At 72.6% G+C, this 55,232-nt stretch carries 56 protein-coding genes, 2 tRNA genes and 1 pseudogene (1 of these 59 cut by a window edge); 32 read left to right on the top strand and 27 right to left on the bottom strand.

Annotated elements, in window-relative coordinates; all coding sequences use genetic code 11:
- The 3 genes from GA0070560_RS05010 to GA0070560_RS05000 all read left to right on the top strand — a co-directional run.
- Nucleotides 1–441 carry the 3' portion of an ABC transporter permease gene (locus GA0070560_RS05010; RefSeq protein WP_091291853.1) on the top strand. The gene continues 369 nt to the left of window position 1, outside the view, so 441 of the gene's 810 nt are visible here — the last part of the coding sequence; its start codon lies beyond the left edge, outside the window; it ends in the stop codon at nt 439–441.
- Between the two features lie 64 nt (nt 442–505).
- The gene (locus tag GA0070560_RS05005; protein WP_091291851.1) at nt 506–1,600 is read left to right on the top strand and encodes a YihY/virulence factor BrkB family protein; all 1,095 of its coding nucleotides are present in this window, start codon (nt 506–508) and stop codon (nt 1,598–1,600) included.
- Nucleotides 1,601–1,788: 188 nt separating this feature from the next.
- Nucleotides 1,789–2,637, top strand: coding sequence for a sensor histidine kinase (locus GA0070560_RS05000; protein ID WP_170839279.1), 849 nt, complete (start codon nt 1,789–1,791; stop codon nt 2,635–2,637).
- Nucleotides 2,638–2,692: 55 nt separating this feature from the next.
- On the opposite strand, the gene GA0070560_RS04995 is transcribed toward GA0070560_RS05000, so the two are convergent.
- A complete protein-coding gene (locus GA0070560_RS04995; RefSeq protein ID WP_091291845.1) occupies nt 2,693–3,085 on the bottom strand; it encodes a hypothetical protein in 393 nt (130 codons plus the stop codon).
- A 307-nt stretch (nt 3,086–3,392) separates the two neighbouring features.
- Here GA0070560_RS04995 and GA0070560_RS04990 point away from each other — a divergent pair.
- From GA0070560_RS04990 to GA0070560_RS04975, 4 genes are all read left to right on the top strand, one after another.
- Nucleotides 3,393–3,465, top strand: a tRNA-Asn gene (locus tag GA0070560_RS04990).
- 274 nt (nt 3,466–3,739) lie between these two features.
- A complete protein-coding gene (locus GA0070560_RS04985) occupies nt 3,740–5,866 on the top strand; it encodes an MMPL family transporter (RefSeq protein ID WP_091291991.1) in 2,127 nt (708 codons plus the stop codon).
- Complete coding sequence (locus tag GA0070560_RS04980) at nt 5,856–7,097, top strand: FAD-dependent oxidoreductase (RefSeq protein WP_091291843.1); 1,242 nt, start codon at nt 5,856–5,858, stop codon at nt 7,095–7,097. The genes GA0070560_RS04985 and GA0070560_RS04980 overlap by 11 nt, the downstream gene beginning before the upstream one ends.
- 132 nt (nt 7,098–7,229) lie before the next feature.
- Nucleotides 7,230–7,303: transfer RNA gene (locus GA0070560_RS04975), tRNA-Ile, on the top strand.
- A 172-nt stretch (nt 7,304–7,475) separates the two neighbouring features.
- Here the strand turns inward: GA0070560_RS04975 and GA0070560_RS04970 are convergent.
- Entirely contained in the window at nt 7,476–7,850 is a 375-nt protein-coding gene (locus tag GA0070560_RS04970; RefSeq protein WP_091291840.1) for a type II toxin-antitoxin system VapC family toxin, read from the bottom strand.
- Nucleotides 7,847–8,101, bottom strand: a complete 255-nt coding sequence (locus GA0070560_RS04965; RefSeq protein WP_091291989.1) for a type II toxin-antitoxin system Phd/YefM family antitoxin — start codon at nt 8,099–8,101, stop codon at nt 7,847–7,849. Before GA0070560_RS04965 ends, GA0070560_RS04970 begins: the two co-directional genes overlap by 4 nt.
- A gap of 382 nt (nt 8,102–8,483) precedes the next feature.
- Between GA0070560_RS04965 and GA0070560_RS04960 the strand changes: the two genes are divergently transcribed.
- From GA0070560_RS04960 to GA0070560_RS04945, 4 genes are read left to right on the top strand one after another with little or no spacing between them, the layout of a single operon-like run.
- Complete coding sequence (locus tag GA0070560_RS04960) at nt 8,484–8,831, top strand: PadR family transcriptional regulator (RefSeq protein ID WP_091291838.1); 348 nt, start codon at nt 8,484–8,486, stop codon at nt 8,829–8,831.
- A 2-nt stretch (nt 8,832–8,833) separates the two neighbouring features.
- Complete coding sequence (locus GA0070560_RS04955) at nt 8,834–9,214, top strand: DUF1048 domain-containing protein (RefSeq protein WP_091291835.1); 381 nt, start codon at nt 8,834–8,836, stop codon at nt 9,212–9,214.
- Nucleotides 9,211–10,023 (top strand): ABC transporter ATP-binding protein, encoded by an 813-nt coding sequence (locus tag GA0070560_RS04950; protein WP_170839278.1) that lies wholly within the window; start codon nt 9,211–9,213, stop codon nt 10,021–10,023. Before GA0070560_RS04955 ends, GA0070560_RS04950 begins: the two co-directional genes overlap by 4 nt.
- On the top strand, nt 10,020–10,784 hold the full coding sequence (locus GA0070560_RS04945; RefSeq protein WP_091291833.1) for an ABC transporter permease: 765 nt from the start codon (nt 10,020–10,022) through the stop codon (nt 10,782–10,784). The genes GA0070560_RS04950 and GA0070560_RS04945 overlap by 4 nt, the downstream gene beginning before the upstream one ends.
- Nucleotides 10,785–10,923: 139 nt before the next feature.
- On the opposite strand, the gene GA0070560_RS04940 is transcribed toward GA0070560_RS04945, so the two are convergent.
- Together GA0070560_RS04940 and GA0070560_RS04935 are read right to left on the bottom strand one after the other, a co-directional pair.
- Complete coding sequence (locus GA0070560_RS04940; protein WP_091291830.1) at nt 10,924–11,466, bottom strand: alpha/beta fold hydrolase; 543 nt, start codon at nt 11,464–11,466, stop codon at nt 10,924–10,926.
- A 75-nt stretch (nt 11,467–11,541) separates the two neighbouring features.
- Nucleotides 11,542–12,462, bottom strand: a complete 921-nt coding sequence (locus tag GA0070560_RS04935; protein ID WP_091291827.1) for an acetyltransferase — start codon at nt 12,460–12,462, stop codon at nt 11,542–11,544.
- 561 nt (nt 12,463–13,023) lie between these two features.
- Here GA0070560_RS04935 and GA0070560_RS04930 point away from each other — a divergent pair.
- The 7 genes from GA0070560_RS04930 (at nt 13,024) to GA0070560_RS04900 (ending at nt 20,449) form a co-directional block, all read left to right on the top strand.
- Entirely contained in the window at nt 13,024–15,348 is a 2,325-nt protein-coding gene (locus GA0070560_RS04930; RefSeq protein ID WP_091291825.1) for an isoamylase, read from the top strand.
- A 472-nt stretch (nt 15,349–15,820) separates the two neighbouring features.
- Nucleotides 15,821–16,672, top strand: a complete 852-nt coding sequence (locus tag GA0070560_RS04925; protein WP_170839277.1) for an esterase/lipase family protein — start codon at nt 15,821–15,823, stop codon at nt 16,670–16,672.
- 170 nt (nt 16,673–16,842) lie between these two features.
- Complete coding sequence (locus GA0070560_RS04920; protein WP_091291821.1) at nt 16,843–17,580, top strand: lytic polysaccharide monooxygenase; 738 nt, start codon at nt 16,843–16,845, stop codon at nt 17,578–17,580.
- Nucleotides 17,581–17,654: 74 nt separating this feature from the next.
- Entirely contained in the window at nt 17,655–18,236 is a 582-nt protein-coding gene (locus GA0070560_RS04915; protein WP_091291985.1) for a DUF305 domain-containing protein, read from the top strand.
- 88 nt (nt 18,237–18,324) lie between these two features.
- Nucleotides 18,325–18,720 carry a hypothetical protein gene (locus GA0070560_RS04910; RefSeq protein ID WP_245675357.1) on the top strand — a complete coding sequence of 132 codons (396 nt, stop codon included), beginning with the start codon at nt 18,325–18,327 and terminating at the stop codon, nt 18,718–18,720.
- A gap of 422 nt (nt 18,721–19,142) precedes the next feature.
- Nucleotides 19,143–19,412 (top strand): hypothetical protein, encoded by a 270-nt coding sequence (locus GA0070560_RS04905; protein WP_091291819.1) that lies wholly within the window; start codon nt 19,143–19,145, stop codon nt 19,410–19,412.
- The gene (locus GA0070560_RS04900; RefSeq protein ID WP_091291817.1) at nt 19,412–20,449 is read left to right on the top strand and encodes a hypothetical protein; all 1,038 of its coding nucleotides are present in this window, start codon (nt 19,412–19,414) and stop codon (nt 20,447–20,449) included. Before GA0070560_RS04905 ends, GA0070560_RS04900 begins: the two co-directional genes overlap by 1 nt.
- A gap of 73 nt (nt 20,450–20,522) precedes the next feature.
- Here GA0070560_RS04900 and GA0070560_RS04895 read toward each other — a convergent pair whose 3' ends face one another.
- Both GA0070560_RS04895 and GA0070560_RS04890 read right to left on the bottom strand, forming a co-directional pair.
- Nucleotides 20,523–20,804 (bottom strand): ArsR/SmtB family transcription factor, encoded by a 282-nt coding sequence (locus GA0070560_RS04895; protein WP_091291815.1) that lies wholly within the window; start codon nt 20,802–20,804, stop codon nt 20,523–20,525.
- A 72-nt stretch (nt 20,805–20,876) separates the two neighbouring features.
- Nucleotides 20,877–23,084: a carbohydrate-binding module family 20 domain-containing protein gene (locus GA0070560_RS04890; RefSeq protein WP_091291811.1), complete on the bottom strand. Its 2,208-nt coding sequence runs from the start codon at nt 23,082–23,084 to the stop codon at nt 20,877–20,879.
- A gap of 246 nt (nt 23,085–23,330) precedes the next feature.
- Between GA0070560_RS04890 and GA0070560_RS04885 the strand changes: the two genes are divergently transcribed.
- Entirely contained in the window at nt 23,331–24,260 is a 930-nt protein-coding gene (locus GA0070560_RS04885) for an LLM class F420-dependent oxidoreductase (protein ID WP_091291808.1), read from the top strand.
- 60 nt (nt 24,261–24,320) lie between these two features.
- On the opposite strand, the gene GA0070560_RS04880 is transcribed toward GA0070560_RS04885, so the two are convergent.
- Nucleotides 24,321–24,626, bottom strand: coding sequence for a hypothetical protein (locus tag GA0070560_RS04880; RefSeq protein ID WP_091291805.1), 306 nt, complete (start codon nt 24,624–24,626; stop codon nt 24,321–24,323).
- Between the two features lie 73 nt (nt 24,627–24,699).
- On the opposite strand from GA0070560_RS04880, the gene GA0070560_RS04875 reads away from it, so the two are divergent.
- The 3 genes from GA0070560_RS04875 (at nt 24,700) to GA0070560_RS04865 (ending at nt 27,627) form a co-directional block, all read left to right on the top strand.
- On the top strand, nt 24,700–25,425 hold the full coding sequence (locus tag GA0070560_RS04875; RefSeq protein ID WP_091291803.1) for a hypothetical protein: 726 nt from the start codon (nt 24,700–24,702) through the stop codon (nt 25,423–25,425).
- Nucleotide 25,426: 1 nt separating this feature from the next.
- Nucleotides 25,427–26,677: an FAD-binding protein gene (locus tag GA0070560_RS04870; RefSeq protein WP_091291800.1), complete on the top strand. Its 1,251-nt coding sequence runs from the start codon at nt 25,427–25,429 to the stop codon at nt 26,675–26,677.
- 83 nt (nt 26,678–26,760) lie between these two features.
- The gene (locus GA0070560_RS04865; protein ID WP_091291798.1) at nt 26,761–27,627 is read left to right on the top strand and encodes an AraC family transcriptional regulator; all 867 of its coding nucleotides are present in this window, start codon (nt 26,761–26,763) and stop codon (nt 27,625–27,627) included.
- Nucleotides 27,628–27,676: 49 nt separating this feature from the next.
- On the opposite strand, the gene GA0070560_RS04860 is transcribed toward GA0070560_RS04865, so the two are convergent.
- Nucleotides 27,677–28,159, bottom strand: coding sequence for an anthrone oxygenase family protein (locus GA0070560_RS04860; RefSeq protein WP_245675356.1), 483 nt, complete (start codon nt 28,157–28,159; stop codon nt 27,677–27,679).
- Nucleotides 28,156–28,542: a nuclear transport factor 2 family protein gene (locus GA0070560_RS04855; protein ID WP_091291795.1), complete on the bottom strand. Its 387-nt coding sequence runs from the start codon at nt 28,540–28,542 to the stop codon at nt 28,156–28,158. Before GA0070560_RS04855 ends, GA0070560_RS04860 begins: the two co-directional genes overlap by 4 nt.
- Nucleotides 28,543–28,612: 70 nt before the next feature.
- On the opposite strand from GA0070560_RS04855, the gene GA0070560_RS04850 reads away from it, so the two are divergent.
- Complete coding sequence (locus GA0070560_RS04850) at nt 28,613–29,191, top strand: TetR/AcrR family transcriptional regulator (RefSeq protein ID WP_170839288.1); 579 nt, start codon at nt 28,613–28,615, stop codon at nt 29,189–29,191.
- 24 nt (nt 29,192–29,215) lie between these two features.
- Here GA0070560_RS04850 and GA0070560_RS04845 read toward each other — a convergent pair whose 3' ends face one another.
- Nucleotides 29,216–30,358 carry a site-2 protease family protein gene (locus tag GA0070560_RS04845; RefSeq protein ID WP_091291791.1) on the bottom strand — a complete coding sequence of 381 codons (1,143 nt, stop codon included), beginning with the start codon at nt 30,356–30,358 and terminating at the stop codon, nt 29,216–29,218.
- 62 nt (nt 30,359–30,420) lie between these two features.
- Between GA0070560_RS04845 and GA0070560_RS29740 the strand changes: the two genes are divergently transcribed.
- The 3 genes from GA0070560_RS29740 (at nt 30,421) to GA0070560_RS04835 (ending at nt 34,101) form a co-directional block, all read left to right on the top strand.
- Nucleotides 30,421–30,552, top strand: coding sequence for a hypothetical protein (locus GA0070560_RS29740; protein WP_281183657.1), 132 nt, complete (start codon nt 30,421–30,423; stop codon nt 30,550–30,552).
- A gap of 123 nt (nt 30,553–30,675) precedes the next feature.
- Nucleotides 30,676–32,769 (top strand): prolyl oligopeptidase family serine peptidase, encoded by a 2,094-nt coding sequence (locus GA0070560_RS04840; protein ID WP_245675355.1) that lies wholly within the window; start codon nt 30,676–30,678, stop codon nt 32,767–32,769.
- A 192-nt stretch (nt 32,770–32,961) separates the two neighbouring features.
- Nucleotides 32,962–34,101: a DUF3103 family protein gene (locus GA0070560_RS04835; protein WP_091291787.1), complete on the top strand. Its 1,140-nt coding sequence runs from the start codon at nt 32,962–32,964 to the stop codon at nt 34,099–34,101.
- Between the two features lie 89 nt (nt 34,102–34,190).
- Here the strand turns inward: GA0070560_RS04835 and GA0070560_RS04830 are convergent, their stop codons facing one another.
- From GA0070560_RS04830 to GA0070560_RS04820, 3 genes are all read right to left on the bottom strand, one after another.
- Nucleotides 34,191–34,409: a DUF397 domain-containing protein gene (locus tag GA0070560_RS04830; protein WP_425412599.1), complete on the bottom strand. Its 219-nt coding sequence runs from the start codon at nt 34,407–34,409 to the stop codon at nt 34,191–34,193.
- Nucleotides 34,410–34,519: 110 nt separating this feature from the next.
- The gene (locus GA0070560_RS04825; RefSeq protein ID WP_091291785.1) at nt 34,520–34,720 is read right to left on the bottom strand and encodes a DUF397 domain-containing protein; all 201 of its coding nucleotides are present in this window, start codon (nt 34,718–34,720) and stop codon (nt 34,520–34,522) included.
- Entirely contained in the window at nt 34,713–35,591 is an 879-nt protein-coding gene (locus GA0070560_RS04820; protein WP_170839275.1) for a helix-turn-helix domain-containing protein, read from the bottom strand. The genes GA0070560_RS04825 and GA0070560_RS04820 overlap by 8 nt, the downstream gene beginning before the upstream one ends.
- A 368-nt stretch (nt 35,592–35,959) precedes the next feature.
- Between GA0070560_RS04820 and GA0070560_RS04815 the strand changes: the two genes are divergently transcribed.
- Both GA0070560_RS04815 and GA0070560_RS04810 read left to right on the top strand, forming a co-directional pair.
- Nucleotides 35,960–36,274: a DivIVA domain-containing protein gene (locus GA0070560_RS04815; RefSeq protein ID WP_091291781.1), complete on the top strand. Its 315-nt coding sequence runs from the start codon at nt 35,960–35,962 to the stop codon at nt 36,272–36,274.
- Nucleotides 36,271–36,525 carry a hypothetical protein gene (locus GA0070560_RS04810; RefSeq protein ID WP_091291975.1) on the top strand — a complete coding sequence of 85 codons (255 nt, stop codon included), beginning with the start codon at nt 36,271–36,273 and terminating at the stop codon, nt 36,523–36,525. Before GA0070560_RS04815 ends, GA0070560_RS04810 begins: the two co-directional genes overlap by 4 nt.
- Before the next feature lie 10 nt (nt 36,526–36,535).
- Here GA0070560_RS04810 and GA0070560_RS04805 read toward each other — a convergent pair whose 3' ends face one another.
- Together GA0070560_RS04805 and GA0070560_RS04800 are read right to left on the bottom strand one after the other, a co-directional pair.
- Entirely contained in the window at nt 36,536–37,459 is a 924-nt protein-coding gene (locus GA0070560_RS04805; RefSeq protein ID WP_091291780.1) for a L,D-transpeptidase, read from the bottom strand.
- A gap of 87 nt (nt 37,460–37,546) precedes the next feature.
- Complete coding sequence (locus GA0070560_RS04800) at nt 37,547–38,992, bottom strand: alpha-amylase (RefSeq protein WP_091291778.1); 1,446 nt, start codon at nt 38,990–38,992, stop codon at nt 37,547–37,549.
- 277 nt (nt 38,993–39,269) lie between these two features.
- Here GA0070560_RS04800 and GA0070560_RS04795 point away from each other — a divergent pair, with 277 nt between their 5' ends.
- Nucleotides 39,270–40,937 (top strand): hypothetical protein, encoded by a 1,668-nt coding sequence (locus GA0070560_RS04795; protein ID WP_245675354.1) that lies wholly within the window; start codon nt 39,270–39,272, stop codon nt 40,935–40,937.
- The gene (locus tag GA0070560_RS04790; protein WP_091291776.1) at nt 40,934–42,400 is read left to right on the top strand and encodes an NADH-quinone oxidoreductase subunit NuoF family protein; all 1,467 of its coding nucleotides are present in this window, start codon (nt 40,934–40,936) and stop codon (nt 42,398–42,400) included. The genes GA0070560_RS04795 and GA0070560_RS04790 overlap by 4 nt, the downstream gene beginning before the upstream one ends.
- Here the strand turns inward: GA0070560_RS04790 and GA0070560_RS28025 are convergent, their stop codons facing one another.
- The 6 genes from GA0070560_RS28025 to GA0070560_RS04760 form a co-directional block, all read right to left on the bottom strand.
- Nucleotides 42,401–42,739 (bottom strand): hypothetical protein, encoded by a 339-nt coding sequence (locus tag GA0070560_RS28025; protein WP_139131437.1) that lies wholly within the window; start codon nt 42,737–42,739, stop codon nt 42,401–42,403.
- A gap of 144 nt (nt 42,740–42,883) precedes the next feature.
- Nucleotides 42,884–44,170 carry a serine--tRNA ligase gene (gene serS / locus GA0070560_RS04780; RefSeq protein ID WP_091291774.1) on the bottom strand — a complete coding sequence of 429 codons (1,287 nt, stop codon included), beginning with the start codon at nt 44,168–44,170 and terminating at the stop codon, nt 42,884–42,886.
- Nucleotides 44,171–44,733: 563 nt separating this feature from the next.
- A complete protein-coding gene (locus GA0070560_RS04775; protein WP_091291970.1) occupies nt 44,734–45,807 on the bottom strand; it encodes a DNA polymerase III subunit beta family protein in 1,074 nt (357 codons plus the stop codon).
- A gap of 60 nt (nt 45,808–45,867) precedes the next feature.
- Nucleotides 45,868–47,049: a saccharopine dehydrogenase family protein gene (locus tag GA0070560_RS04770; RefSeq protein WP_091291772.1), complete on the bottom strand. Its 1,182-nt coding sequence runs from the start codon at nt 47,047–47,049 to the stop codon at nt 45,868–45,870.
- A gap of 30 nt (nt 47,050–47,079) precedes the next feature.
- Entirely contained in the window at nt 47,080–48,255 is a 1,176-nt protein-coding gene (locus GA0070560_RS04765; RefSeq protein ID WP_091291770.1) for a zinc-dependent alcohol dehydrogenase, read from the bottom strand.
- A complete protein-coding gene (locus tag GA0070560_RS04760) occupies nt 48,252–48,650 on the bottom strand; it encodes an SRPBCC family protein (RefSeq protein ID WP_091291768.1) in 399 nt (132 codons plus the stop codon). The genes GA0070560_RS04765 and GA0070560_RS04760 overlap by 4 nt, the downstream gene beginning before the upstream one ends.
- A gap of 116 nt (nt 48,651–48,766) precedes the next feature.
- Here GA0070560_RS04760 and GA0070560_RS04755 point away from each other — a divergent pair.
- Nucleotides 48,767–51,525: pseudogene (locus GA0070560_RS04755) on the top strand (winged helix-turn-helix domain-containing protein).
- Between the two features lie 72 nt (nt 51,526–51,597).
- Here the strand turns inward: GA0070560_RS04755 and GA0070560_RS04750 are convergent.
- From GA0070560_RS04750 to GA0070560_RS28590, 5 genes are all read right to left on the bottom strand, one after another.
- Entirely contained in the window at nt 51,598–52,149 is a 552-nt protein-coding gene (locus GA0070560_RS04750) for a DsbA family protein (RefSeq protein WP_091291765.1), read from the bottom strand.
- Nucleotides 52,146–52,643, bottom strand: coding sequence for a redoxin domain-containing protein (locus GA0070560_RS04745; RefSeq protein WP_091291763.1), 498 nt, complete (start codon nt 52,641–52,643; stop codon nt 52,146–52,148). The genes GA0070560_RS04750 and GA0070560_RS04745 overlap by 4 nt, the downstream gene beginning before the upstream one ends.
- 55 nt (nt 52,644–52,698) lie before the next feature.
- Complete coding sequence (locus GA0070560_RS04740; RefSeq protein ID WP_091291762.1) at nt 52,699–53,379, bottom strand: BON domain-containing protein; 681 nt, start codon at nt 53,377–53,379, stop codon at nt 52,699–52,701.
- A gap of 141 nt (nt 53,380–53,520) precedes the next feature.
- Complete coding sequence (locus tag GA0070560_RS04735; protein WP_091291760.1) at nt 53,521–53,922, bottom strand: hypothetical protein; 402 nt, start codon at nt 53,920–53,922, stop codon at nt 53,521–53,523.
- A gap of 162 nt (nt 53,923–54,084) precedes the next feature.
- The gene (locus tag GA0070560_RS28590; protein ID WP_170839274.1) at nt 54,085–54,231 is read right to left on the bottom strand and encodes a hypothetical protein; all 147 of its coding nucleotides are present in this window, start codon (nt 54,229–54,231) and stop codon (nt 54,085–54,087) included.
- 399 nt (nt 54,232–54,630) lie between these two features.
- Between GA0070560_RS28590 and GA0070560_RS04730 the strand changes: the two genes are divergently transcribed.
- A complete protein-coding gene (locus tag GA0070560_RS04730) occupies nt 54,631–54,993 on the top strand; it encodes an STAS domain-containing protein (RefSeq protein ID WP_091291757.1) in 363 nt (120 codons plus the stop codon).
- The last annotated feature ends 239 nt before the right edge of the window (nt 54,994–55,232 follow it).

The raw sequence follows: 55,232 nt of genomic DNA, 5'->3' as shown, positions 1-55,232 counted from the left end.
GGGGAGCTGTCCTGGGCGATGGTGCGCGGCTCGGCGTACTCGGCGGCCTTCCTCGCGGTGATGGTGACGATGGGCCTGACCACCGGCGGTCGGGCGCTGCTCGCGTTCCCGGCGGCGGTGCTGACCGGGTTCGCCTTCGGCTCCGCCGGCATGGCGCTCTCCACCTTCATGCGCAGCTGGCAGGACTTCGACCTGATGGCCTCGGCGCAGTTCACCCTCTTCCTCTTCAGCGGCACCTTCATCCCCGCCGAGGTGTATCCTGCGGCGCTGCGCTGGCTGGTCGAGGTGACCCCGCTCTACCGCTCGGTGCACCTGCTGCGGGACGTCTGCGTCGGCGGGGGCGGCTGGTGGGGGCTGGCCGACGTGCTCTACCTGCTGGCGCTGACCGCACTCGGGCTGACGGTGGCTTCCCGGCGGATGGTGGGCCTGCTCTACAGGTGACGGGTTAACGTCCGGCCCGGTCGGGGCATGTCGAGGGGACACCGCCGATCACGAGGAGGGGCGCATGGCCTCCGACGAGACATCCGCCCGCAGCGGGCGCGACCGCGACAACCTGGGCACCGCGCCCGGCCGGCCCGGGCCGGACGACCGGGCCGAGGCCGTGCGGTCGGACCGGGACGTACGCCGGCGGCCGGTCGGCCCCGACGACGGCCCGGACAGCCCGACCGACCTGCCCGGATCCGGCTGGAAGGCGGCGTTGAAGCGTACGGTCAAGGAGTTCCAGGACGACAGCCTGACCGACTGGGCCGCCGCGCTGACCTACTACGGCGTGCTCTCCATCTTTCCCGGCCTGCTGGTGCTGATCTCCCTGCTCGGCCTGCTCGGTGACCGGGCCACCACCGGCGTCAAGGACACCGTCAACCAGGCGGTCCCGGAGGAGAACATCCGCAGGATCATCGAGGGGGCGATCGACCAGGCGGGCGCCTCCGGCGGGCTGGCCAGCCTCGCGGCGATCATCGGTCTGCTGGCCGCCTTCTGGTCCGCGTCCGGATACATCGCCGCCTTCATGCGCGCCTCGAACACCATCTACGACGTGCCGGAGGGCCGGCCGATCTGGAAGACCCTGCCGATCCGGCTCGGGGTGACCGCCGTGATCGGCGTGATGCTGCTGGCCTGCGCGGTGATCGTGGTCTTCACCGGCGGCTTCGCCGAGCAGGTCGGCAGCGCGATCGGGGTCGGCTCGACCGCGGTGACGGTGTGGAACATCGCCAAGTGGCCGGTGCTGCTGCTCCTGGTCAGCCTGATGTTCGCGATCCTCTACTGGGCCTCGCCGAACGCCCGCCACGGCGGCTTCCGCTGGGTGAGCCCGGGCGGCATCCTGGCCGTGGTGATCTGGCTGGTCATCTCCGGCCTCTTCGCGCTGTACGTCAGCAACTTCGGGTCGTACAACAAGACCTACGGTGCCCTGGCCGGCGTGATCATCTTCCTGATCTGGCTCTGGCTGAGCAACATCGCCATCCTGCTCGGCGCCGAGTTCGACGCGGAGCTGGAGCGCGGCCGGGCGATCTCCGCCGGCCACTCCCCGGAGGAGGAGCCGTACGTCGAGCTGCGCGACGACCGCAAGCTCAGGAAGAAGCGCAACGCCGCGGGCAGGCGCTGACCGGCCCGCTCACGCAACCGCCCCGTCGCTCACCTCGCGGCGGGGCGGACGTGTGTCCGGGCGGCCACCGCGCCGCGAAGTCCTGGCCACCTGCCGGACCGGTTCCCGGCGCCGGTGACCCGATGGGCGGGCGGCGGGCCGGCGGTGCGCCGGGCCGCTCGCCCGGTGGCTGCCGTACGTTGGGCCGCATGGGACGCCTCGCACAGTGGCGTCGGGTCGCGCGGGCGCACCCGGCAGTGGCAGACGTGCTGCTCGCCGTCGTGCTGTTCGTGGCGAGCCTGCTGCCGCTGAGCCCGCCCGGTGGGCCGCCCCGGACCTCGCTCACGGCCGGCGCGGTGCTGCTCGCCGCCCTCGGCTGCGGGGCGTTGACGCTGCGCCGGCGTCACCCGCTGCCGGTGCTCGCCGTGGCGACCGTCACCGTGGTGCTGGCGCAGTTCACCGGTCTGGCGCGTGGCCCTCTCGTGATCGCCGTGGCGGTCGCCGCGTACACCCTCGGCACCCGGAGCGCGGCGGCGGCCGAGCGGAGCGGAACCGGGAAGGCGCCACGCCGCGCGGAGGAGCCTGCCGTCCCGACCGCGCCGGTCCCCAGCCTCAACCGGCTGGACGCGCTGGTGGAGGGTTGTGGCGCCGGGCAGTCGGTGCGGTGGACCGTCTCCGGCCAGCCCCGGCCGTTGCCCACGGCGGTGGACGTCACGGCGTACCGGATCATCCAGGAGTCGCTGACCAACGCGTACCGGCACGCACCGGGCGCGGCCGTCGCGGTCCGCCTGCGCTACGACCCCGACGGCGTCACCGTCGAGGTACGCGACGACGGCGCACCCGCTGCGGCGCAGGCGGACGCCGCCGCCACGGACGGCGGGGCACGACCCGCCGCCGCCACGGCCGCCGGCATCCGGTCGGGCGCCGGGCTCGGCGTCGTCGGGATGCGGGAGCGTGTCGAGGCGGTCGGCGGCACCTTCGCCGCCGGTCCGCGCCCCGACGGAGGCTGGCTGGTCCGCGCGCAACTGCCCGCACCCGAGGAGCTGCCCGACGCCTGAGAAACGCGTCGGGCCGGTCGCCAGACGGCGACCGGCCCGAGCGGTGTACGGACGATCAGATGGTGCTGCCGTTGGTGCCCGTTCCGGGCGCCTTGGGCTTCGGGGTGCTGGCCGACGAGCTGCTGGAGCTGGTCGAACCGGTGCTGCTGGTCTTGGCGCCGACGGTGGCCGGGGTGCCCGCGAAGGCGTCGTCCGCCGCGGTCAGACCCGGCTTGCTGCCGTTGCCACCCAGCTTCTCGCCCAGCTTGGACTGGCCGAGCTTGTCCTTGCCCTCCGAGTAGAGCCGGGTCGCCTGGGCCTGCGCGACACCCGCCGCCTCCTGGACGGTCGGGTGGTCGAGCACCTTACGGCCCCGGACGACCAGCTCCTCGTACTTCTCCCGGCCGGCACGGGCGCCCAGGACGAAGCCCGCAGCCAGCCCGCCAAGAAACATGATCTTTCCGCGCATGGCGGCTCCTTCCGTACCTGACGCTCCGCCGTTCCCGTCCGGAGGTCCCGGACCGGTCCGACCTGTTCGCGCCTGCGTCCTCTGTCGGCAGCTAACTACCCATCCTGCTCCGCGCTCATACCTGGTTGTGCCGGGATGGCGAATTGTCCGTATTATTCCGTGTGGCGGCGATGCGGCGGCGACGTTTCGCCGATCGTGGCGACGGCGGAATGTCGTGGGGAACCCCCTGGACCGAACCCCCGGGGAGTCCTGTACTCTTATGCCGTCGCCGAGCGCCGGAGAGATCCGCCAGCGAGGTGGCAAGCGGTCCCCCGTAGCTCAATTGGCAGAGCAGCCGGCTGTTAACCGGCAGGTTTTTGGTTCGAGTCCAAACGGGGGAGCTCAGCTCCACAGCGCGCCCGCCGGCCCACGCCGGCGGGCGTTTCTCGTGTCCGGCCTTCCACCGCCGATCCGCTCCGCCGCGCCGGCAGGTTCACCCGGAGGTGTCGGCCCGCAGCGGTCGGCGGCCACCCGCGGGTTCCGTCCACCCGTCTCCGGCCAGGGGTCGGCTGGGTGGTTTCCGCCCCGCCGGGCGTCCTCGGCCGGCAGGATGGTCGATGTCGACTTGGACTCCCGCTGCGTCGATTGATGCGTCGATTCAAGGGACGGGTGGAGATGGCCGGAGGACGGAGCCGTTGGACGGCCACGCTGGTCGCGGTGGCGGTCGTGCTGGGCTGGCTGGTCGTCGGCGGGATCGCGGGGCCGTACTCCGGCAGGCTGGGCGAGGTCGCGACCAACGACAACGCCTCGTTCCTGCCCACCGACGCCGGGGCGACCCGGGCCCAGGACCTCGCCGCCGGCTTCGTCGAGAAGCCGACCACACCCGCCCTGGTGGTCTACGAGCGCCCCACCGGCATCACCGAGGCCGACCGGCAGCGGGTCGCCGCCGACGCTGCCCGGTTCGCCCAGGTGCGGGGGGTGGTCGGCCCGCTGCCACCGCCGATCCCCAGCCAGGACGGCCAGGCACTCCAGGTGGTCGTCCCGATCGACGACTCCGAGGGCGAACAGATCAGCCGGGTGGTCGAGGAACTGCGCGGCGTCGCCGGCGACGACCGGGACGGGCTCACCGTCGACGTCACCGGCCCGGCCGGGCTGCTCGCCGACCTGATCGAGGTGTTCACCGCGATCGACGGGCCGCTGCTGCTGGTCACCCTCGTCGTGGTGCTGGTCATCCTGCTCGTCGTCTACCGCAGCCCGGTGCTCTGGATCTTCCCGCTGCTCGCCGCGGGAACGTCGTACGCGTTGGCGTCGGTCTTCGTGCACCACCTCGCGCGCAACGACGTGATCAAGCTGAACGGGCAGGCGCAGGGCATCCTCACCGTGCTGGTCTTCGGCGCGGGCACCGACTACGCGCTGCTGCTGATCGCCCGGTACCGGGAGGAGCTGCACCGGCACGAGCGCCCCTGGGACGCGATGAGGACCGCCTGGAAGGGCGCCGCCCCGGCGATCGTCGCCTCCGGGGCCACCGTCATCGTCAGCCTGCTCTGCCTGCTGCTGTCCAGCCTGAACTCCAACCGGGCGCTCGGCCCGGTCGCCGCCATCGGCATCGCCGCCACCCTGCTGGTCATGCTCACCTTCCTGCCGGCGCTGCTGGTGCTCGGCGGTCGGTGGGCGTTCTGGCCGCGCCGGCCCGAGGCCGACCGGGCCGACCCGCGGACCGAACACGGCATCTGGAGCCGGATCGCCCGCTTCGTCGCCCACCGCGCCCGCCCGGTCTGGATCGTGACCACGGTGGCGCTGGCCCTGCTCACCCTCGGCGTCACCCAGCTCGGCGCCACCACCCTCGGCCAGTCCGACCTGTTCACCACCCGCACCGACTCCGTCGCCGGGCAGGAGGTGATCGCCCGGCACTATCCGGCCGGCACCGGCAGCCCGGCCACCATCTTCACCCGGCAGGAGACCGCGCAGGAGGTGGCCCGGGCAGCGCAGGGCGTCCCCGGGGTCGCCGCCGTCCGCCCGGTCAGCCAGGGCGACCGGACCGGGCCGCCGGACCCGGACGCGCCACCGAAGGTCGTCGACGGCCTGGTGCAGCTGGAGGCGACCCTGGCCGACCCGCCGGACAGCGACGGCGCGGAGCGCACCATCCGGGAGCTGCGCGAGGCGGTGCACCGGGTGCCCGGCGCAGACCCGGTCGTCGGCGGGTTCACCGCGATCAACGTGGACACCTCCGACGCGTCCACCCGGGACCGCAACGTGATCATCCCGGTGGTGCTGGTGGTGATCGCCGTCATCCTGGCCCTGCTGCTACGCGCCGTGGTCGCCCCGGTGCTGCTCATCGCGACCGTGGTGCTGTCCTTCCTGGCCACGCTCGGGCTCTGCGCGCTGATCTTCCGGTACGTCTTCGACTTCCCCGGGGTCGACGCGTCCTTCCCGCTCTTCGCGTTCGTCTTCCTGGTCGCCCTCGGCATCGACTACAACATCTTCCTGATGAGCCGGGTCCGCGAGGAGACGGTCAAGCGGGGCACCCGGGCCGGGGTGCTGGCCGGCCTCGCCGTCACCGGCGGCGTGATCACCTCCGCCGGCATCGTGCTCGCCGCGACCTTCTCCGCGCTCGCCGTACTGCCGCTGGTGGTGCTGGTGGAGCTCGGGGTGGCGGTGGCGGTCGGCGTACTGCTGGACACCATCGTGGTCCGCTCGCTGCTGGTGCCCGCGCTGTCGTACGACATCGGGCCGAAGGTCTGGTGGCCCAGTCGGCTGTCCCGCGCGGCCCGGACCCCGACGGAGGCCGGCGATGCTCGCTGAGACGGACGTCGTCATCGTCGGCGGCGGCCTCGCCGGGCTCGCCGCCGCCCGCCGACTGCACCGCGCCGGCGTGCCCTGGCGGCTGCTGGAGGCCGGCGACCGGCTCGGTGGCCGGGTCGCCACCGACGCCGTCGACGGCTACCTGCTCGACCGCGGCTTCCAGGTGCTCAACACCGCCTACCCTCGGCTGGGCACCCTGCTCGACCTGGACACCCTCGACCTGGGCTGGTTCACCTCCGGGGTGCTGCTGCGGCGCGGCGACCGGCTCGACCGGCTGGTCAACCCGCTGCGCGAACCCGGCGGCGCACCCGGCACCGCGCTGGCCGGCGTCGGCTCGCTGCTCGACCGGCTGCGCTTCGCCACCCTCGCCGCCGGCTGCGCCACCCTGCCGAAGAGCCGGCTGCTCACCGCCCCGGAGACCACCAGCGAAGCCGCGCTGCGCCGGGCCGGACTCTCCGACACCATCGTCGAGGAACTGCTGCGGCCGTTCCTCTCCGGCGTCCTCATCGACCGGGAGCTGGAAACCTCCAGCCGTGTGCTGGCGATGATCCTGCGCTCCTTCGCGCGCGGCCGGATCGGTCTGCCGGCGCGGGGCATGGGTGCGCTGCCCGCCGCCGTCGCCGCCCCGCTGCCGGCCGAACTGATCACCCTGAACACCCCGGTCGCCGAGGTCGCGCCCCGTCGGGTCCGCACCCGGGCCGGTGACATCGCCTGCCGCGCCGTCGTGGTCGCCGTCGACCCGCCGGCGGCGGGCACCCTGCTGCCGACCCTGGCCGGGGTACGCATGCACAGCTACACCACCTACTACCACTCGGCGCCGCAGGCGCCGCTGGACGAGTCGATCCTGCTGCTCGACGGGGACCGCCGGGAACTCGTCGCCAACACCGTGGTCGTCAGCAACGCCGCGCCCGGCTACGCGCCCGCCGGGCGGCACCTGATCGCCACCTCGGTGGTCGGCCCGTCCGCCCCGCCCGAGCCGGTGATCCGGCGTGAGCTGGAACGGCTCTACGCACGCTCCACCGCGGACTGGGAACACCTCACCACCGTCGCAGTCCCCGACGCGCTGCCCGCCGCGCCGCCCCCGCAGGGGCGGCTGCGCAAGCCGGTGGCCCTCGGCGACGGCCTCTTCGTGGCCGGCGACCACCGGGACAGCCCGTCGATCCAGGGCGCGCTGGCCAGCGGCTGGCGTACGGCCGCAGCGGTGATCGCGCAGCTACGCGCGCCGGGGTGATCGCGAGGCGCCCCCGGCGGCTGCTGACTGTTATCCTCGCGTAGCCCATCGTGCTGGCACACGGGTGATCGTTCGTGCCGGTTCGGTGGTGGCCGGTGATCCGTCGCGCGGGTTACGATCCGGCGCGGCATCGGGGCGGTAGCTCAGCCGGTTAGAGCAGGGGACTCATAATCCCTCGGTCGCGGGTTCGAGTCCCGCCCGCCCCACTCGAAACGGATACCCAGACGGAGGAGTTCGAGGTCCGGGTAGTCGCAGGCGGTGGCCGGTACTCCGGCAGCACCGCACGGCCCGAGCCTGACCCCCACTGCATGCAGTTCGGCGACGGGCGACGCAGGTCTCCGGACGGATTCCGGGCGCGTGCCGGGACGAGCCGTCCGATCACACCTTGAGGACGTCCACGTCGTACAGCGCTATCGACGCGTCGCGAGTGGCCAGGGTCAGACTCTCGGTGATCGCCTGTGCCACGAGGATGCGGTCGAAGGGATCGCGGTGGTGGGGTGGCAGGCGGCCGGCGGCGATGGCGTGGGCATGGGTCACCGGGAGCTCACGGAAGCCCATGTCCCTTACCCGCTCGGCGAGGTCAGGGGGTCCCGCAAGCTTCCCCACGCTCTGTTTGATGGTGATCTCCCACAGACTGACCGGGGAGAGAAAGATGTCTGGCTCGTGGCGTAGCTGGTCGAGAAACTCGGTGTCGAGGGTCGCATCGCCGGTGATGGCCCAGAGCGCGACGTGGGTGTCCAGTAGCAGGGTCATGCGCCGATGCCGAAGTCGGCGGCGATCTCGGCGTTGGTCTGGGGGGAGTCCCAGTCGCCTGAGAGGTCCAGTTGCCCGGCGAGGGAGCCGACTGCGGTGCGGTTGGCCCGTCGCACAAGCGGCACCACCTTCGCCACCGGGGTGCCCGCCCGGTCGATGATGATCTCTTCGCCGCGTTCCACCCGTTCGATGATGCGCGACAGGTGGGTCTTGGCCTCATGCATGTTGTAGTGCGCGGCTTCAGCCGACATCATTCGACCTCCTCGTTAGCTAGTAGCTTAGCCAACTGGACCCGATGTCGTCACCGGTGTACCGAGTGAGCTGGGCAAACTCATCGGTAACGGATTTGCCGGGGATCGTGGCGGTGTGGTTCGCATGGTGGCACCTCCGGCCCACCGGCCTTTCCCTGGTTGACCTCGGTCCCGAGCGCGGCCATCCGTACCGTCAGGCGGTCGGTTGATGCCTGCGGCCACCGCACGTCTGCGTCTCCGAACTACGGGCGGAATCTCGGCAGCCCTCCAAGCCGGCTCCCACTGACTGGCCGGGCGGACGGTATTCAGCGTTGCTGTCTACCGGTACCTAGTGTTACTGTCTACCAGTAGTCAGCGTCGCTTGGTACTGAGGGGTGATGGCATGGGCAACCAGATGACAGAGATGCTGAAGGGCACTCTCGAAGGCATCGTCCTGGCGATCCTGGCCCGCAGATCCGCATACGGCTACGAGATCACCGCGTGGCTGCGCGACCGTGGGTTCTCGGACATCGCGGAAGGCACCATCTACGCCCTGCTCGTCCGCGTCGAGCAGCGCGGGTTCGTGGACGTGGAGAAGGTTCCCTCCGAAAAGGGGCCCCCGCGGAAGGTGTATTCGCTCAACGCGAAGGGGCGGGACCAACTCGCCGAGTTCTGGAGGACGTGGAGCGTCCTCGCGGAACGCATCGAGCAACTTCACCGCAACGACGACCACCACGACGAAGGAGCATGAGCATGGCCGCGAAGTGGATCGAGACGATCGTCGGGTCGCTCGAGCAGAAGAAGCAGTACAAGCACCACATGGCCCGGATCGAGGCCCTGCCGGAGCCCTGTCGCAGCGCGGCCAAGGCTCTTCAGCGGTACTTCATGTACCGCGGAGGGCTCCTCGACGGCGACACGCTCATCACGATGCTCGGTGACTTCGTCGACCTCTGGGAGCGTGCGGTCGCCGACGGAACGCCGGTCCGCGCAATCGTCGGCGACGACCCGGTCGAGTTCGCCGAGACGTTCCTGCAGGCGTACTCCGGCAGGCAGTGGATAGACAAGGAACGCGAGCGCCTCCGAAAGGCGATCGACATCGCCGCCGGCGCCAACGGCGAGGAATCGGGCGCATGACCACCATGATGCGCGACCCCGCGATCAGGGTGCGGGCCATCACGAAGTCCTACAAGGACCTGCATGTGCTGCGGGGCGTCGACTTCGACGTGGCAGCCGGGAGCATCTTCGCTCTGCTCGGCTCGAACGGCGCCGGAAAGACCACGCTGGTGCGGATCCTGTCGACGTTGCTGAAGGCGAACACCGGCACCGCGACCGTCCACGGCTTCGACGTCTCCTCGGCCCCGGGCGACGTGCGCAGGTCGATCAGCCTGACCGGCCAGTTCGCCGCAGTCGACGAAGTGCTCACCGGCCGGGAGAATCTGGTCCTGGTCGCGAAGCTCCGCCACCTGAAGAACCCGGGTGCGATCGCCGACGACATGCTCGCCCGTTTCTCGCTCGCTGATGCCGGGAACCGCCGGGCGGCGACGTACTCGGGCGGCATGCGTCGGCGGCTGGACATCGCGATGAGCCTTGTCGGCAACCCGCCGGTCGTGTTCCTCGACGAGCCGACCACCGGCCTCGACCCGCAGGCCCGCATCGAGGTCTGGCAGACGGTGAAGCAGCTCGCCAAGGACGGCACGACCATCCTGCTGACCACCCAGTACCTCGACGAGGCCGAGCAACTCGCCGACCGGATCGCGATCCTGCACAAAGGCACGATCATCCAGAACGGCACCCTCGCCGAGCTGAAGCAGCTCCTCCCGTCCGCCAAGGTCGAGTACGTCGAGAAGCAGCCGACCCTTGAGGACGTCTTCCTCGCCCTCGTCGGCGACACCAGTGACACCGTCGACAAGGCCGCCATGTCCGTAGGAGGGGAATCCCGATGACCGCCCACGTCCTCAGCGACACCGGAACCCTCACCGGCCGCTCCCTGCGTCACATCCTCCGCAGCCCGGACACCATCATCACCACAGCGGTCACCCCGGTCGCGCTGATGCTGCTCTTCGTGTACGTGCTGGGCGGAGCCATCAACACCGGATCCGACGAGTCGTACATCAACTACATGCTCCCGGGCATCCTGCTCATCACGATCGCATCCGGCATCGCCTACACGGCGTACCGCCTGTTCCTCGACATGCAGGGCGGCATCTTCGAGCGCTTCCAGTCGATGCCGATCCCACGGCCCTCGGTGCTCTGGGCGCATGTCCTGACCTCACTCGTCGCCAACCTGGCCTCGATCGTGATCGTCACAGGCGTCGCGCTGATCATGGGGTTCCGCACCGGCGCATCCGTGGCCGACTGGCTCGCCGTCGCCGGCATCCTGATCCTGTTCACCCTCGCCCTCACCTGGATCGCCGTGATAGCGGGCCTGTCCGCCAGGACCGTCGACGGTGCGAGCGCCTTCAGCTACCCGCTGATCTTTCTGCCCTTCATCAGCTCGGCCTTCGTCCCCACCGACTCGATGCCTGGCCCGGTCGCGTGGTTCGCCGAGAACCAGCCGGTGACGTCCATCGTGAACACTCTCCGCGCGCTGTTCGCGCAGCAACCCGTCGGCAACGACATCTGGATCGCCCTCGCCTGGTGCGCCGGCATCCTCGTGGCCGCCTACGCCGCCGCGACAGCGATCTACCGAAGAAAGATCAGCTAGCCGATCGCAGGGGACAGCGCCGCATCCGCACGGATGCGGCGCTGTTCCCTGCGCAGTTCTGCCATCCCTTCCGGGGAGGCTGGACGGTCTACGACCGCCCGACGGGGAGATCCGCTTCCTGGTGCCGGCAACGACGCGGCTACGGCTGGCTCGGCCAGCCAATCGCGTCGAGGAACTCCTGTACGGCGACCACGACCCGACTGAGCACTGCGATCGACTCGGTGAGTGGGCCGGGTACGTACATGCCGTGATCGGCGCCTTCCACCTCCAGCACGTGGGGTGACAGCCGGCGGGCCAGGTCACCGTCCCAGAGTTTGTCGGCGGTGCCACCCACGAGCAGGAACGGCGCGGTCGCGCGGCCCAGGGCGTCCGCCACCCACGGCAGGGTGAGCAGGGGCGTGAGCCACACGGCGGGCAAGGATCGTTCGGCGGCGACCGCTGCCGCGTTCGTGCCGAGCGACTTGCCGATCAGCAATGGGCGACCGTCAGTGGTGTCGATCAACGGAGCGATCTCCCCGCCGACCCAGCCCTCGATTCCCGGCTGATCAAGCTTCGGAAACTCCCGGGACCACGAGTAGCGGTGCACTGTCGCGCCCCGCTGCGCCGCCACGTCGCCGGCATACATCAGCAGGGGAGCACCCGGTCCGAACCAGGCACCGGGAATCACGACAGCGTCAGCCATGCGGACGACCTTACCTACCGGTCAGGACCGGTCCGGCGTGCCGACCAGCGTCCACGCTGGTCGGCACGCCGATGCTCAGCCGGGCGTGACGACGGAACCGGACGGCGTACCGGCGGCGGGTTCGAAGAGGACCCGGGACCGCAACCGTCGGAACCCGGTCCGTTCCAGTTCCGCCAGCACCACCACCCGGTGGGCGTCCACGTCGGCCAGCACCTCTCGGGCGCCGCCGGTGGCCAGTACCCGCACCACCTCGGCCAGCAGCTCGCCTCGGACGGCTTCGTCGAGCAGGCCGAGGTAGGCAATGAGCGGGTAGCACGCATCCCCGGCCGTGCCGACCAGGCCGACCGGCTCCCCGGCGTCTGTCGCGATGCGCCAAGCTTCGGTCGGGCCGTTCAGCCAGGCCAGTGGGTCGGTCGCCAGGTCCACTCCGCCGACCGCCAGCGCGATCTCCTTGCCGGTGAGCACGTCCGGTTCGCTGATTCGGGCGACCATCGCGTTGATCTCCGCCGCGTCGGCGGCCGAACGGAAGGTGTAACGCCCGGAAGTCGTCGGCAGCGGTGTGCCCGTCCAGGAGAGCCTCACCCGCTCGCCGCGCTCGACCAGCCCGGCAAGGCGGGCCGCCGCCATCGGCGCCTCGACCACGGCGAGTACCTCCGGCCGGCGCCGCCAGTGTGCCGGCATGGCGGCGTAGTACCTGTGGGGACCGCCGAGTGCCTCGTGGGCGGCGCGCAGCAGCGCGGCACCCACCTCTGGCTCGGCGTCCAAGTCGAACCGTTCCAGCCAGGGGGCGCCGACCGCCCCCGGTGGGAGGAGCCAGGCCGCCCGGCCGATGACGCGACCGGCTCGCAGGGCGACCCAGGTGTTCTCGGGCCGGTAACCGCCACCGGCGATTCCGTCGGCGTAACTGACCTGCCGCAGTTGAGGCAGCGGATCGGGCATGGACTCGAAGAGATTCTCCTCGCCCGCGACGAGCGGACGGATGACCAGGTCGGTCATGGGTTGATCCTCCGGAAAGCGAACGCCCCGGCTCAGACCCGCGTGAACGCCGGGACGCGGGCGAGGCGCAGAACATCGGACATTGTTCTGACCTCCTCCCAGCTCGTCGGCGTGCCCGGAAAACTACTCGACCAGGTCGGCCTCCGCAACAAGCCCTCGGGTGCTGACGCCCGTCGTCAGCACCCACTGGCGGACGGCAGGCGTGACAGCCCTTGCCATGCCTGCAACAGGTTTCTGCTGCTTGCACCGCACGCCTCCGACCTGGACGGCTGGTCCGCCCTGATGATCGCTCACGTGGCCGTTCACTTCGATGTATTTAGATGGTAGCGTCTCGGAAACATTGCAAGTTCTTGCATTGATCAACGGTTGACGGATGGGCCCATCAGCCAACCTTCCTCGCACCACCCCCCGTCAGCGAGGAGGTCTTCCCCATGAACCCCGTCGTGTGCTCCATGCTGCCCGCTGCCGCCCTGGCTGCCGGCTTCGTGCCCGGCCGCGCCACTGTCCCGTGGGTCGCGGCGGCCGTCCCCCCACCCCACCGGCCAAGCTGAGGAACCTGCGATGACGACCCGACGCACGCCCCGACGCCTCGCCCTGGCCCTCGCCATGCTGCTCGGCCTGACCGGCATACCGTCCGCCGGCCTGGTCACCGCACCGCCGGCACGGGCCGCGATCGACGCCCAGGCCCTGGGCGCCCGCTACGACGGCACGGCCAGCACCATCACGTTCCGCGTCTACTCCGCCACGGCCACCCGGATCGCCGTCTACCTCTACAGCGCCGCCACCGGCGCCCAGGAGAAGGTCAGCTACGTGCTGACCGAGAACGGCAACGTCTTCTCCAGGACGGTCAACGTGACCGAACTGAACAGCCGCGGCATCACCGGCACCGTCTACTACGGCTACCGCGCCTGGGGCCCGAACTGGCCCTACCACACCAGTTGGACGAAGGGCTCGACCGCCGGGTTCGTCTCCGACGTCGACTCCGCCGGCAACCGGTTCAACCCCAACAAGCTGCTGCTCGACCCGTACGCCCGGGAGATCAGCCACGATCCGCGGACGCCGGGCCACACCGACCTGAGCAGCTACCGCTCCGGCGCGAACCGGGCGGTCGACACCGGCACGTTCGCCCCCAAGGGCATCGCCCTCACCGCGACCGCCGGCGGGTTCGGCACGAAGCCCACCCGTCCACTCAAGGACGACATCGTGTACGAGGTGCACGTACGCGGGCTGACCAGGAACGACACCACCATCGCGTCGGCCTACCGGGGCACCTACAAGGGCGCCGGCCTCAAGGCCGCCCACCTGGCGTCGTTGGGCGTGACGGCGGTGGAGTTCCTGCCGTTGCAGGAGACGCAGAACGACGCCAACGACGTCGACCCCACCAGTACCGCCGGTGACAACTACTGGGGGTACATGACGCTCAACTACTTCGCCCCCGACCGGCGCTACGCCTACGACAAGTCTCCCGGCGGACCCACCGCCGAGTTCAAGGCCATGGTCAAGGCCTTCCACGACGTCGGGATCAAGGTGCTCGTCGACGTGGTGTACAACCACACCGGCGAGGACGGGCCGCAGGGCGACAAGAACACCTACAACCTGTTCTCCTGGCGCGGCCTGGACAACCCCACCTACTACTCGCTGACCGGCGACCGGCAGAGCCCGTGGGACAACACCGGCGTCGGCGGCAACTACAACACCTTCAACCCCGTCGCGCAGAACCTCATCGTCGACTCCGTCGCGTACTGGAAGAACACGCTGGGCGTCGACGGCTTCCGGTTCGACCTGGCGTCCGTGCTGGGCAACACCTGCCAGCACGGGTGCTTCAACTACAGTCGGACCAACTCCGGCACCGCGCTCAACCGCCTCGTGGCGGAGATGCCGGCGCGGCCGGCCGGCGGCGGGTCCGGTGTCGACTGGATCGCCGAACCGTGGGCCATCGGCGGCAACAGCTACCAGGTCGGCAACTTCCCCGCCGGCTGGTCGGAGTGGAACGGCATCTACCGCGACACGCTCCGCCGGGACCAGAACAAGATGGGCGTCGACCAGGTCACCCCGGGCGACCTCGCGAACCGCTTCGCCGGCTCGTCCGACCTCTACGGCGACGACGGCAGGCGGCCGTGGAACTCGGTCAACTTCATGGTCGCCCACGACGGGTTCACCCTGAAGGACCTGTACTCCTGTGGCAGCAAGAACAACAACCAGCCGTGGCCGTACGGCCCGTCCGACGGTGGCTCCGACGACAACATCTCCTGGAACCAGGGCGGTGTGGCCGCCGACCAGCGCAGGGCGGCCCGCAACGGGCAGGCGTTCCTCATGCTGTCGGCCGGCACCCCGATGATGACCGGCGGCGACGAGTACCTGCGCAGCATGAACTGCAACAACAACCCGTACAACCTCGACTCCAGCGCCAACTGGCTGGGCTGGGCCCCTGACGCCGACCAGACGACCTTCCACACCTTCACCAAGCGGCTGATCGCCTTCCGCAAGGCGCACCCCGCCCTGCGACCGGTGAACTTCTACACCGCCACCGACACCAACGGCAACGGCCTCGGCCAGCTCGAATGGTTCACCCCGGCGGGCACGGCCCCGGACAGCACCTACTGGGGTAACGCGAACAACCATGCGCTGGCGTGGCGCATAGACGGAAGCGAGTTCGGCGACAGCGCCTCCGCGATCTACGTCGCCTACAACGGTTGGTCCGGCGACGTCAGCTTCACCCTGCCCGCGCCGCCCGCCGGCAGGCAGTGGTTCCGTGTCACCGACACCTCCACCTGGGCCGAGGGACCCGACCAGGTGGCCAACCCGGGCAACGAGGCTCTGATCGGCGGAGCCTCCACCGGCTACCTGCTGCGCGCACGAGGGCTGCTCCTGCTCGTCGCCAAGTAGCCCGTCCGACCAGGCGAACTCGAGGGTGGGGGAGGGGCTGGCCCTTCCCCGCCATCAGTTCGGGTGTCAATGAAAGCCGTATCGGCAACGGTTGACGGGAATGCGAATCAGGCGGCGGTGGTCGAGCAGCCGAGGAGCCGGTTGCGCAGCGTCACGAAGTCGTCTTCAGTGAGCCCCGCAAGCGGCGACGGCGCGAGCTGGGTGGTCGGCCCGGACCACCGCCCCGCGCCGGGTCTGGCCGCCGTTGGTGAGCCGGAGGTCACCGAGGTCGCGGGTCGCGGACGTCGAGGCAGCCCGCCCAGTCGTGGTCACGGAACTGGTCACCACGCATGATGACATCTGCCGGGATTGATCGGGTGCTGCCGGCAGCGGTCGTGGCTCATGCAGCGGGGTGCCACAATGCCGATCACCGTTCACGGCGGGCTCGCCGTGTGTGCGGATCCCCCCGGCTCACATGAACAAGGACGGACAGATGCGAAGAACGCTGGCGCTGCTCGCCACTCTGGTGCTCACCGGAGGGTTCACGCTCGTGGCGCAGACGCCGGCGCTCGCCGCCCCGGCGCGGGTCAACGGCGTGGCGAACCCGGTCATCTTCATCCATGGCTGGAGTCCCGACGGCAACGCGGACTGCGACGCATACTGGTCGGCCGTGACGCCCGTGTTCACGAACACGGGCTGGACGGGGGAACTGACGACGTTCGGCTACTACTCGGGTAACACGAACTGCGACATCAAGTACAACGGTGACACCACCACGACGTCGATCAAGACGGTGGGAAGAGCGCTGGCCAACGAGATCTACAACCGCTACTCGGCCAAGGGCGTGAAGGTCGACGTGGTCGGGCACTCCATGGGTGGGCTGGTGATCCGCTCCGCTCTCACCGAGGTGGCCAAGGGGACCACCGGCTACCCGCCCTATGTCTACGTCGAGGACGTCGTGACGCTGGGCACCCCGCACGGTGGTGCGAAGTTCGCCGGATGGTGCAGCCTCACGCTCTGGCTCCAGTGCAAGGAGATGCAGGCCGGCAGCAGCTTCCTGAACGGGCTGGCGGCCCGTCCGCAGTCGGCGATGGGGACCGACTGGACGGTGGTCTCGTCATTCGACGACGGAGACGTGGACGCCGCGTCCGGCATCGCCATGAGCGCCCAGCACAAGATCCAGTACGACGACGGCCTCGACCACACCGAACTGCGGACGGCGACGGGCAGCTACCTGGCGAGGTACTGGCACACCGCAACCGCCGACGGTTGGAGTTCCTGGGGCACCCGGGTCGGCCCCATCCGTTGGGCCAGGAACGCCTGCTACTACCAGACTTCCACCTGACCTCATCAGGCACCGGTGCGGGGCACGGCGGGTCGACCCGCCGTGCCCCGCACCGCTCTTGCCCGCCGGATGGCGGGACATCATCGACGGGGGTCTTTACTGTTAACAAGGTTTAATTTAACTTGGTGGGCATCTCCCGCAGCCAGCCGTCCCCCGAAGGAGCTGCCACCATGCGTCGAAGGATCACCATCCCGCTCGTGACGACCGGCGTCGTCGCGTCCACCCTGGCCGTCGCCGCGCCCGCCCAGGCGCACGGCTATGTCTCGTCCCCGCCCAGCCGGCAGGCGCTCTGCGCGCAGAACCGGGTGCCCGACTGCGGCCAGATCAAGTACGAGCCGCAGAGCGTCGAAGGTCCCAAGGGCCTGCGCAGCTGCCACGCCGGGATCCCCCAGTTCGCCGTGCTCAACGACGACAGTCGAGGCTGGCCGGCCACCTCCGTCGGCAGTTCGGTCACCTTCACCTGGGTCAACACCGCCCGGCACGCCACCAGCAACTGGGAGTACTGGATCGGCGGCACCCGGGTCGCGGTCGTCAACGGGGGCGGTCAGCAGCCCGGCGCGACCGTCTCGCACACCGTCAACCTGGGCGGGTTCTCCGGCCGGCAGAAGCTCCTCGCGATCTGGAACATCGCCGACACCGCCAACGCCTTCTACTCCTGCGTGGACCTCCAGATCGGCGGCGGTGGCCCGACACCCACGCCGACCCCGACCAGCCCGTCGCCCAGCCCGACCCCGACGGCCAGCCCGACCAGCACGCCGGCACCGGGCGGCACCTGGACCGCGGGCCGGTCCTACCAGGTCGGCGACCAGGTCACCTACAACGGCCTGACGTACCGCTGCCGGCAGGCGCACACCGCCATCGCCGGCTGGGAGCCGCCGAACGTGCCGGCGCTCTGGACCCAGGTCTGACCGTCCGGGTGCGGCCCACGCGCCCGGTGTGCCGCACCCGGACCCGATCCCGGCTCCCTGTGACGGAGGACGGCATGCAGCGCCTGATCGCCACCGCCCTGCTCGTGACCCTGCTCGCCACCGCCGGCTGCGCCGACGGGCCCGCGCCGTCGGCGCAGCCGGCGACCGCCTCGGGATCCGTCCCGGCCGCCGACGTCCCGACCAGCGGCATCGATGTGCTGTTCCTGACCATGATGGTGGCGCACACCGCAGAGACCCTGGAGATCGTCCGGCTCGGTCGGGCCCGGGCGACGGACGCCGACCTGCGTACCCTGGTCGCCGCGATCGAGGTGACCGAGACCGACGAGCTGGCCACGATGCGGGGCTGGCTGTCCGACGCCGGTCCCTCGGCGCAGGCCGCCGCCGCCCGGCACGACCACTCCGGGCACAGCGACGCACCGGCCGGACTGGCCCGCCTCCGCAAGGCCCCGGCCGGCCAGGTGGACCGGGTGCTGCTCGACGTGCTCGGCGCGCACCAGCGGACGGCGGCGGACCTGGCCCGGGCGCAGGTGCGGGCCGGCGTCAGCGAGCGGGTGCGTGACCTGGCCCGGCGGATCGAGCAGTCACGGACCGCCGAGGTCGAGCTGATGGCGACGTTGCCGGCCGCCCGGCGGTGAGCCCGGGCGAGGCGGGCCGCCGACCGCCGGGCCGGTCGTGAGTACGGGTGCTCAACCATCCGGCGGCCGCAGCGGGAAGGATCGAGGCGTGAACGACACCATGCGCACCCGTACCCTCCTCGGTGGACTGATCCTCGCGGCCGTGACGGTCGCGACCTGGGCGGCCTGGCTGAGCTGGGACACCGGCTACACGACGGACCCGGAGACCGGCGCGACCAGTGGCCCGTACTCGTGGTGGCAGGTGGCCGGCTGTGTGCTCACCCTGGCCGTGGTCGCCGCCGTCGCCGGGTGGCGGCTCAGCCCGTGGCTGGTGGTCCCGGTGATGACGGTGGCGTTCACCAGTGCCTGGGCGGGGCACGCCGCGGCCACCGACGACAGCGGGCTCTGGGCGGTGGGGGCGGCGCTCGTCCTGGTCGGCACGGCCACCGGGACCGCCCTGGTGAGCGTCCTCGCCCGCCTGGCACGCCGACACCGGGCCGGCTGACCCGCAATCGGCCGCCTCCGTCGGCGGCGCAACCAGGTGGCTGACAGTCCGGCAGTCGGATGGCCGACAAGACGTCGTACCCCTCGTCGGAGCATTGTTTATGCAGGTGGAGAGGCTGCGACGGCGGGCCACGTCCCATCCCTCCGGCCCCGGTGGCGGCCCCGTGCCGCCGCCGGACGCCGCACCGCCGAGCCCGGCCCCGACGCCGTCGGCGGACCCGGTCCCCGCCGGTCCGACCGCATGCGCGACCCGGCCGTGGCCCGGCCGACGCCCCCGGCACCCGCCGGCGGCGTCGCCCCGTCAGGACAAGGACGTCATCCCACCTCCGGTCGACGCCGTACCGAACGACGGCGGTCCCTGCCGGGATGACCGGACGCGCCGGCGGCTGCCCGCGCGCACGAGCAAGGAAGGAGGGGGCGGAGATGGCCGCTCCCACCGTCAGTGCCAGCCTCAACGCCTCGACCTACTCCCCGGGCGATCCGATGACGCTCACCCTCAGCTACGGCGACCCGGACACCCGGCCCGTCACCGTCACGATCGTGGTGACCGACGCCCAGGGCAACAGCAGCGCCCCGGTCAGCGTCACCGCCGTCATCGACCCGCTCACCGTCACCGTCAGCGACGACTCCGGGCGGACCTGGACCCGGATCTCCGACACCGGTGCGGTGGCCGTCTACCGGGCGGTGGCGTGATGCCCCGGGTCACTGTCACCGTCCGGGACTCCGGCGGGCGGACCGCGACCGCGACCGCCGACTACGCCATCGCCCCGCCGGTGCTGGGCGGCTACTACCTCTCCGGCAACGGCGACCCGACGGCCGACATGGCCGGCGGCAACTTCCGCTCGCTCACCCAGTACCGCAGCTTCGCCGACGGCTACCTCTTCCCCGGCTGGAACAAGCCCTGGCTGCTCACCCTCGGCCGCAACGGGTTCGCGATCAACATGGTGCTGGAGCTGAAGCACTACGGGGCCGCCAACACCGGCCCGCAGACCTTCACCGTGGACGGCGTCGGCTACACCGTCCCGGCGCCCGCGATGACCATCCAGCAGCGTCCGGGGACGACCTGGCCGAAGGCGTACGGGTACGGCCAGGTGCTCGCCGGCCTCTGCGACGGGCTCTTCGCCCGGGCGCTGTCGCAGTACCGCACCATGGGCTTCCCGGTGACCATCCAACTCGCCTCCGAGTTGGACACCGACCACGAGTTCGGCACCACCGAGTCGGGGGTGGCGTACGACTGGGCGGACTCCGACGCCCGTGCGGTGCAGGCGATGACCTACATCGTGAACTGGTTCAAGGCCCGCCCGCTTCCGGCCGGCACCACCTTCTCCGTCGGTTCGGGGGGCTTCGACCGGGCCTGCTTCCGGCGTACCCACCCGGAGTCGTTGATGTCCCGGCTGGACTTCCTGCAGTGGAACGTCTACGCCACCGACCCGGGCCACACCGCGCTGGCCCGGTTCCGCCGGACGAAGGACTGGGCGGTCGCCGACCTCGGGCCGGTGGCGCTCGCCCGCCCGGTGATCATCGCCGAGTGGGGGGTGCGGGTGGCCGAGTTCCCCGATCAGGCCGCCTGGATCGCCACGGTGCCCCCGGCCATCGCCCAGCTCAACGCCGAGCGGGGTCCCCGGATCGTGCGGACCAACTACTTCAACTCCGGCTGGGGGACCCTCTCGCCGAAGGCGACCGGGCTGGCCGCGCTGCGGGCGGCGTACGCGACGAAGCCGTACGGCTGAGCGGGCCGCGCTGACCGGCTCGCTCAGCCGTGCGGCCGGGCCGGGCCGCGGCCTCGCCGCAACCCGGCCCGGATCAGTCCGGGTGTTCCGCCCACAGCTCGCGGTACGGTTCCAGCCAGCCGTCCACGGCGCGCAGCGGGCTCGGGTCGATGCGGTAGATGCGCTGCTGCGCCGCCGTGCGGCAGGAGACGAAGCCGGCCTCGCGGAGCACCTTGAGGTGCTTGGAGACGGCCGGCTGGCTCATGCCCAGCGCGTCGACGAGTTCGCCGACGCTGTGCTCCGCGTGCCGGAGCGTGTCGAGGATCCGCCGCCGGGTCGGCTCGGCCAGGACGGCGAAGGCGTCGACGGACACCATCACGATAGGCCCCGCTGTTCATCCGCCTGCAAGGAATGCGGGGGCGGTCCCACGCGGGACCGCCCCTCGTCGTCAGCGCCAGGTGTCGGTGAGCGTCACCGCACCGGTCGCGGTGACCGTACGGTTCGCGCCGGACTCCCAGACCACGGTGCCGTCGTCGGCGCGCTTGACGTACTTGTAGGAGAAGCCGGTGCCGGCCGGCAGGGTCAGGCTCCCCGTCCAGGTCGGGTAGCTCGCCGCCGACAGCGGCAGGCCACGGGCCGGGTCCCAGCCGCCCAGGGCCGGGATGTCACCCACCACGACGACGTTCTGCCCCGGCACGGTCGACACGGTTGCCCGGAAGCTCACCGGCGCGGTGGCCGGGGTGCTCGCGGTCTGCTGGTTCCAGGTGACGTTGAGCGCGGTGCCGCCCGAGCCGCTGCGGTTCGGGTCGTTCTCCCAGACCACGCCGCCGTTGCCGACCTTGACCAGCTTCCACTCGAACGGGGTGCCGGCGGGCAGGTCCACCGAACCGGTCCAGGAGGGGTAGTCGGCGGCGGAGGTGGAGAGCTTCACCCCGTCGGCCGGGTTCCAGGCGCCGAGCTGCGGCAGTGAGCCGACGACGTACACCTCCTGGCCGGGGTCGGTCTGCACGGTGGCCGTAATGCGGGTCTGCCCGGCCGGCGCGGTCGTCGTCGGGGTCGGGGTCGGGGTCTCGTTCGGGTTCGGCGAGGGCGACGCGCTGGGCGACGGCGAGGCGGTCGGGGACGGCGAGGCGCCGTCGATCCGGGCGTCGACGTGCAGCGCCACCGCGCGGTCGGCGGGAATGCTGGTGGTGAAGGCGCCGCCGGCGACGGTCACCGTGCCGTCGGCGCAGACGCCGGTCCTCCGGTCGAAGGTGCCGCGGGCCACGTTGCAGTAGGTGCCGTTCGGCAGGGCGGTGGTGAAGGTACGGCTCCACGCGCTGCCGGTGGCGTTGAAGGCGGCGTACCCCTTGTCGCCCCGGGCGAAGCCGAGCCGGCCGGAGCCGTCGGTGACCACGTCGTCGATCCCGGTGCCGGCCACCGCGTTGCGGAACGAGGGCATCCCGGCGACCTGCTCGTCGCGGTGTTCGCAGATCCACTCGGCGCGGGCGCAGTCGGTCGCGTTCGTGGTGCCGTCGGCGCTGCTCGGCGGCCCTTGCGCGGTGACGGAGTCGAACGCGTAGCTGGACATCAGCTGTGGCCGGCCGTACGGGTGGGCCAGCATGAACGCGTCGGCCAGGTAGTAGCGCGCGCCGTTCTTGTACGTCAGCGTCGGGGTGGCCCGCTGGGTGTCGTGGTTGTCGATGAAGGTGATCGACTGCGCGCCGGTCAGCCCGCCGTGGTTCGGCATCGAGGCCAGCCCGGAGATGGTGCCGTTGCGGAAGGCCGAGGCGACCGACTGCTGGTAGTCGAAGTTGGTCACCGCGCCGAGGCCCGCGTACGAGGTGTACGGGGTGGTGGCGTCGCCGTACACCTCCTGGAAGATGTCCGGCCGGCCGCCGAAGCCCGGCACGTCGTGCAGCCGCTGGTAGATGTCGGCCAGCTCCGGCTCGGCCACGTGCTTGGCGGCGTCCACCCGGAAGCCGGCCACGCCGAGGTCGATCACCGCGTTCATGTACTTGGCGATCTTGCGGCGTACCTCGGGGTTGGCGGTGTCCAGGTCGGCGAGGTCGAGCAGTTCGCAGTCCTGCACCTCGTTCTTGCTGCCCCAGTTGCTGATCCGCCGGTAGCAGGAGGCGAAGTCGGCGTAGCCGTAGCTGTCGCCGGAGCCGTCGTCGAAGAGGTTGGGGTAGCTGTACTTCGAGTAGACGGTGCCGGCGCTGCCCGGGCCGTTGCCCTGCGAGCCGCTGCCGCTCATGTGGTTGAGCACCATGTCGACGTAGACCTTGACGCCCTGGTCCCGACACCGCTCGACCATGTCGACGAAGTCGGCCCTGGTGCCCCGGCGGGTCTTGTCCAGCCGGTACGACACCGGCTGGTAGTCCTGCCACCAGGGGTGGGTGGCGCCCTCGGCGTTGGCGATCACCACATGCTCCTGCGGTGGCGAGACCTGCACGCCACCCCAGCCGTCGGGGCCGAGGGTGGATTCGCACTCGTCGGCGATGGAGTCCCACCGCCACTGGAACAGGTGGACGATGGCGTCGCCGTTGGCGCGGACGGTGGGGGCGGCGGCGGCCGGTTGCGGGTCGGCCGCCGCGACGGTGGTGAGGGTGGTCGCGGCGAGGCCGACGGCCAGCGCGGCCGCCGGTACGGCGGCACGCGATCGGGGGAACCTCATGGAGCTCTCCTCGGGGGGACGGAGTGGGAGCGTTGCCACGCGGGGTGGAGTTTCCTGCAAGTTACGCAAGAAGTTTCGGGTTCCCGAGACGGTAACAGTGGCGAGGCTGATTGTGAACCGTGGATTTCCCCGTCTCCGCGTGGCGTAAAGTCGCCTGCGGGCATATGAAATGCGTGCAAGACTTTTCGACTCCCCGCGCCTCGACGTCCGGAAGCGACGGAGCCGTCCACTCCATATGCTCGGACCATGGAACTGCGGATCTTCACCGAACCTCAGCAGGGCGCCAGCTACGACCAGCTGCTCGCCGTGGCCCGCGCCGCCGAGGACGCCGGGTACGGAGCCTTCTTCCGCTCCGACCACTACCTGAAGATGGGCGCGGTGAGCGGGGAGCCGGGGCCGACCGACGCCTGGACCACCCTGGCCGGGCTGGCCCGGGACACCTCCCGGATCCGCCTCGGCACGCTCATGACGGCGGCCACCTTCCGCCTGCCCGGCCCGCTCGCCATCACCGTGGCGCAGGTCGACCAGATGAGCGGCGGCCGGGTCGAACTCGGCATCGGCACCGGCTGGTACGCCGAGGAGCACACCGCGTACGGCATCCCGTTCCCGGCGCTGGGGGAGCGGTTCGCCCGGCTGGAGGAGCAGCTCGCGGTCGTCACCGGGCTCTGGGAGACCCCGGCCGGCAAGACGTTCGACTTCGACGGCAGGTACTACCCGGTGGCCGACTCGCCCGCGCTGCCCAAGCCGGTGCAGCAGCCCCGCCCGCCGATCCTGCTCGGCGGCATGGGCCCGAAGCGCACCCCGCGGCTGGCCGCCCGCTACGCCGACGAGTTCAACCTCCCCTTCGTCTCCATCGACGACACCGTGGCCCAGTTCGGTCGGGTCCGCGAGGCGTGCGCGGAGATCGGCCGCGACCCCGCCACGATGCGCTGGTCCAACGCCCTGGTGCTGTGCTGCGGGCGGGACGAGGCCGAGATCGCCCGCCGGGCCGCGGCGATCGGCCGGGAACCCGCCGAGCTGCGCGAGAACGGCCTGGCCGGCACCCCCGCCGAGCTGGTCGACAAGATCGGCCGGTACGCGCAGGCGGGCACCGAGCGGATCTACCTCCAGCTGCTCGACCTGGCCGACCTGGACCACCTGGAGCTGGTCGCCGCCGAGGTCGTCCCGCAGCTCTGAGCCGTCCGGCCCGCGCGGGCGGTACCCGACGCGCACGCCGGACGGCCGGGCGTGCGCCGGTCAGGCCGGGCACCATGTCAGCGGCATCGCGGTATCCGGTCGGCCCCGACGCCACCATGTCGCCGACATGAAGTCGACCATGGCCATCCAGGCCGGTCGGCCCGCACGCCGGTCGCCCGCGCGCGGGGCCGGCTTGGGCCCCGGCGCCGGCGGCTCCGGCTCGGGCGTGGGGGCCGGCGTCGGCGCGGTCGTCGGGTACGCCGCCGACGGCGCGTCCTCCGGCTCCAGACCGACGCCGGTCGGGTCCATCTCCTCCTCGGAGGGGTGGACGTCGCCGTGCAGGATGGGATCGCGGTAGCTGCTCATCGGTCCATGGTGCCCCGTGGACGTCGCGGACAACCGCGTGTCGGATGATGCAGCGGACGGACGGGGGTGCGACGTGGAGCTGCACCGGCGACCGGGCCGGCTGGTGCTGCCGCTGATCTGCGTCCTGGCCGGCGTCGTGCTGCTGACGATCGGCCACGGGCTGCTGCGGACGCTGGTGGCCCTGGGCGGCATCGCGCTCGGCGGCACGGTGCTCGCCGGTGCCCTGCGCCCCTTCCGGTTCGTCGTCGACGCCGACGGGCTGACCGTCCGGCGGCCCGGCCTGCGCCGCCGCGTCGGCTGGACGGAGCTGGACGCGGTGGTGCTCGACCAGCCCGCGCCCCGCTCCGGCGTCCCCGCCGCGCCGCGCCTGCTCGCCGTGCCCGCCCCCGGCGCCCGCCTCGGCCCGGCGCGGGCCCGCCACCCGTTCGACGACCGGCCGGCGGTGGACCTGCTCGACCTCGCCGGGATCCGCGAGTCGCCCGACCAGCTCGCGGCGGCGCTGGCCCGCCACGCGGGCGACCGCTTCCTCGACGCCCGGGCGCGACGCCGGAGCACGTTCGCCGACCCGGACTTCACCGTCGCGCTGCGCGGCTACCGGACCGAGGCGGTCGACGCGCTGGTCCGCCAGGGGCGCGACGCGCTCGCCTCCGGCGATCCGGAGCTGTGCCGGGCGGCCCGCGCCGAGATCGACCGGGCCCGGGCGACCGGTCTGGCCCGCGCCAACCGCGGCTACAGTGTGCTCCAGGTCGACGAGGCGCTGGACGCCCTCGTCGCCGCCCTCACCGAGGAACCGGGGTGACATGGTGACCGACCTCCCGCGCCGCAACTGGGCCGGCAACGTCGCGTACGCCGCCCGGGCCTTCCACCGGCCCACCACCGTGGACGAGCTGCGCAGGCTGGTCGCCGGCAGTGACCGGATCCGGGCGGTCGGCACCGGCCACTCCTTCAACCGCCTCGGCGACACCACCGGCGACCTGGTCTCCCTCGCCGGGCTGCCGCCGACCGTCGAGATCGACCGGGAGCGCGGCACGGTCACCGTTGCCGCCGCCCTGCGCTACGGCGACCTGGCGAGGCGGCTGCACGCCGAAGGGCTGGCCCTGGCCAACCTCGCCTCGCTGCCGCACATCTCGGTGGCCGGCGCGGTGGCCACCGGCACCCACGGCTCCGGTGACGGCAACCGCAACCTGGCCGCGGCGGTGGCCGGCCTCGAACTGGTCACCGCCGACGGGGAACTGGTCACGGTGAGCCGGGCCGACGGCGACCGGTTCGCCGGCCACGTCGTCTCGCTCGGCGCGCTGGGCGTGGTCACCCGGGTCACCCTGGACGTGACGCCCACCTTCGCCGTCCGGCAGTACGTGCACCGCGACCTGCCCGCCGACGCCCTCGACGCGGCGTTCGCCTCGGCGTACAGCGTCAGCGCGTTCACCTCCTGGCGGTCGTCGCGGATCGACATGGTGTGGCGCAAGCAGCTCGCCGACCAGCCGCCCCCACCCGCCGACTGGCTCGGTGCCACGGCGGCCACGGAAGCCGCCCACCCGGTGCCCGGCATGGACCCGGTCAACTGCACCGGGCAGCTCGGCGAGCCCGGCCCGTGGCACGAGCGGCTGCCGCACTTCCGGCTCGGCTTCACCCCGAGCAGCGGCGACGAACTCCAGTCCGAGTACCACCTGCCCCGGGCGGCCGGGCCCGACGCGCTGGCCGCGCTGGCCGGGATGCGCGACCGGATCGCCCCGGTGCTCCAGGTCTGCGAGCTGCGTACGGTGGCCGCCGACGGGCTGTGGCTGAGCCCGAACCAGGGCCGGGACACCCTCGCCGTCCACTTCACCTGGGTCGACGACGCGGCGGCGGTGCTGCCGGTGGTGGCCGAGGTGGAACGGCGGCTCGCCCCGTTCGCGCCCCGCCCGCACTGGGGCAAGGTCTTCGCCCTCGACCCGTCGGCGGTGGCCGCCACCTTCCCCCGGTACGCCGACTTTCTCGACCTGCTGGCCGAGCGGGACCCGGCCGGGAAGTTCCGCACCGACCTGCTGGACCACTGGTTCCCCCGCCGCTGACCCGACCGCAGCGGGCACCGGATGTCGGGTCCGCCGACCGGCCGGATCCCTAGCGTGGATCCCGGAAACAGGAGGGAGACCCGGTGCTGGAGCGGTTGAACGAGGCCATGGCGCACGTCGAGTGTCACCTGGACCAGCGGATCGACGTCGCAGAGCTGGCACGGATCGCGTTGACGTCGGAGTACCACTTCCGGCGGATGTTCTCCGCGCTGGCTGGGATGCCGCTGTCCGAGTACGTCCGCCGGCGGCGGCTCACCATCGCCGCGGCCGAGGTGACGGCGGGCGAGCGGACCCTGCTGGACATCGCGGTCCGGCACGGGTACGGCTCGACCGAGGCGTTCAACCGGGCGTTCCGTGCGATGCACGGGGTCGGGCCCGGCGAGGCCCGGCGCACGGGCGCGGTCCTGCGCTCGCAGCAGCGGCTCTCCTTCCGTCTCGTCGTCGAAGGGAGTGGCAGCATGCGGTACCACGTGGTGGAGAAGCCGGAGTTCAGGCTGGTGGGGAGGCGGGCCCGGGTGCCCCTGGTCCACGAGGGGATGAACCCGGCGATCGTGGCGTTCGTCCGGAGCATCGCCCCGGAGACGGTGGCCCGGATCGAGGCCCTGTCCGACCAGGAGCCGGCGGGGATCGTGCACGCCAGCGACAAGCTGGGCGACGACCGTGAGGAGGGCGCCGAGCTGGACTACTGGTACGCCGTGGTGACCGGTGCCGAGGTGCCGGAAGGGCTGGAGCAGGTGACCGTGCCGGCCGGGACGTGGGCGGTCTTCGAGACCTCGGGTGAGTTCCCGGCGGCGGTGCAGCACCTGTGGCGGGACGTGTTCACCCAGTGGTTCCCGGCCAACCCGTACCGCAGCCGGCCGGGGCCGGAGATCTCCCGTACCCGGCTCTCGGCGGACGGCACGCAGGCGGACGCCGAGCTGTGGATCCCGGTGGAGCGCACGGCGGCCTGATTCGCCCCCGCGTCGCTGCCGGCGGACCCGGCAGCGACGCGGCCGGTCCTCAGCGTCGCTGCCGCGCCAGCGGGGTGACCAGGGTGAGCAGCAGCAGGAACGCCACCAGGGCGGCGACGGTCCGTACGTCGTTGAACAGCTCCCAGCGGCGCAGGATCGCCGCGTGGTCGGGCGGCGCGCCGGTGACGGCCCAGACCTTGATCCGACCGTTGATCGGCACGTTGCCGAGCCGGGTCACCAGGAACGAGGTCGCCACCAGCACGGACGCGGTGGCGGCCACCCGGCGGGCGAAGCCGTGCATCAGCACGGCCAGCACCAGTGAGCTGAGGAACGCCAGCGCCATCGTGGACTGGATGACCGGGCCGTTCATCCGCATCAGCGCGGTGTGGAAGGCGAGCCGGACGTCCAGCGGCACGGCCTTGAAGGTCTGGACGACGTTGACCGCGCCGTATCCGAAGGCCCCGGCGAGCAGGCCGGTGAAGAGCAGTGCGAGCCCGCGTGCGACGGGGAGCAGCCGGGGGTGGTCGGTCACGACGCCGCACCGGCGGGCACGATCCGGGTGAGCTGGTCGATGCGGCACAGCCGGCCGTCGGGCGCGAGCCGGCCGAAGAGGTGGATGTCGGTCGCGAGTGGGCGGCCACGGGACACGGCGTGCAGGGTGTACCGGGCCGCGACCCGGTCGCCGCAGGTCAGCGTGTCGTGGATGTCGAGGTGCCCCTCGGTCGCGGTGCGGCGGACCGGTCGGGCGTGGGCGATCAGCCGGTGCCGGTCGAGCACGATCCCGTCGTTGTGCCAGACGAGATCCGGGGTGTGGTAGCGGTCCAGGACGACCTCGGGATCCTCGGTGCCGAAGCCCATCTCCTGGACGTAGGACCGTAGGTAGCCGGCGAGGTCGCTGCCGGGCAGCGTGGTCATGTCGCCTCCTTAACCTTGACAGTGCTGTCAAGGCTAAGGGATGGAGGTAGCGTTGACAACCGTGTCAGAGATGAAGGCGGGACGGCCGCGGCGGATGCGCTCCGAGGGACGGCGCAGCGTCGCCGCCATCCTCGACGCGGCGCTGCGGGTCCTCGGTGACCGGCCGCAGGCCAGCATGGACGAGGTGGCCGCCGCGGCCGGCGTCTCCCGGCAGACCGTCTACGCCCACTTCCCGTCCCGGGACGCACTGCTCGGCGCGGTGGCGCACCGGCTCACCGACGAGGCCGTGGCGGCGATGGACGCCGCCGATCTCGATCAGGGTCCCGCCGCCGGGGCGCTGCTGCGGGTGGTCGAGGTGAGCTGGTCGATCTTCGACCGGTTCCCACTGCTCAGCGCCGTCCCCGAGGCCGCCGACGACGATCTGCACCGGCCGGTGTTCGACCGGCTGGAACGACTGATCCGGCGCGGGCAGCAGGCCGGCGAGTTCGACCCGGAGCTGTCGCCGGGCTGGCTGATCGCGGCCACCGTCGCGCTCGGGCACGCCGCCGGGACCGAGGCCGCCGCCGGCCGGATGCCCGCCCCCGACGCCCTCGCCGCGCTGCGAGCCAGCGTCCTACGGGTGTACGGGGTACGCACACCGCCCGCCTGAGCGGGGGCAGGCCCGGCGGGGCGGTCAGCGCCGGTCGGTGGTCGACTGGTGGCGGAGGCTGCCGCGCTGCACGGCCCGGCTGATGTCGCTGGGCGAGACGATGCCGACCAGCCGCTGGTCGACCACGACCAGCGCCCGGCCGTCGGCGCACTCACTGAGCCGGGGCAACAGGTCGTTGAGCTGCTCCTCCGGCCGGGCCAGCACCAGGTCCTCGGCCCGGCAGGAGACCTCGGCGAGGGTGGTGGTGGCCCGCCGGTCGGCGGGGATGCCGCGTACCCGGTCGAGGGTGACCAGGCCGACCGGCCGGTCGTTCTCGGTCAACGGCAGCGCCGAGTGCCGGTACGCGAAGAGGTAGTGGTCGACGAAGTCGGCGACCGTCATCTCCGCCGAGGCGGTCTGCGGCTGCGGGGTCATCACGTCGGCGACCCGGACGCCGGCCAGCGCGCTGCCCATCCGGGCCTGGCGTTCCTCCACGCCGGCCGCCCCGATCAGGAACCAGCCGATCAGCGCCAGCCAGAGCCCGCCCACCCCGAAGCCGACCAGGAACTGGAAGAGCCCGAGGCCGATCAGCAGCGCGCCGAGCACCCAGCCGGCGCGGGCGGCCACCACCGACGCCTTCGTCCGGTCCCCGGTCGCCTTCCACACGGCGGCCCGCAGCAGCCGGCCGCCGTCCAGCGGCGCGGCCGGCAGGACGTTGAAGACCGCCAGCAGCACGTTGATCCCGGCCAGCCAGGCCAGCGACCCGAGCAGCAGCCCGCCCACCCCGGCCAGGGTGAGCACCAGGGCGATGCCGCCGAAGAAGAACCCGAGCAGCAGGCTGACCAGCGGACCGACCCCGGCGATGCGCAGCTCCGCGCCCGGGTTGGGCGCCTCGCCGCGCAGCTCGGCGACGCCGCCGAACAGCCACAGGGTGATCCCCTCGACCTGGAGGCCGTTGCGTTTGGCGACGACCGCGTGGGAGACCTCGTGGGCGAGCAGTCCGAGGAAGAACACCACCGCCGCGGCGAGCCCGGCCGCGACGTACGCGGCGACCGGCCGGTCCGGGTACGCCCGGGGGAAATGGTTGGCCGACAGCCCCCAGGCGATCAGTATGAAGATGACCAGGACGCTCCAGTTGACCCCGACGGGTACGCCCGCGATCCGGCCAATCCGGAAGCTAGCCCTCATGGGTCCGTCATACCCCCGGAGCGGCGTCCCATGCCAGAGCGAAAGGTCACCTCATCCGACGGATGACCGTTTCCCGTGCCGTCGCGACCGCAGTGCTCTACCGCTGCTGCCTGGTCACCCGGGACCCCAAGGCCCTGGCACCGGCGGCGCCGCCCGGGATGGAGATTCTCGACATCAGTGAAACCTGGGACTGACAGTCGAGTCGGGCAGGCCGCCGCTCGTGGGCCGGTATGGCGCGTCCTGGGAAGCAGGCCCGTTGAGTCGCCATGCTGACAGCTGGACCTGGATCCCGGGCACTCAACGGGATAGTGGCGAGGGTGGGGGCGCTGATCGATGAAGGTGACGACCCGTACCTCTGGCTGGAGGATCTTGACGGTGAGCGCGCCGCCGGGTGGGTGCGGGAGCGGAACGCGGAAACCGTCGCCGCGCTGACCGGGGGCGAGACGTTCGCCGCCCTGCGGGCGGAGCTCCGGCAGGTGCTCGACGCGGACGACCGTATCCCCTACCCCGGCTGGCGTGGGGACGGCTTCTACTACAACTACTGGACCGATGCGACGCACCCGCGCGGGATCTGGCGGCGCACCACCCTGGAGCAGTACCGCCGGTCCGAGCCGGAGTGGGACGTGCTGCTCGACCTGGACGCCCTCGCCGCCGACGAAGGCGAGAACTGGGTCTGGCAGCAGGCGACGGTGCTGCGCCCCGGCTACCAGCGCTGCCTGATCAGCCTGTCCCGGGGTGGCGCCGACGCGGTCGTGGTGCGGGAGTTCGACCTGGTGCGGCGGGCCTTCGTCGAGGACGGCTTCACGCTCCCCGAGGCGAAGACCGATGTCTGCTGGATCGACGCCGACCACGTCTTCGTCGGCACCGACTTCGGGCCCGGGTCGCTGACCGTGTCCGGGCATCCGCGCGTGGTCAAGCGCTGGCGGCGGGGCACCCCGCTCTCCGAGGCCGCCGTCGTGCACGAGGGGCGCCCCGACGACGTCGCCGTCTACGCCTCGCACGACCCGACACCCGGCTTCGAGCGCGACTTCGTGGGCCGCTGCCTGGACTTCTACCGCACCGAGAACCATCTGCTGACCGGCGCGGGCGAGCGGATCCGGATTGACGTGCCGGAGGACGCCCAGTGGGACGCGCACCGGGAGTGGCTGCTGATCCGGCTGCGCTCGCCGTGGACGGTCGACGGGGTCACGCATCCGGCGGGTGCGCTGCTGGCGGCCCGGTTCGACGCGTTCCTCGCCGGCGGGCGGGAGTTGACGGTGCTGTTCCGGCCGGACGACCGTACCGCGCTGAGCGGCTACGCGTGGACCCGACATCATCTGATCCTGGCCACCCTCGTCGACGTACGGAGCCGGCTGGAGGTGCTGACGCCCGACGGGCCGCGCTGGCGGCGTGAGCCGCTCGCGGGTGTGCCGGCGGACGAGCACAGCCAGATCGTGGAGACCGACTCCGAGCACAGCGACGCCTACCTGCTCGGCTCGGAAGGATTCCTGCAACCGGCGATGCTCCGCCTCGGGCAGGTCGGCGGCCCGGTGGAGACGCTCAAGCGCGAGCCGGCGTTCTTCGACCCGGACGGCCTGACGGCGCGCCAGTTCTTCGCCACCTCGGCCGACGGCACGCGGGTGCCGTACTTCGTGGTGGGGGATCCGGACGTGACCGGCGGGCCGACGCTGCTCACCGGGTACGGCGGCTACGAGATCTCCCTGACCCCACACCACAACGGGGTCATCGGCCGGGGTTGGCTGGCGCGGGGCGGCACCTACGTGGTGGCGAACATCCGGGGCGGCGGCGAGTACGGCCCCCGGTGGCACCGCGCCGCGCTGCGGGAGAACCGGCCCCGGGCGTACGAGGACTTCGCGGCGGTGGCCGCCGACCTGGTGACGCGTGGAATCACCACGCCGCAGCGGCTGGGCATCGAGGGCGGCAGCAACGGCGGGCTGCTGATGGGGGTGATGCTGACCCACTACCCGGATTTGTTCGGCGCGGTCGTCGCTCATGTGCCGGTGCTGGACATGCGGCGCTACCACCGCCTGCTGGCCGGTGCCTCGTGGATGGCCGAGTACGGTGACCCGGACCGGGAAGCCGACTGGTCCTACCTGCGCCGGTACTCGCCCTACCACAGCGTTCGGCGCGGACGGCCGTACCCGCCGATGCTGCTCGTCACCTCGACCCGCGACGACCGGGTGCATCCGGCGCATGCCCGCAAGATGGCGGCCCGGCTGCACGAGCACGGCCACGAGGTGGCGTACCACGAGAACGTCGATGGTGGCCACGGCGCGGCGGCGAACAGCGAGCAGCGCGCCTTCGTGTGGGCGCTGACGCTGGAGTTCCTGTGGCGGAAACTGACCGGGCCGTTCTCCACTGTGCCGCGTCAGGTCCCGCCGGGTGAGGCGGTCGATCGGGCCAGCGCCTGAAGTTCGCCGGCAAGGCGGCGGATCCGACTGGTGTGGACAGGCTGGAAACGGTGCCCAGCGGTCGATTCGCGTCGCGTTCACCGCCAGGCCCTTGACGTGCAAAATCATCTGCATATATCTATGAGTTCCGCGCCGTCACACTCCCGATCATCCGCCGACAAGCGGGTGGCCGGGACACGCAGAGGAGCCCACGTGAATCCACGTACCTTCCATCGCGCCGTCCGGTCGTTCGGCATCGCGGCCACCACCCTGGCCGTACTGGTTGCCAGCCCGGCGTACGCCCGTCCCGACCACGTCACCCCGGAACCGGCGGCCGTCACCACCAGCCCGGTGCTCGCCATCATCGACGGTGTGGCTCGCCAGGTGGCGGTCGCCGACCGGCTCACCGGCGACCGCCTGAGCGCCACTGCCGCGAGCGGCCCGGTTGACCTGCTCGCCGCCAAGGTGAACGGCCGGCTCGCCGGTGACCTGCGTGCCGCCAACCAGCGGCTGCTGATCGCCAAGGGGCTGCCGGCCGACACCGGCTCGCTGCTCCGGCTGCGGTTGGGTCACCCGGACATGCGCGCGGCGCTGGCCCGCGGCGAGGCGCCGCTGGTGGCCGCCGCCTCGACCGACGATTCGGCGACGAGCGTGACCGCCTACGACCGCTCCGGTGCCACGGTGGTGCTGGACGCCGCACAGGTGCCGCAGCGGCCGGTGCTGCTGGTCGAGGTGGACGTCGAGCGGGCGCTCTCCGCCGGCCTGAAGCTGATGCGCGAAGGGCTGAGCCAGCGGGGCATCGGTCAAGCTGACTCGACGGGGCCCGCGTCCCGTACCACCGCCGCCGGGGTCACCGCCGCATCCGGCTACTGGGCCACCAAGGTCAAGGCCGTCCGACTCAGCGACGACAAGGAGCCCTGGATCAAGGGCGCGGCCGAGATCTACAACGTCGTGGCCGGGTTCGGGCTGGACGGCAAGGCCAAGGTCGACCTGGTGCAGATGCCGTACCTGGACCACGACGACACGACGTACTACCCGAACCAGCTCCTGGTGCACTTCTCGGCGTACAAGTACAACCTCGCCGACGTGGTCATGATGGAGGACGACGGTGACACCAACTACTCGGCGCTGGTCAAGGCGATCGCCAACGCACTGCTGGTGATCGTGGACGGCGGCGCTTACGCCCCGCTGGTCAACGCGATCCTGGACGCCATCCCGACCTCCTGGTACACCGACGACCCGGACTTCGTGGACGCCTGGTACACCCTGAGCACCACCAGCAGTGGTCGGAAGTACGGCGCGGGCGCCAACGGCTGGATGGACGTGGCACCGTACTGGGTGGCGCCGCTCTGACCCCTCCGGTCGGGCGTTGACCCGCCCTGTCGGGCAGTAGTCCGAAGGCCGCCTCCTCGCATAGCGTGCGGGAGGCGGCCTTCGTCCGCTCAGCGCGTGAACGTCCCGTGCTTGACGTCCGCGACGAAGTGCGACCACTCACTCGGGCCGAAGGTGAGGATCGGGCCGGACGGGTCCTTGCTGTCGCGGAGCCCGACGACGCCGGGGAGGTTGTCGGCGACCTCGACGCAGTTGCCGCCGTTGTTGCTGCGGCTGGACTTGCGCCAGACGGCGCCGGTGTTCGTCGTGATCTCATGCGAAGGGCTCATGGAGGCACGGTATCGGCACCCGCGCCGAGGGACCGCGCACCGCAGTGTCAGTACGCAGACGATGCCTGCGCCGCCTCTCCGGGATTTCGGAGGCGGCGCAGGCAATCAGGTCAGCAGCTCAGCGTCTCGTGCTTCACGGCCCGGATGAAGGCAGCCCAACTGTTCGGCTCGTAGGCGAGGACTGGACCGGACGGGTCCTTGCTGTCGCGGAGCCCGACGACGCCGGGGAGGTTGTCGGTGACCTCGACGCAGTCGCCGCCGTTGTTGCTGCGGGTCGACTTGCGCCAGACGGCACCGGTCAGGTCAGGCACGGGAGTACTCCTCTGCGACTTGCTGGATCAGATTCTTCGATCGGGACTCGTTGAGAGCGCGGCCCGCCATGTCAGCCCAGATGGCCTCGTAGGCGGCGATCTCGTGCGGCTTGTCGAGATAGATCGCCCCCGTTGCGGCCTCAAGGTACGCCACCGGCGGTTCCATCTCCTTCCCGCTGCTGTCCCGAGGGAACGCCATGATCGAGAATGCTCCGGCCATCGCCCCGGCGTGCAGCCCGGAAGAAAATGGCAGCACTCGGACGGTTACGTTGGGTAGTTCGGAGGCCTTCAGGATCTGGTGCAACTGCTCTGCCATGAGCGTGGCGCTGCCAACCGGCCGACGCAACACCGCCTCGTTCATTATTACGCTCAGTTGCGGGGCTGCGAATCGGGTGAGAAGCCCTTGCCGTTCAATCCGGAGTTGGACGGCTCGCTGCCGCTCGTCGCTGTCCTGGGCGTCGATCGAACCGCCGGGCATGTTGAAGACCTGCTCGGCGTAGGCGCGGGTCTGGAAGAGGCCAGGGATCAGCTCGGGTTGGTACTTGCGAATGTCGGAGGCGGCGGCTTCGAGTCCGATGTAGAGCTGAAACCAGCGGGGCAGGCCTGAGCCGACGTAGTCGTGCCACCAGTTCTTGTTCTCGCGGGTGGCCGCCGCCATCGCGAGGACCAATTCGGTGTCCTCATCGGAGGCGCCGTAGAGCTTGAGCATCTCCTTGACGTCGGCCGCCCGGAAGCGGACGTTCTCGGCACCGCTCTCGATTCGGTACAGAGTTGCCCTCGCTCGATCCAGTTCCTCGGCTGCCTTCTCCATGGTCAGCCCGGCTGCTTTGCGAAGCGCTTCGAGCTTCCTGCCGAGTTGCCGCCGAAGCATGGTCGATCCCGTTACAGCCTGTGACACCCCTGCCTCCGATGGTCAGGTCGTGGTGGGCACGCGACTGTCCAATTAAACGCCTCGGTCGTATCAGAAACAATAGACACGTCACGCTGAGTTCTATCACGAGTGCTAGCCCCATATACGTCAGCGTTTCTTAGACGTTGCATTTGACTAGATGCGGTGCTTGACTGCCTCTGCGGCCACTGTGGAGTTCGTACTGCTCAGCGGCCATGTGTGCCCTGCTGCCGTACCGCCGATCGAAGGCTGCGGTGGTAGGTGCCGGGGTGGGTCCGTCGGTGCGGGGGCGGGTCGGTGGGCCCGCCCCTTCCACAGTTCGATCTCGACGGTGAGAGGCAGGTCCTGTCATGCGCGTGTTCTTCCGGCGTGCCCGGCGTCGCCAGCGGTCGGTCCTCGGGCCGACCTGCTACCGCTCGGCGTCCTACCATCCGTTGCGGCCCTGGCAGGTGCGCGAGCGCCGGTTCCGGCCGACCCCGCTCGGCCGGCGTGGGCTCGACCCGGGTGAGGTGGAGGAGTTCCTCGACCGGGTGGCCGGGGACCTGGCCGTCGTCTACGACGCGCTCGCCCAGAGTCGCCGGGAGACCGAGCGGGTCAAGGACGCGCTGCGCCGCTGGCAGTCCGAGCAGGCCCGGGCCCGCAACGAGCGGGGGTGCGACCGGTGAGCGAACGTTGGGTCATCCACCTGCCGGTGGTCGCCAACGACCTGCTCTCCGCCCAGCGGCTGGCCCGGGTGGTCGCGCACTGGACGCACGTCCTGCCGCAGACCGAGCCCGGCGGCACCACCGTCTCGGCCGAGGACGACCAGAACGTACGCCACTGGGCCTTCTGCGACCGGATGATGCCCGGGGGCCTGCGCTGCCTGCTGCGACCCGAGCACGACGGCGGCTGTTCCCGACGTTTCCGCTGGCGGTGACCGCGCGTGCTCAGGCAGTGGCGGGCGGGGTGGGTAGCTGGTCGACGACGACCAGCGGGGTGCCCGACGGGACCTCGTCGAGGAGCTTGCGCTGGGCGCTGCGGGTCAGCCGGATGCAGCCGTTGGTGACGTTCCGGCCGAGGGTGGCGTCGTCGTACCAGCTGTGCAGGCCGATGTGCGCGCCGCGCAGGCCGGTCGGCACCGCCTCCGGGTCGTCGGGGATCGCGCCGAGGGCGAAGATGTCGACCCCGCCGTAGACGTCCTGGGGCGGGGGAGTGCGACCGAGGACGAAGGTACGGCCCAGCGGCGTGAGCTGCCCCGGCTTGCCGAGGGCGACCGGCCAGGAGTGCACCGGCTCGCCGTGCCGGTACCAGGTCAGCCGGTGCGGCCGGCGTTCCACCACGATCTGGTCGCGTAACACCACGGTGCTCCAGCCGCCCTCGGGGAGCCAGGCGATGCGCCGGTTGGCCGAGGGGAGCAGCACCGCCGTCCAACCGGCGCGGCGCTGGACCACCGGCATGGTGAGTTCGACGCCGCTGATGGTCGGGGCGAGCAGGGCGATCGGCCGCCCGCCCGGTGCGTCGTACGCGGCGATCCGCCGGGCCGGTGACAGGCCCTCGGTCAGCGGCGTGGTGTCGTGCGGGTGCGGGTCGGCGGGGAATCCGGCGGGGGCGGGGTCGTAGTCGACCACGGGGAGCCCGGCGGGCACCGGACCGGCCACCGGCACCGGCTCGTCGGCCGGTGGTGCGGTCGTCGGGGTGGTCGCAGTGGGCGGTGCGGCCGTCGGTGGCAGGGCGAGGGCGGCCGGCGGGGACACGCCGTCGTGGTGCAGCGCCGAGTTGACCAGCAGGGCGAGCGCGAGCAGCGCCGGTACGCCGAACGCGGTGGCCAGCGGGCCGACGCCGAAGCGGGAGGTCAAACGGTCAAACAGCACAAAACTACTCTAGAGCACCGAAAGGGCCAGGGGCCCCGCCCGAGGAGAATCCGTCGGACGAGGCCCCTGGTGCGGGTGCCGGCTGGGTCAGGACAGCTTGGCGCCCACGTGGATGGCGACCGCGTCGTGCGCCGGGATGTTGGCGGCGAACCAGCCGGCGGAGTCCACGGTGATCACCGGTCCGCTGCACGAGCCGTTGCTGAAGGTGCCGTGGATGACGTCGCAGTAACGGCCCGCCGGCAGCCCGGCGTAGTAGGACCGGCCGTTGATCGCGAAGTTCTCGTCGTTGACGCTCAGGTAGCCCTTGCCGGTCCGGCTGAAGGCGATGTGCTGGTAGCCGTTGTCGTACCAGTTGCTGACGCCGGCGCCCTGGGTGGCGTTGTGGAAGCCGACCATGTTGGCGATGACCTGCCAGCGGTGCTCGCACTCCCAGCCGGAGAAGCAGGTGGTGTTCAAGGTCTTGTTGTTGGCGTCCGAGGGCGGGCCGGCGTCCCGGTTGCTGAAGGTGTAGCTGGACTGGACCGTCTTGGAGCCGTACGGCCAGGCCAGCATGAAGGCGTTGGCCAGGGCGTAGGTGCGGCCGTTCTTGTACGTCAGCACCCCGCCCACGTCGCGCTGGGTGTCGTGGTTGTCCACGAAGACGGCCGCCTTGCTGTTGGGCAGGTAGCCCCACGCCTCGCCGAAGTTCCTCAGGTACGCCAGGCGCTCGTTGTTGAACATCCGGGCGAGGTCCTTGCCGTACCGGAACTCGTGCACGTCGCCGTTGCCGGTGTACTCACCCGGGCCGATCGGCTCGCCGGCGCCGTAGATGACCTCCTGCACGATGTACGCCGACCGGGAGAGCTTGCCCTTGATGGCGGCGATGTCGGCGGCCGGCATGTGCTTGCTGGCGTCCAGCCGGAAGCCGTCCACGCCGAGGGAGAGCAGGTCGTTCATGTACGCCGCGATCCGCGACCGCACGTAGTCCGACTCGGTCTTGAGGTCGGAGAGGTTGACCAGCTCGCAGTTCTGCACCTGCCAGCGGTCGTAGTAGCTGGTGATCTCGTTGCCGGAGGTGCCGCAGTAGTGGAAGTCCTGCGACTGGTAGATGCCCGGGTAGTTGTAGTGCCCGTACGACGAGCCGGCCCAGCCGGTGCCGCCCGCGTCCTGGCCGGACATGTGGTTGATCACCGTGTCGACGATGACCTTCACACCTGCGGCGTGGCAGGTGTTCACCATGGACTGGAACTGCGCCCGGGTGCCCTTGCGGGACTCGATCCGGTAGCTGACCGGCTGGTACGCCACCCACCACTGGTTGCCCCGGACGTGCTCCTGGGGCGGTGACACCTGGACGTAGCCGTAGCCCTTCGGGCCGAGCACGTTGGTGCACTCGCTGGCCACCGAGGGCCAGTTCCACTCGAAGAGGTTGGCGATGACGGTCTTCGTGCCGGACGGCGCCGCGGCGGCCGGGGGTGCCGCGACGACGGTGGGTACGAGCAGGCTGGCGAGCGCGCCGAGGGCGACAAGCGCCGATCGGTATCGACGACGATGCATCGGTGCTCCTGGGGGTCGGGGGATGGTGGCAGCGCGGGGGAGGGCTCAGCTGACGACTTCTTGCGAGCCGTGCTGAAATTTTCGGCAAGGTTACAAGCGTGTTGCAAGAACTGTCAACGGATGGACATGTGTCGTTGCGCAGGGCGCTACACGCGCTCCGGGCCGCGGTGGTTCGAAGAATCCCGCGAGAAATTCGACACCCGCACTGATCCGTACGCGCCGGACGTCCGTACTGGATGAAGGAGCAGGTCGGCCGGTGGCGGCGTCGCCGTGAGACATGATCGAGGAGCAGATGGCCCGGGCAAGGCAGAACCAGAAGGCGGCGACCGTCCGGACCACCACCAGCAGCCGTGGTGTCCGCACCGTGTCGAAGTCCGCGATGGCACTGATGGCCGCCTCCGCCCTCGGCATGCTGTGGGCGGGTGTCGAGATGTCCGGCAACGGCGGCGCCATGTACGCCTACGGCTTCGTCTTCACGGAGTTCTTCGCCGGAGTGGTGGCCCTGGTCTCGCTCAGCCTCACCGTCATGATGGGACTGCTCGCCACCGACCGGCTCGTGCTGCAGATCCCGCACCGGGTGCTGCTGCAGTCCGCGCACCGGGCCACCGGCATCCTCGGCGTCGCCGGACTGGGCTTCCACATCATCACCAAGATCTCGATCGGCCGGGCCGGCCCCACCGACGCCGTGGTGCCGTTCATCGGCGGCTCCGGCCTCTACGTCGGCCTCGGCACCGTCGCGGCGTTCCTCATGGTCAGCGTGCTGTGGACGGGCATCGTCCGGGTCCGCTTCGCCGGGGCCGGGCCGAAGTGGTTCTGGCGCGCACTGCACTCGATGGCGTACGTGTCCTGGCCCTTCGCGCTGGTCCACGGCCTCAACGCCGGTCGTGCCGCCAAGTCCTGGGTGACCCTCAGCTACCTGGCCTGCGTGCTGCTCGTGGTGATCGCGCTGCTGGTCCGGTTCTCGCTGTACCTCGGCAGGCGCAGCCGGGAACAGCACCAGGCCGCCGCCCTGAACGCGGCGATGACCGGCAAGGGCAGCGAGGACGGCACGGCCCGCACGCTGCTCGGCGGGCTCGGCCGCAGGAAGGGCGAGGCGGAGGAGGAGAGCCGGGGTGCCCGGGGCGGCTGGGCGGAGACCACCGCCGCCGGCTCGTGGGGTCCGTCGGGCGCGGCTGCCCGGCGGCGCGACCCCGACCGGTTCACCGTGCCGGTGGTGCCCGAGCCGGGCACCCTGCGCGAGCCGGTCCGCGCCGGCCGGTTCCGCCGCGAGGTCGAGGAGCCGGAGCCGCGGCGCCGGGAGCGCGGCCTGGAACCGGCCGCCCGCCGCTCCGGCGACCGCACCGAGCGTCGGCGGGACGAGGAGCGTTCCGGCCGCCGCCGGGGCGAGGAGGACGTCGCCCCCGTCTCCGGCGGCCGGCGGTCCCGCTACGAGGAGGACGTGCGTCCGGTGTCCACGGGTCGGCGGGCGCGGCGCGACGACGAGGACGTGCGTCCGGTGTCCACGGGCCGGCGGGCGCGGCGCGACGACGAGGACGTGCGTCCGGTGTCGACCGGTCGGCGCGCGCGGCGCGACGACGACCTTGTCGTCCGCTACTCCGCGCCGCCCCGCTCGCGCACCGACGAGCCCGAGGAGCCCTGGGACAGTCCGCGCCGCTGGGAGGCCACCTCGCCGGTCTCGGCCGAGCCGATCTCCGCGACCCCGCGCAGCGGCGCCGGCCGGCACAGCGTCGACGACGACGTGCCGGAGGAGCCGGACTACTGGCGCCCGCCGGCCCGGTACGCCGGGGACGACCTGCCCGTCGACGACACCCCCACCCTGGTCGACCTGGCCTCCCGCCGGAAGATGCGGTCCTCCGGCGAGGGCCGGGGCCGGCGGGGACGCCGGGCCAACGCGGCCGAGGTGGACGGGGCGTACTGGGCGGGGCTGCGGGGTGAGGCCAAGTGAGCCGGACCAAGGTCCCCCCGGTGGCCTGCATCGGCGAGCCCCGGCTCACCGCCGGGTTCGCCGAGTTCGGCCGGCTCGACCTGGTCGCGCACGAGATGGTGCACGGCCCGATCGGCCCGATGGAACCGGCCAACCTGCTCCGGCTGGCCGAGAGCATCCAGCTCAAGGGCAAGGGTGGCGCGGGGTTCCCGTTCTTCCGCAAGATCAAGGCGGTGCTGGAGTCCTGTGAGCGGCAGGACCTGCCCGCCGTGGTGGTGGTCAACGCCTCCGAGGGCGAGCCGGCCAGCTGGAAGGACAAGGTGCTGCTCACCCGCGCGCCGCACCTGATCCTCGACGGCGCGGCGCTGGCCGCGTACGCGCTGGACGCCGACGAGATCGTGCTCTGCGTCGCCGACGACCTGATCGGCCGGGACTCGCTCACCGAGGCCCTCGCCGAGCGTCGGATGCCCGTCGAGACCAGCATCGTCACCGTGCCGCACCGGTTCATCTCCGGTGAGGGCGGCGCGCTGGTCAACGGCATCAACGGGCTGCCGCACATCCCGCCCGGCACCAAGAAGCGCTCCAGCGACTCCGGCGTCCGGAACCTGCCGACCCTGCTCTCCAACGCCGAGACGTACGCCCAGGTCGCCATCGCCGCCCGGCTCGGCCCGTACGAGTACGCGGCGCTCGGCACCGACGACGAGCCCGGGACCGTGCTGCTCACCGTGACCGGCGCGGCCGAGCGCCCGGCGGTCGTGGAGTGCGCCGCCGGCACCCCGCTGCGCGAGATCCTCGACCTGTGCGAGGTGCCGGACGGGCCGGGCATCCTGCTGGGCGGCTACCACGGCTGCTGGATCACCCCGGAGGCGGCGGACCGGGCGGAGGTCTCCCGCAAGAGCCTGACCATGGTCGGCGGCACCCTCGGCGCCGGCATCATCCTCCCGCTCGGCAGGGACACCTGCCCGCTCGGCGAGGCCGCGCAGGTGGTCCGCTACCTGGCCGGGGAGTCCGCCGGCCAGTGCGGGCCGTGCAAGCGGGGCCTGCCCGACCTGGCCCGCGCCGTCGACCTGGCGGTCTCCGGCAGCGCGCCGGTGGAGGTCGTGCGGGCCGCCGCCGGCGACGTCAAGGGTCGCGGCGCGTGCAGCCACCCCGACGGTACGTCCCGGTTCGCGCTGTCCGCGATGGAGGTGTTCGCCGAGGACCTGCGCCTGCACACCACCGGTGAGGGCTGCGGCAAGCGGGTCAAGGGCGTGATGGGTCTGCCCGGCGCGCCCGACGCCAACCCGCAGAAGCTGACCCTGGACTGGTCCCGCTGCGACGGGCACGGACTCTGCGCGCACGTCGTGCCCGACTTCATCCGGCTCGACCACAACGGATACCCCGCCTTCCCCGCCACCCCCGTGCCGACCTGGCTCAAGGAGGGCGCGATGAAGGCCGTCAAGGTCTGCCCCGAGCTGGCGTTGCGACTCGTCGACGCCAAGTAGTCACCAGCGAGAGGAGACGCCGATGCGGTCGTACCGGAGGAAGCGGCCGGACCGACGACCGCCCGGGCGGCTCGCCGCCGCCGTGCTGGTCGGTGTCCTGTTCGCCGCCGCCGGCTGCGCGGCCGGCGACGACCCGGCGCGGTCGGCCACCGAGGCCGTGGTTCCGGTGGGCACCGCCGCGCCGCTGTCGTCCGGCGTCCCGGCGAGCGGCGCCCCGGCGGCCCCGGTGCAGGTGCCGGACACGCTGCGGTTCAGCGCGAAGACCCTCGACGGTACGGCGTTCTCCGCCGCGGAGCTGGCCGGGAAGCCGGTGGTGCTCTGGACGGCAGGGTGGTCCACCAGGGATTCCTCGACGGCGAGGACCTCACCCGCCGGGTCGCGGCACTGGCCGGCTGACCTCCGGCGCGGCTGTTCGCGGTGGCGCCGGACGGACGGCGGGGGATCGGGTGGCCCGACCCCCGCCGTCGTCGTTCGGTCAGTGGGTCAGCGGACCGGGGTGAGCCGGTCGGTGCCCAGCCGGTCGCGGAGCACCTCGGGCAGCAGCACCGACCCGTCGGGCTGCTGGAACTGCTCCAGGATGGCCGGGAAGAGCCGGCTGGTCGCCAGCGCCGAGCCGTTGAGGGTGTGCACGAAGCGGGTCTGCTTGCCGCCCGGCTCGCGGTAGCGGATGGCCGCCCGGCGAGCCTGGTAGTCGCCGCCCCAGGAGACCGACGACACCTCCTTGTACTTGCCGGTGCTCGGCATCCAGACCTCGATGTCGAGCGTCTTGCGCATCGCGGCGCTGGCGTCGCCGGCCGCGAGCAGGCTGGTCTGGTGGTGCAGGCCCAGCCTCTGGACCAGGCTCTCCACGTGGCCGACCATCGCCTCCAGCGCGGCGTCCGCCTGCTCCGGCAGGGTGAACTGGAAGATCTCCACCTTGTTGAACTGGTGGCCCCGTACGGTGCCGCGCTCGTCGGAGTGCGAACCGGCCGCCTCACGGCGGTAGCAGGGGGTGTAAGCGAACCGCTTCAGCGGCAGTGCCGCGGTGTCCAGGATCTCGTCCTGGTACGCCCCGAGGATCGCCGTCTCCGCGGTGGGCAGCAGGAACTGCCCACGCGGCGCGGACTCCCGGTCCAGGTGGTAGACGTCGTCGTAGAACTTCGGGAACTGCCCGGCGGCGAAGCCGGCGCTGTCCAGCAGCAGATGCGGCGGGAGCAGGAACTCGTAGCCGGCCTCGATGTTCTGCTCGATCAGCCAGTTGAGCAGCGCCCACTCCAGCCGGGCGCCGAGGCCGGTGTACATCCAGAAGCCGGAGCCGCCGAGCTTGACCCCCCGCTCGTGGTCGACCAGGCCCAGCGCGCGGCTCAGCTCGACGTGGTCGCGGACCTTCTCGATGGCCGGCGGCGCACCGAAGGTCCGGACCACCCGGTTGGCCTCCTTGCCGCCGGGGACGACGTCGTCGGCGGGCAGGTTGGGCAGCTCGCTCATCGTGGTACGCAGCCGGGACTGCACCTCGTCCAGCTCGGACTCCAGCTCCGCGAGCTGCTTCCGGCCGGCCTCCGGCGCGGAGACCTCCGGCTCGGCGCCGGCGCGCTTGGCCGCCGCGTACGCCCGCGCCTCGGCCTTGCGGCGCTGCCGCTCGGCGTCGATCTCGGTGATCAGGGCACGGCGTTCCTGGTCGAGCCGCTGGACCTCGTCCAGGACCCGATTGACCTCGGCGGGATCCAGACGCTTCGCGAGTGCGGTGGCCACCGCCTCGCGATCCTTCCGGATCAACTCCATGTCGAGCATGCTGCTCCGTACGCCTCCGTCCGGGAAGTCAGGTGGTAACCCCCCGATGCTACCGTCGCGGCCCGCTGCGCCCGGGACGGCCCGGAGGAGCCGACCCTGTCGCCGCCCACCCGTCGTCGTCGCCCGTCGACCCGCCCTCGTTCACCACTGCTCGTCCAGCTCGCCGCTGTCCTCCGTGCCGGATGTCGTCGGCCCGCGCAGCCGATGACGGTGTGTGACGCGGTCGTCGGCTGCGCGATCTGGTGACGCTGCGTGGTTGGCTGCGGCGGCTGGGCCGGCCCCTGCCGGATGCGTCGTCGGCTCGACCTCTCCTACCAGGTGCTTTGCGGACCGGCCTGTCCGGGCTCGACCACCCTCCTCACACGCTTTGCTCTGCTTACCTCCACGCGCCAGCCACGCTGCGTCGCCGGTGCGTGGGTGGGTGCAGAGCAAAGCGTGCGAGCGAGGGGGCCGGAGCGGGCAGTGCAACCACTCACCGTGACTGGTGAGTCGAGCCCGAACAGCCCGCACACCGGGGCCAGGGCGGGGAGGCCAGGGCGAGCCGGAGCGGTCCGGGCGGGCTGTCAGAGGCGGATCGGCATCAGGATGGAGAAGGCGTCCGCGTCGTCCGGACGACGGATCGCCAGCGGTGCGATCGGGCCGTCCAGCTCCAGCACCAGCTGCGGCGCCCCGGCGGCGTCCAGCGCGTCGAGCAGGTAACCCCCGTTCACCCCGACACGCAGCTCGTCGGGGTCGTCCCCGGCCGGCTCGTCCGCGCCGACCAGACGCAGCCCGTCGGCGTCGCGGACACCGAGCACGGTCACCGCCAGCGGCACGCCGTCATGCTCCCGGGTGACGGTGGGCGCGGTGTCGTCGCGCAGCGCCGCCGCGTCGACCGGGACCCGCCGGGTCGGCCCGTCGTCGGCCGTCCGACGCAGCAGCCGCCGGTAGTCGGGGAAGTCGTACGGCAGGGCGGTGGCGGTGACCTCCCGGCCGGCGACCGAGGCGGTGACCCGACCGTCGGTCAGCATCACGCCCACCTCCGGGGTCGCTCCTTCGCCGGTGTCCAGCAGGGTCCGCAGTTCGTCCACCGCGTCGACCGGCAGCAGCGCCCGCACGGGCGGGCCGTCGACCCTGCCGGCGGCCCGGGCCACCGCCAGCCGGTGCCGGTCGGTGGCGACCAGCCGTAGGCCGTCCGGCTCGACGTCGAGCAGCACGCCGGCCAGCACCGGCAGGTCCGGGTCGGCGCCCACCGCGAAACGGACGGCGTCGACGGCGGCGGCCAGGTCGGCGCGGGACAGGAACAGTCTGGTGGTCATCAGGTTCTCCTCGGGTGCGAGCAGGGCGCGGACGCGGGAGAGTTCACGGCGGGCGTCGGCGAGGCCGTCCTCCAGCCGGCGCAGGTGCGCGTCGAGCAGCCGCCCGACCACCGCCGGCTCGTGCCGGTGCCGCAGCGCGACACCGATCTCGGTCAGCGGCAGGCCCACCCGGCGCAGCCCGGCCACCAGCCGGGCCGGGATCACCTGCTCGTCGGTGTACCAGCGGTAGCCGGTCACCGGATCGACCAGCGCCGGGGCGAGCACCCCGGTGCGGTCGTAGAACCGCAGGGCGCTGACCGTCAGGCCGCTGGCCCGGGCCAGCTCGCCGATGCTGCGCAGCTCGCTCTCCACACCGAGGATCCTGTGGCCTCCACCAGGTTGAGGGTCAAGCGCGCCGGCTCAGCGCGCCCCGTCCAGCACCCGGAAGGTCATCCCCGCCGTGACGAGGCGGTCCAGCAGCGCGTCACCCATCGCGGTGACCGGGGTGACCTGACCCGAGGTGACCGGCAGGTCGTCCAGCGCCAGGCAGAGCGCCGACTCGGCGAGCATCTTCGCGGTCTCGTCGTACCCGGGGTCGCCGCCGGCCACCTCGGTGAGCACCTTGCGGCCCCCGCCCTCGCCGACGAACCGGACCGTGAACCACGACTTCGCCCGGTCCTCGGCGCTCGGCCCCTGGCCGGAGGAGAGCCGACCGAGCAGCCAACGCCGGGCTGGCGGCAACTTGACCAGGCCGACCAGGCCGGCCATCCCCACCCCGGCGGCCAGGATCGTCGGCAGCCGCTTCACCGCCGCGAAGTGCCGGTAACGGAAGTCCGGGCCGTACTCCGGGCAGGCCGCCGCGGACCGGCGGACCACCTGCGGATCGATGGTCGGCAGCGGCACCGCCCAACGGCCGATCTCCGCCGGCCGGCTCACCTTCCCCGGTACGGCGCGGATCCGCCGCCCCTGCGGGCGGGGCTCGACCGCCCGGCGCGCCTTCGCCGCCCGGCTCATCTCCCCGGACCGGGAGAACGCGGTCAACGCCGAGTGGTACGTCCCGGCGGAGAACTTCCCGCCGGCCCGGACGAACCCGTCCACGGTGACCGGCCCGTCCGTCGGCAGGTGCTTGAGCGTGTACCAGACGCCCAGGTCGTGCGGGATCGAGTCGAACCCGCAGGTGTGCACCAGCCGGGCCCCGGTACGCACCGCCTCGGCGTGGTGTCGCAGGTACATCAGGTCGACGAACTCCGGCTCGCCGGTGATGTCGACATAGTCGGTGCCGGCCGCGGCGCAGGCGGCGACGAGCGGCTCCCCGTGGTGGACGTACGGCCCGACGGTGGTCGCGACCACCCGGGCGCTCTCCGCGACCGCCCGCACCGACGCGGCGTCGGTGACGTCGGCGGCGAGCAGCGGCAGCTCGGCCAGGCCCGGGTCGATGTCGGCCACCCGGTCGCGGACCGCCGCCAGCTTCGCCGGGTTGCGCCCGGCGAGCGCCCAACGCAGCCCGGTGGGGGCGTGCCGGGCCAGGTACTCGGCGGTCAGGCCGCCGGTGAAGCCGGTCGCGCCGAACAGGACGAGGTCGTACGGGCGGTCGTCGCGCATCCGCCGAGTGTGCCACTCGCGAGCCGGTCTTCACCCCTCCGGCGTGAAGACCGCCCGCACGCAGCCGTCCGCCCGGTCCCGGAACAGCGCGTACCCGGCCGGGCCCTGATCCAGCGGGAGCCGGTGGGTGGCCAGGTGCTCGGTGCGCAGCTCGTCCCGGGCCATCCGGTCCAGCAGCATCGGGATCCAGCGTTGTCCGTGCTGCCGGGCGCTGCGCAGGGTCAGCCCCTTGTTCATCACCGCACCCAGGGGGAAGGTGTCGACGAAGCCGGTGAAGGTGCCGGAGACGAAGACCGTGCCGCCCTTGCGGCAGGCGTGCACCGCCTCCCGCACGGCGAGCGGGTCCTCCACCGGGCCGTCCCGCCGGCCGGTGAACCGCTCGGCCAGCGAGGCCGGCCGGCCACCGCCGTCGGCCGCCCCGACGGCCTCCACGCAGACGTCCGGGCCCCGGCCCCCGCTGCGCTCGCGCAACTCGGCGGGGACGTCGGTCAGCTCGAAGTTGAGCGTCTCGGCCCCGGTGTGCGCCTCGGCCATCCGCAGCCGATCCGGGTGCCGGTCGATGACGATCACCCGGTCCGCGCCGAGCAGGGTCGCCGCCTGCGCGGTCAACTGGCCGACCGCGCCCGCCCCCCAGACCGCCACCACGTCGCCGGGGCCCACCTCGCCCAGTTCAGCGCCCATCCAGCCGGCCGGGGCGGCGTCCGAGGCGAAGACCGCCCGGTCGTCGCTGACCGTCTCGGGCACGGTGAACGCCCCGACGTCGGCGTACGGCACCCGGACGTACTCCGCGTGGCTGCCGGCGAAGCCGCCCGTGGCGCGGGGGTGGCCGTAGCAGCCGCCGGTGGGCTGCCCCCAGGCCGCCTCGGCCGCCGCCGTCGAGGCGCCGCCGTTGTCGCAGCAGGAGTACAGCCCCTGCCGGCAGTACCAGCAGCTCCCGCAGGCGACCGCGGCGCAGACCACCACCCGGTCGCCCACCCGGTGCCGGCGTACCTGCGGTCCCACCTCCGTGACCTCGCCGAGGAACTCGTGCCCCAGCACGTCCCCGGCGGCGAGGAAGGGCGAGCGCCCGGCGAGCAGCGGCAGGTCCGCCCCGCAGGTGGCGCTGCGGCGCACCCGGACGATCATGTCGTGGGCGTTGCGCAGCTCCGGGTCGGGCACCTGGCGTACCGCGAGGGAGTTCGCGCCCTCCCAGCACAGCGCCCTCACCCGGGCACCGCCGGCCGGTCCATCGGCGAGCGGTCCGCACGCAGCACCTCGCCGGTCTCCACGAGCTGCTTGACCCGGCGCAGGGTGTCCCGCAGGAACAGGCCGGGATCGTCGCCGACCAGGTGGGCGGCCATCCCCGGCAGGGTGGCCACGCCGCCCAGCGGGCGGGCGGCCAGTTCGGTGCCGCGCCCGCCCGGAGCCGGGCGCAGCCACAGCTCCACCGCGCCGTCCAGCGGGCGCAGCGGCTCGGGCCACCGCCCGCCGGGCAGCACCTCGGCCGCCGGCCGGTCCACGGTCACCACCTGCCAGCGGCCCGGTCGCGGATCGGCGTCCGGCCGGCTCCTCCGCCGGGGTACGACCAGCGTGCGCAGCGCCGCCAGGGCCTGCCGTCCCATCCGTACCACCTGTCCCTCCCGCCGCTCTCGGTACGGGCGACCGGTCACGCGCGACCGGTCGCCCGCGTAGGCCCATGGTCGGCGCGGCCCGGGTGAACCCGGCTCCCCCCGAAGGGGTGAACCGCCCCGGGCCGGGTAACCGCCGCCGACCGGGGGAGGACCGCGTCCGACGGGGGTGGCACGGATGCCGCAACAGCGCAGCACCAACGGGATGGCCGAGGCGTCCGCCGGCCCGCCCCTGCTCGCCTCCCGGCTGACGCCGCCCGCCCCGCCCGAGCCGTTGCTGCTGCGGCCCCGGCTGACCGCCCGCCTGGACACCGGGACCGCCGGCCCGGTCACCCTGGTCCGCGCGCCCGCCGGCTGGGGCAAGACCACGCTGCTGGCGACCTGGGCGCGCGGCACGTCGGAGCCCGCGCCGGCCTGGGTGCAGGCCGAGGAGGGCGACACCGGGGAACGGCTCTGGGCGTACCTGGCGGCGGCGCTGCACGGCGTGGCCGGGCACGAGCCCGGGCCGCCCGTGCCGGCCACCACGCCCCGCCCCGACCAGCTGGAACTGCTCGCCGCCGCGCTGGCCGCCCGGGAGCAGCCGGTGGTGCTGGTCCTGGACGACCTGCACCGGGTGGCTGATCCGGCCGCGCTGACCGGGCTGGAGTTCCTGCTGCGGCACACCGACGGGCGGTTGCGGCTGGTCGCCGGGGCCCGGGGCGAGCTGCCGCTGCCGCTGCACCGGCTGCGCCTGGCCGGCGAGCTGACCGAGATCGGCCCGGACGAGCTGGCCTTCACCGTCGACGAGGTCGCCGACCTGCTCGTCGCGCACGGCACCCCACTGCCCGCGGCGGCGGTCACCCGGCTGCGGGAGCGCACCGGCGGCTGGCCCGCCGGCCTGCGGTTCGCCGCGCTGGCCGCCCGGGAGCGCCCGGACCCGGAACGCTGGGCGGAGCGGTTCGGCGGCGACCAGCCGGAGATCGCCGCGTACCTGCGCACGGAGGTGCTGGGCGGGCTGCCGCCGCAGGCGCGGGAGCTGCTGCGGCGTACCGCGGTCAGCCCGGTCGTGCGGGCCGACCTCGCCGACGTGCTGACCGGCCGCGACGACGGTGGGCAGGTGCTCGCCGGGCTGGCCCGCGACGGCGGTTTCCTGCACGCCGACGACAGCGACCCGCCGTGGTACCGGGCCCACCCGCTCCTGGCCGACCTGCTGCGCGACGAGTTCGGCGGGCTGGACGAGCGGGACCGGCGGGAACTGCACCTGCGCGCCGCCGGCTGGTACGCCGCGCACGACCGCCCCGCCGAGGCGCTGCGGCACGCGCTCGCCGCGCGGGAGTGGGACCGGGCGAGCGAGCTGCTGCTCACCGGCTGGCCGGAACTCGCCCCGTACGACCACCGGGCCCCGGCCACCTCGCCACCCCCACCGCCCCCGGTGGAGGCGCTCCGCCGTGACCCGGAGCTGGCGCTGGCCTGCGCCGCCGAGCGGGCGTACGCCGGGGACGCCGAGGCGGCCGGGGCCCGGCTGCGCGACGCGGTGGCGGCGGCGCAGTCCCTGCCCGTCCCGCGCCGGGACCGGTTCCGCCGGCTGGCCACCGCCGTGGAGCTCAGCCTGGCCCGGCTGGCCGGCGACCACCGGGAGGTACGCGCCGCCGCCGCCCGGCTGCTGGGCACCCGTGCCCCGGCCGGCTCCACCGTGGACGCGGACCCGCGTACCGGTGCCGGGGAGGACGCCGACGTGCGGGCGGTGGCCGGGGCGGCGCTCGGCCTGGTCGACCTCGCCGAGGGTGACCTGCGGGCGGCGGCGGCCCGGCTGGGTGGCGCGTACGACGCCGCCCGGGAGGCCGGACGGCCGCGTACCGCGCTGGTCTGCGCGGCCCGGCTGGCCCTGCTGCGCGCCCTGGCCGGCGAGTTGCGTGCGGCCGAGCGGACCGCCCGGGCGGCGCTGGAGATGCCGCCCTGCCAGGGCTGGTCGAGTCGGGTCGAGTGCGCCCACCTGCATCTGGCGTTGGCGCTGGTGGCGTTGCACCGTGACCAGCCCGAGGAGGCGACCGCGCAGCTCTGCCTCACCGGCGCCGCCGGTGCGGAGAGCACCGGCGCGGCCGCGGCGGCGCTCTGCCGGGCCTTGCTGCTGCGCGACGCCGGTGAGGCCGCCGCGGCGGCCCGGCTGGCAGCCGCGGCGCGGGCCGAGGGGTGGCCGGACGGGGAACTCGCGGACCGGTTGCTCGCCCTGGAGGCCGACCTGCGCGGGGAGCAGGGAGACGTGGACACCGCCCGGGGCCTGATCGCCGACCGGGCGCGGGAACCCGACCCGGCGCCGGCGCTGGCGGTGGCGCTGGCCCGGGTGGAGCTGCGGGCCGGTGACGTGCGCGCCGCCGGGTACGCCCTGCCGGAGTGGGACACCCCGGTCGCCGAGGGCTGGCCGCTGCCGGTACGCCTCGCCGCCGGGGTGCTGGACGCGGTGCTGGCCCGGCGCGGCGGCGACGACCGGCGGGCCGGCCGGCTGCTGGAACGGGTGCTCGACCTGGCCGCGCCGGAGGGCTACCGGCGGGTGTTCACCCGCGCCGAGCCGGCGGTACGCGACCTGCTCGCCGCCCACCTGGACTCCGGCACCGCGCACTGGCCGACGGTGAGCGACCTGGTCCGGGGCGCCGAGGAGCCGGCCGTGCGGGGGCCGGTCGGGGCGGAACGGGCGCTGGACGAGCCGCTGACCGAACGGGAGCTGACCATCCTGCGGTACCTGCAGAGCATCCTGTCCAACGTGGAGATCGCCAGTGAACTGTCGCTGTCGGTCAACACCGTCAAGACGCACGTACGCAACATCTACCGCAAGCTCGACGCGACCCGCCGCCGCGAGGCGGTCCGCCGGGCCCGCGAGCTGCGGCTGCTGTGACCGCCCGGCCCCGACGTGGTGCCGCCCGCCGCCGGGCGGTGCGATCCCGGCGGCGGACGGCAGGAGAGCGGGTCAGGCGCCGGCGGCCGCGTCCACCGCGGCGAGCAGCTCCGGCAGGTCGTACCCGCCCTCGTGGCGGACGTCGTTGACGAAGAGGGTGGGGGTGCCGTTCACCCCGCTGCGGATCCCGCCGACGAAGTCCCGCCGCACCCGGTCCGCGTACGCCTGCCGCCCGATCTCCGCGTCGACCTCGTCGGGCGGCAGCCCGAGTTGTTCGACGCCGAGTGACAGGTGCACCGGGTCCAGCTGGTCCTGGTGCTCGTAGAGCCAGTCGTGCATCTCCCAGAACCGGTCCCGCCGCCCGGCCGCCTCGGCGACCTCGGCCGCGGCCTCCGCGTACGGGTGCACGTTGGCGATCGGGAAGTGCCGGTAGACCAGCCGGACCGTGTCGCCCCGCTGGCGCAGCACCTCGGCCAGGTCCGGGTACGCCGCCCCGCAGAAGTGGCACTGGAAGTCGCCGTACTGCACCACGGTCACCGGCGCGTCCACCGGCCCACGAACGTGGTCGGTGCCGTCCACCGGCACCCGCAGCCGGGCGTTGACCTGCAACGGCGTGCTACTCACCGGATCACCACCCGCCGCTGCGCGCCGAGCTGTTCCAGCGCGTCGAGGATGCCGTCGGCACCCGGGTTCACCTCGGGCGGGGAGAGGTGGCTCCAGGCCACCGTCTGGTCCCGGTCGAGCACCACCAGCGCCCGGGCCGACTGCCCCTGCGCGGTGTACGCCCCGTACCGGCGGGACACCTCGCCCTTGGGCTCGAAGTCCGCCAGCAGCGGGAACCGGATGCCCTTGGCCTCGGCGAACGCCCGGTGCGACCAGAGGCTGTCCACCGAGATGCCGAGCACGGCCGCGTCGTAGCGGTCGAACTCCGGCATCGCCGCCTGGTAGAGCGCCATCTGGTCGCCGCAGACCGGGGTCCAGTCGGCGGGGTAGAAGGCCAGCACCACCGGCCGGCCGCGCAACTGTCCGGGACCCGTACGCCGCCCGTCCGGGGTGGCCGGCAGGGAGAAGTCGGGGGCCAGGCTCCCGGGTCGGATCAGCCCGTCGGAATCAGTCATGACTCCCACCCTGCCGTCGGGCCGGGTGAGGGCGGATCACCCGGCCCGGGTGGTCTCAGCGGGCCACCGTGACGTGGTTGTGCACCTCCCGGATGCCGGGGGCGGACCAGACGACCCGCTCCACCTCGTCCCGCTCGGTCACCGAGTGGACCAGCCCGTCGACGACCACGGTGTCGCCGTACACCCGGACGCTGATCCGGTCCGGCTCGGTGGCGCCGCTGCGGGCCAGCGCGTCGACGATCCGGTCGGGCAGGTCGGCCCCGGACGGCCGGGTCGCCGGCCGCACGCTGACGCCGTTGCTCACCCCGCGTACGCCGGTCAGCCGGCCCACCACCCGCTCGGCGGCCCGGCGCTGGTACTCCCACTCGACGGTGCCGCGCAGCGTCACCCAGCCGCCGGCCACCGTGACCTCCAGGTTCTCCACGGGCACGAAGGCGTCCCAGGCCAGGGCCCGCTCGGCGGCCGAGGCGATCTCCGGGTCGGTGCGCTCGGCCGACGGGCCGATCCGGACGGTCAGGTCGTTGGCGACGGCCCGGACCCGGGCCACCCGGTGCGCGGCCCGCTCGGCGGCCCACTTGGCGGCGTAGCTGTCCACCCAGCCGGTCAGCGTCACCACCCCTTCGGTGACGGTCACCCCCACCTCGGTCGGGCTGACCCGGGGATCCCAGGTCAGCTCGTCGAGCACGTCGGTCTGGATGTCCTGGTCGGTACGCGTGACGGTGGTCGCGGTGGCCATGCGCTCACTCCTCCGCAGGATTGGGGCACTCCGGCGGCCGTACGGCCCGCCGACCGCGATCCTGTCGCCGTCCGGGGTGAGTCACCTTCGCCCGCTCCGGGTGAGCGCCGACGGGCTGGACCACGTCGTTGACGGGGCCGGTCAGCCGTCGAGGCCGGCGGGGGAGTTGGGCCGGTCCACGTCGACGAACTCGATGTCGTCCACCCGCCGGCCGTCCCGGCTGCCGGCGGCCCGCGCGGCCGTGCCGGCGGCCCAGCCGATCGCGGCACCGACCAGCGCGGCGCTGATCAGCAGGGCCCACGGCAGCGCCGGGCGGCGCCCGGCGAGCGCGTCGAAGGCCAGGGTGGCCCGGCGTCGGGCCTCGTCCGCCGCCGAACCGACGAGGTCGCCCGCGTCGGTCAGCGGGCCGCCGCCGCGTACCGACCGGGTGGCGTCGCGGACGCTGTCGCCGGCGGAGCCGACCGTCGTGACGAGCTGCTGCCAGGCCTGGTCGGCGATCCGTTCCGGCTTGCTGCGGCGCTCCAGCAGGTTGCTGCCGAACATCTGGGTTACCTCCTCGGGGTGCCGAAGTCTGCGGGCACGTCGCACGTCGACGTCTGCGGCGCGGCACGGTCCGCCTGCCAGGCCAGTGCCCAGTGCGACCGGGCGTCAAACCAGCGTCCGGGTCGGCGCGGCGGACCCGCGTCGTGGATCAGGCCCGCGCCGTCAGCGGACCGCGACCACCGCGACGCCACGGGCGAAGTCGTCGCCGTCGTCGTCATCGTCGTCGTCCCCGCCGCCGCCGAAGCCGCAGGCCAGTACGAGGGCGAGCAGCGCGCCGACACCGGCCAGCCCGAGCAGTCTCCTGAGCATCGATCGTCCTTCCGTCGTGGTGGACCTCTCGCCGCCGAGGCTAGGCGGCCCGGACAACCAGGCAGGTGACCCGCGGCTCATCGGGCGCGTGTCGCACGGGCGCGACCTGCGGCGCGCCGGTCACGGCTCCGGCGGCCGGCCGGCGGGACCCGCCGCCGGGCCGGGGTGCGGGCCGCAGTGGACCGGAACGGCTACCCTGGGGCGGTTGGGAGCGGCCTCGCCGGGTCGCTCGTTGGAGTGTTCAGGACCAGGAAAAATGCGGCGAAGGGCGGCCCGAACCGTCCGGATCCGCGAATTGCTCATCCCGAGGGGTGGCGACCGAGGCCGTGAGAGGAATACTCTCGGTCGCGGCCCGCGTACTGATGAGGCGCCCGTGAACGGGCGAGTGGAGGTGCTCGCGTGAGCCTGTCGATCGTGAAGTCGGTTCTGTCGGGTGGTGTCATCGAGATCGCTCCGCGAGGGGAGATCGACGTCGACACCGCGTACGAGGTGCGTGAGGCGATCGCCGAGGTGCTCGCGAAGGGCCGTCCGTCCCGGATCGAGCTCAACATGCGACTCGTCACCTTCATCGACTCGGTCGGCATCAGCGCGATGGTCGCCGGGTTCCAGACCGCCGAGGTCAGCGGCGTCAAGCTGGTGGTCACCGAGCCGAGCCGGTTCGTGCACCGGCAGCTCTGGGTGACCGGCCTGCTCGGCCTCTTCGGCGCCCCGGAGCCGTACTTCGCCGGTGCGGCCACCCCCGAGGTCCTGCCCGGCGCCTGAGCCGCCGCCCGACACTCTGCGGCGAGGCCGGAGAGGTCGACGTCGGCCGCCCACACGACCGCCCGGGCGGCGGTGACCGACGCGTACGCCTCGGCCGGCACCGCCCGGCGTCCCGGTTGACGGCCGTTTCCAGCTTCGGCATCTCCACCTCGAAGACGTCCCGTCCCCGTCATGCGCGGCCGGGCGGCGTCGGCGTTGCCAGCCCGTCCCGGGTACGGGACGATCGTGCGACCGACGAG

It is taken from the genome of Micromonospora halophytica (assembly GCF_900090245.1).
Lineage (GTDB): Bacteria > Actinomycetota > Actinomycetes > Mycobacteriales > Micromonosporaceae > Micromonospora > Micromonospora halophytica.
The sequence above is the reverse complement of the archived record's forward strand: the minus strand, read 5'-3'. Positions and strand labels throughout refer to the sequence as shown.

Coding starts and splice junctions, on each gene's coding strand:
- GA0070560_RS05005 (WP_091291851.1), top strand. CDS start 506: ATGGCCTCCGACGAGACATCCGCCCGCAGCGGGCGCGACCGCGACAAC.
- GA0070560_RS05000 (WP_170839279.1), top strand. CDS start 1,789: ATGGGACGCCTCGCACAGTGGCGTCGGGTCGCGCGGGCGCACCCGGCA.
- GA0070560_RS04995 (WP_091291845.1), bottom strand. CDS start 3,085: ATGCGCGGAAAGATCATGTTTCTTGGCGGGCTGGCTGCGGGCTTCGTC.
- GA0070560_RS04985 (WP_091291991.1), top strand. CDS start 3,740: ATGGCCGGAGGACGGAGCCGTTGGACGGCCACGCTGGTCGCGGTGGCG.
- GA0070560_RS04980 (WP_091291843.1), top strand. CDS start 5,856: ATGCTCGCTGAGACGGACGTCGTCATCGTCGGCGGCGGCCTCGCCGGG.
- GA0070560_RS04970 (WP_091291840.1), bottom strand. CDS start 7,850: ATGACCCTGCTACTGGACACCCACGTCGCGCTCTGGGCCATCACCGGC.
- GA0070560_RS04965 (WP_091291989.1), bottom strand. CDS start 8,101: ATGTCGGCTGAAGCCGCGCACTACAACATGCATGAGGCCAAGACCCAC.
- GA0070560_RS04960 (WP_091291838.1), top strand. CDS start 8,484: ATGGGCAACCAGATGACAGAGATGCTGAAGGGCACTCTCGAAGGCATC.
- GA0070560_RS04955 (WP_091291835.1), top strand. CDS start 8,834: ATGGCCGCGAAGTGGATCGAGACGATCGTCGGGTCGCTCGAGCAGAAG.
- GA0070560_RS04950 (WP_170839278.1), top strand. CDS start 9,211: ATGACCACCATGATGCGCGACCCCGCGATCAGGGTGCGGGCCATCACG.
- GA0070560_RS04945 (WP_091291833.1), top strand. CDS start 10,020: ATGACCGCCCACGTCCTCAGCGACACCGGAACCCTCACCGGCCGCTCC.
- GA0070560_RS04940 (WP_091291830.1), bottom strand. CDS start 11,466: ATGGCTGACGCTGTCGTGATTCCCGGTGCCTGGTTCGGACCGGGTGCT.
- GA0070560_RS04935 (WP_091291827.1), bottom strand. CDS start 12,462: ATGACCGACCTGGTCATCCGTCCGCTCGTCGCGGGCGAGGAGAATCTC.
- GA0070560_RS04930 (WP_091291825.1), top strand. CDS start 13,024: ATGACGACCCGACGCACGCCCCGACGCCTCGCCCTGGCCCTCGCCATG.
- GA0070560_RS04925 (WP_170839277.1), top strand. CDS start 15,821: ATGCGAAGAACGCTGGCGCTGCTCGCCACTCTGGTGCTCACCGGAGGG.
- GA0070560_RS04920 (WP_091291821.1), top strand. CDS start 16,843: ATGCGTCGAAGGATCACCATCCCGCTCGTGACGACCGGCGTCGTCGCG.
- GA0070560_RS04915 (WP_091291985.1), top strand. CDS start 17,655: ATGCAGCGCCTGATCGCCACCGCCCTGCTCGTGACCCTGCTCGCCACC.
- GA0070560_RS04905 (WP_091291819.1), top strand. CDS start 19,143: ATGGCCGCTCCCACCGTCAGTGCCAGCCTCAACGCCTCGACCTACTCC.
- GA0070560_RS04900 (WP_091291817.1), top strand. CDS start 19,412: ATGCCCCGGGTCACTGTCACCGTCCGGGACTCCGGCGGGCGGACCGCG.
- GA0070560_RS04895 (WP_091291815.1), bottom strand. CDS start 20,804: ATGGTGTCCGTCGACGCCTTCGCCGTCCTGGCCGAGCCGACCCGGCGG.
- GA0070560_RS04890 (WP_091291811.1), bottom strand. CDS start 23,084: ATGAGGTTCCCCCGATCGCGTGCCGCCGTACCGGCGGCCGCGCTGGCC.
- GA0070560_RS04885 (WP_091291808.1), top strand. CDS start 23,331: ATGGAACTGCGGATCTTCACCGAACCTCAGCAGGGCGCCAGCTACGAC.
- GA0070560_RS04880 (WP_091291805.1), bottom strand. CDS start 24,626: ATGAGCAGCTACCGCGATCCCATCCTGCACGGCGACGTCCACCCCTCC.
- GA0070560_RS04870 (WP_091291800.1), top strand. CDS start 25,427: ATGGTGACCGACCTCCCGCGCCGCAACTGGGCCGGCAACGTCGCGTAC.
- GA0070560_RS04855 (WP_091291795.1), bottom strand. CDS start 28,542: ATGACCACGCTGCCCGGCAGCGACCTCGCCGGCTACCTACGGTCCTAC.
- GA0070560_RS04850 (WP_170839288.1), top strand. CDS start 28,613: ATGAAGGCGGGACGGCCGCGGCGGATGCGCTCCGAGGGACGGCGCAGC.
- GA0070560_RS04845 (WP_091291791.1), bottom strand. CDS start 30,358: ATGAGGGCTAGCTTCCGGATTGGCCGGATCGCGGGCGTACCCGTCGGG.
- GA0070560_RS29740 (WP_281183657.1), top strand. CDS start 30,421: ATGACCGTTTCCCGTGCCGTCGCGACCGCAGTGCTCTACCGCTGCTGC.
- GA0070560_RS04830 (WP_425412599.1), bottom strand. CDS start 34,409: ATGAGCCCTTCGCATGAGATCACGACGAACACCGGCGCCGTCTGGCGC.
- GA0070560_RS04820 (WP_170839275.1), bottom strand. CDS start 35,591: ATGCTTCGGCGGCAACTCGGCAGGAAGCTCGAAGCGCTTCGCAAAGCA.
- GA0070560_RS04815 (WP_091291781.1), top strand. CDS start 35,960: ATGCGCGTGTTCTTCCGGCGTGCCCGGCGTCGCCAGCGGTCGGTCCTC.
- GA0070560_RS04800 (WP_091291778.1), bottom strand. CDS start 38,992: ATGCATCGTCGTCGATACCGATCGGCGCTTGTCGCCCTCGGCGCGCTC.
- GA0070560_RS04795 (WP_245675354.1), top strand. CDS start 39,270: ATGATCGAGGAGCAGATGGCCCGGGCAAGGCAGAACCAGAAGGCGGCG.
- serS (WP_091291774.1), bottom strand. CDS start 44,170: ATGCTCGACATGGAGTTGATCCGGAAGGATCGCGAGGCGGTGGCCACC.
- GA0070560_RS04770 (WP_091291772.1), bottom strand. CDS start 47,049: ATGCGCGACGACCGCCCGTACGACCTCGTCCTGTTCGGCGCGACCGGC.
- GA0070560_RS04760 (WP_091291768.1), bottom strand. CDS start 48,650: ATGGGACGGCAGGCCCTGGCGGCGCTGCGCACGCTGGTCGTACCCCGG.
- GA0070560_RS04745 (WP_091291763.1), bottom strand. CDS start 52,643: ATGACTGATTCCGACGGGCTGATCCGACCCGGGAGCCTGGCCCCCGAC.
- GA0070560_RS04740 (WP_091291762.1), bottom strand. CDS start 53,379: ATGGCCACCGCGACCACCGTCACGCGTACCGACCAGGACATCCAGACC.
- GA0070560_RS04735 (WP_091291760.1), bottom strand. CDS start 53,922: ATGTTCGGCAGCAACCTGCTGGAGCGCCGCAGCAAGCCGGAACGGATC.
- GA0070560_RS28590 (WP_170839274.1), bottom strand. CDS start 54,231: ATGCTCAGGAGACTGCTCGGGCTGGCCGGTGTCGGCGCGCTGCTCGCC.